Origin of the sequence: Streptococcus sp. CCH8-C6 (genome assembly GCF_001557225.1) — a bacterium.
Classification (GTDB): Bacteria; Bacillota; Bacilli; order Lactobacillales; family Streptococcaceae; genus Streptococcus; species Streptococcus sanguinis_C.
In genome coordinates, this window is record NZ_LSJN01000064.1 from 172,796 (window position 1) to 229,000 (window position 56,205).

57 protein-coding genes, 3 pseudogenes and 1 riboswitch (1 of these 61 running past the window's edge) are annotated in these 56,205 nt (G+C 42.7%); of the genes and pseudogenes, 47 read left to right on the forward strand and 13 right to left on the reverse strand.

Annotated features, from left to right (window positions below):
- From AX677_RS07295 to AX677_RS07310, 4 genes are all read left to right on the forward strand, one after another.
- A protein-coding gene (locus AX677_RS07295) for a manganese-dependent inorganic pyrophosphatase (protein WP_060976664.1) crosses the window boundary here: on the forward strand, positions 1-403 show its end. Its footprint begins 533 nt before the window's first position; the window shows 403 of its 936 coding nt (coding positions 534-936); the start codon falls outside the window, past its left edge; its stop codon occupies positions 401-403.
- Between the two features lie 91 nt (positions 404-494).
- Positions 495-1,007: a YiiX/YebB-like N1pC/P60 family cysteine hydrolase gene (locus AX677_RS07300; protein WP_060976665.1), complete on the forward strand. Its 513-nt coding sequence runs from the start codon at positions 495-497 to the stop codon at positions 1,005-1,007.
- Positions 1,000-1,653, forward strand: coding sequence for a DUF1803 domain-containing protein (locus AX677_RS07305; RefSeq protein ID WP_060976666.1), 654 nt, complete (start codon positions 1,000-1,002; stop codon positions 1,651-1,653). Before AX677_RS07300 ends, AX677_RS07305 begins: the two co-directional genes overlap by 8 nt.
- A 100-nt stretch (positions 1,654-1,753) precedes the next feature.
- Positions 1,754-1,948: a CsbD family protein gene (locus tag AX677_RS07310; RefSeq protein ID WP_060976667.1), complete on the forward strand. Its 195-nt coding sequence runs from the start codon at positions 1,754-1,756 to the stop codon at positions 1,946-1,948.
- A gap of 27 nt (positions 1,949-1,975) precedes the next feature.
- On the opposite strand, the gene AX677_RS07315 is transcribed toward AX677_RS07310, so the two are convergent.
- The 4 genes and pseudogenes from AX677_RS07315 to AX677_RS07330 form a co-directional block, all read right to left on the reverse strand.
- Positions 1,976-2,980 carry an iron ABC transporter permease gene (locus AX677_RS07315; protein ID WP_060976668.1) on the reverse strand — a complete coding sequence of 335 codons (1,005 nt, stop codon included), beginning with the start codon at positions 2,978-2,980 and terminating at the stop codon, positions 1,976-1,978.
- Positions 2,970-3,989, reverse strand: coding sequence for an iron ABC transporter permease (locus tag AX677_RS07320; protein ID WP_060976669.1), 1,020 nt, complete (start codon positions 3,987-3,989; stop codon positions 2,970-2,972). Before AX677_RS07320 ends, AX677_RS07315 begins: the two co-directional genes overlap by 11 nt.
- A gap of 99 nt (positions 3,990-4,088) precedes the next feature.
- Positions 4,089-5,023, reverse strand: a pseudogene (locus AX677_RS07325) (iron-hydroxamate ABC transporter substrate-binding protein).
- 81 nt (positions 5,024-5,104) lie between these two features.
- Positions 5,105-5,890 (reverse strand): annotated as a pseudogene (locus AX677_RS07330) (ABC transporter ATP-binding protein).
- A gap of 220 nt (positions 5,891-6,110) precedes the next feature.
- Between AX677_RS07330 and AX677_RS07335 the strand changes: the two are divergent.
- Complete coding sequence (locus tag AX677_RS07335) at positions 6,111-6,866, forward strand: CPBP family intramembrane glutamic endopeptidase (protein ID WP_060976670.1); 756 nt, start codon at positions 6,111-6,113, stop codon at positions 6,864-6,866.
- Between the two features lie 45 nt (positions 6,867-6,911).
- On the opposite strand, the gene AX677_RS07340 is transcribed toward AX677_RS07335, so the two are convergent.
- Positions 6,912-8,357, reverse strand: coding sequence for a UDP-N-acetylmuramoyl-L-alanyl-D-glutamate--L-lysine ligase (locus tag AX677_RS07340; protein WP_060976671.1), 1,446 nt, complete (start codon positions 8,355-8,357; stop codon positions 6,912-6,914).
- A gap of 86 nt (positions 8,358-8,443) precedes the next feature.
- Here AX677_RS07340 and AX677_RS07345 point away from each other — a divergent pair, with 86 nt between their 5' ends.
- From AX677_RS07345 to AX677_RS07415, 15 genes and pseudogenes are all read left to right on the forward strand, one after another.
- A complete protein-coding gene (locus tag AX677_RS07345; protein ID WP_060976672.1) occupies positions 8,444-10,072 on the forward strand; it encodes a polysaccharide biosynthesis protein in 1,629 nt (542 codons plus the stop codon).
- Between the two features lie 121 nt (positions 10,073-10,193).
- Complete coding sequence (locus tag AX677_RS07350; RefSeq protein WP_060976673.1) at positions 10,194-10,784, forward strand: hypothetical protein; 591 nt, start codon at positions 10,194-10,196, stop codon at positions 10,782-10,784.
- Between the two features lie 179 nt (positions 10,785-10,963).
- Positions 10,964-12,061, forward strand: a complete 1,098-nt coding sequence (locus AX677_RS07355) for a cystathionine gamma-synthase (RefSeq protein WP_060976674.1) — start codon at positions 10,964-10,966, stop codon at positions 12,059-12,061.
- Position 12,062: 1 nt separating this feature from the next.
- Entirely contained in the window at positions 12,063-13,235 is a 1,173-nt protein-coding gene (locus tag AX677_RS07360; RefSeq protein ID WP_060976675.1) for a MalY/PatB family protein, read from the forward strand.
- Between the two features lie 74 nt (positions 13,236-13,309).
- Positions 13,310-13,465, forward strand: a riboswitch (M-box (ykoK) riboswitch).
- Positions 13,466-13,615: 150 nt separating this feature from the next.
- Positions 13,616-14,227, forward strand: a complete 612-nt coding sequence (locus tag AX677_RS07365; RefSeq protein WP_060976676.1) for a glutathione S-transferase family protein — start codon at positions 13,616-13,618, stop codon at positions 14,225-14,227.
- Between the two features lie 157 nt (positions 14,228-14,384).
- Positions 14,385-17,045 (forward strand): magnesium-translocating P-type ATPase, encoded by a 2,661-nt coding sequence (gene mgtA / locus AX677_RS07370; protein ID WP_060976677.1) that lies wholly within the window; start codon positions 14,385-14,387, stop codon positions 17,043-17,045.
- A 97-nt stretch (positions 17,046-17,142) separates the two neighbouring features.
- Positions 17,143-17,772, forward strand: coding sequence for a uracil phosphoribosyltransferase (upp, locus tag AX677_RS07375; RefSeq protein ID WP_060976678.1), 630 nt, complete (start codon positions 17,143-17,145; stop codon positions 17,770-17,772).
- A gap of 98 nt (positions 17,773-17,870) precedes the next feature.
- Positions 17,871-18,470: pseudogene (locus AX677_RS07380) on the forward strand (ATP-dependent Clp protease proteolytic subunit); the annotation flags it as partial.
- Between the two features lie 160 nt (positions 18,471-18,630).
- Positions 18,631-18,900 (forward strand): YlbG family protein, encoded by a 270-nt coding sequence (locus AX677_RS07385; protein ID WP_002894676.1) that lies wholly within the window; start codon positions 18,631-18,633, stop codon positions 18,898-18,900.
- 88 nt (positions 18,901-18,988) lie between these two features.
- A complete protein-coding gene (locus AX677_RS07390; RefSeq protein WP_002894677.1) occupies positions 18,989-20,149 on the forward strand; it encodes an ABC transporter substrate-binding protein in 1,161 nt (386 codons plus the stop codon).
- Positions 20,150-20,389: 240 nt separating this feature from the next.
- Positions 20,390-21,259: a branched-chain amino acid ABC transporter permease gene (locus AX677_RS07395; RefSeq protein WP_060976679.1), complete on the forward strand. Its 870-nt coding sequence runs from the start codon at positions 20,390-20,392 to the stop codon at positions 21,257-21,259.
- Positions 21,260-21,262: 3 nt separating this feature from the next.
- Complete coding sequence (locus AX677_RS07400; protein ID WP_060976680.1) at positions 21,263-22,216, forward strand: branched-chain amino acid ABC transporter permease; 954 nt, start codon at positions 21,263-21,265, stop codon at positions 22,214-22,216.
- Positions 22,216-22,980 (forward strand): ABC transporter ATP-binding protein, encoded by a 765-nt coding sequence (locus AX677_RS07405; RefSeq protein WP_060976681.1) that lies wholly within the window; start codon positions 22,216-22,218, stop codon positions 22,978-22,980. The genes AX677_RS07400 and AX677_RS07405 overlap by 1 nt, the downstream gene beginning before the upstream one ends.
- The gene (locus AX677_RS07410; RefSeq protein WP_060976682.1) at positions 22,980-23,690 is read left to right on the forward strand and encodes an ABC transporter ATP-binding protein; all 711 of its coding nucleotides are present in this window, start codon (positions 22,980-22,982) and stop codon (positions 23,688-23,690) included. Before AX677_RS07405 ends, AX677_RS07410 begins: the two co-directional genes overlap by 1 nt.
- Before the next feature lie 375 nt (positions 23,691-24,065).
- A complete protein-coding gene (locus AX677_RS07415; RefSeq protein ID WP_060976683.1) occupies positions 24,066-24,722 on the forward strand; it encodes a CBS domain-containing protein in 657 nt (218 codons plus the stop codon).
- 32 nt (positions 24,723-24,754) lie between these two features.
- Here the strand turns inward: AX677_RS07415 and AX677_RS07420 are convergent, their stop codons facing one another.
- Positions 24,755-25,642 (reverse strand): YitT family protein, encoded by an 888-nt coding sequence (locus AX677_RS07420; RefSeq protein ID WP_060976684.1) that lies wholly within the window; start codon positions 25,640-25,642, stop codon positions 24,755-24,757.
- Positions 25,643-25,953: 311 nt separating this feature from the next.
- Here AX677_RS07420 and tmk point away from each other — a divergent pair, with 311 nt between their 5' ends.
- The 8 genes from tmk (at position 25,954) to nth (ending at position 32,443) form a co-directional block, all read left to right on the forward strand.
- Positions 25,954-26,592, forward strand: coding sequence for a dTMP kinase (gene tmk, locus AX677_RS07425; protein ID WP_060976685.1), 639 nt, complete (start codon positions 25,954-25,956; stop codon positions 26,590-26,592).
- Positions 26,589-27,479, forward strand: a complete 891-nt coding sequence (locus AX677_RS07430; protein WP_060976686.1) for a DNA polymerase III subunit delta' — start codon at positions 26,589-26,591, stop codon at positions 27,477-27,479. Before tmk ends, AX677_RS07430 begins: the two co-directional genes overlap by 4 nt.
- Before the next feature lie 24 nt (positions 27,480-27,503).
- Entirely contained in the window at positions 27,504-27,821 is a 318-nt protein-coding gene (gene yabA, locus AX677_RS07435) for a DNA replication initiation control protein YabA (RefSeq protein WP_002897077.1), read from the forward strand.
- Between the two features lie 2 nt (positions 27,822-27,823).
- On the forward strand, positions 27,824-28,693 hold the full coding sequence (rsmI, locus tag AX677_RS07440; protein WP_060976687.1) for a 16S rRNA (cytidine(1402)-2'-O)-methyltransferase: 870 nt from the start codon (positions 27,824-27,826) through the stop codon (positions 28,691-28,693).
- A gap of 256 nt (positions 28,694-28,949) precedes the next feature.
- The gene (gene serC / locus AX677_RS07445) at positions 28,950-30,041 is read left to right on the forward strand and encodes a 3-phosphoserine/phosphohydroxythreonine transaminase (RefSeq protein ID WP_060976688.1); all 1,092 of its coding nucleotides are present in this window, start codon (positions 28,950-28,952) and stop codon (positions 30,039-30,041) included.
- Positions 30,042-30,053: 12 nt separating this feature from the next.
- Positions 30,054-31,229 carry a 3-phosphoglycerate dehydrogenase family protein gene (locus AX677_RS07450; protein ID WP_060976689.1) on the forward strand — a complete coding sequence of 392 codons (1,176 nt, stop codon included), beginning with the start codon at positions 30,054-30,056 and terminating at the stop codon, positions 31,227-31,229.
- A gap of 136 nt (positions 31,230-31,365) precedes the next feature.
- Entirely contained in the window at positions 31,366-31,719 is a 354-nt protein-coding gene (locus AX677_RS07455; RefSeq protein WP_060976690.1) for an arsenate reductase family protein, read from the forward strand.
- 94 nt (positions 31,720-31,813) lie between these two features.
- Entirely contained in the window at positions 31,814-32,443 is a 630-nt protein-coding gene (nth, locus tag AX677_RS07460; protein ID WP_002905087.1) for an endonuclease III, read from the forward strand.
- A 25-nt stretch (positions 32,444-32,468) separates the two neighbouring features.
- Here nth and AX677_RS07465 read toward each other — a convergent pair whose 3' ends face one another.
- The 3 genes from AX677_RS07465 to AX677_RS07475 all read right to left on the reverse strand — a co-directional run bounded on the left by AX677_RS07465 (position 32,469) and on the right by AX677_RS07475 (position 34,457).
- Positions 32,469-33,062: a helix-turn-helix domain-containing protein gene (locus tag AX677_RS07465; RefSeq protein WP_060976691.1), complete on the reverse strand. Its 594-nt coding sequence runs from the start codon at positions 33,060-33,062 to the stop codon at positions 32,469-32,471.
- A gap of 169 nt (positions 33,063-33,231) precedes the next feature.
- A complete protein-coding gene (locus AX677_RS07470) occupies positions 33,232-33,618 on the reverse strand; it encodes a VOC family protein (protein WP_002899811.1) in 387 nt (128 codons plus the stop codon).
- A gap of 11 nt (positions 33,619-33,629) precedes the next feature.
- Positions 33,630-34,457, reverse strand: coding sequence for an exodeoxyribonuclease III (locus AX677_RS07475; protein WP_002899813.1), 828 nt, complete (start codon positions 34,455-34,457; stop codon positions 33,630-33,632).
- Positions 34,458-34,599: 142 nt separating this feature from the next.
- Here AX677_RS07475 and AX677_RS07480 point away from each other — a divergent pair, with 142 nt between their 5' ends.
- The 14 genes from AX677_RS07480 to lacG all read left to right on the forward strand — a co-directional run bounded on the left by AX677_RS07480 (position 34,600) and on the right by lacG (position 47,874).
- Complete coding sequence (locus tag AX677_RS07480; RefSeq protein WP_002897090.1) at positions 34,600-35,055, forward strand: DUF3290 family protein; 456 nt, start codon at positions 34,600-34,602, stop codon at positions 35,053-35,055.
- The gene (locus AX677_RS07485) at positions 35,052-35,684 is read left to right on the forward strand and encodes a DUF421 domain-containing protein (protein ID WP_060976692.1); all 633 of its coding nucleotides are present in this window, start codon (positions 35,052-35,054) and stop codon (positions 35,682-35,684) included. Before AX677_RS07480 ends, AX677_RS07485 begins: the two co-directional genes overlap by 4 nt.
- 128 nt (positions 35,685-35,812) lie before the next feature.
- Positions 35,813-37,813: a methionine--tRNA ligase gene (gene metG, locus AX677_RS07490; protein ID WP_060976693.1), complete on the forward strand. Its 2,001-nt coding sequence runs from the start codon at positions 35,813-35,815 to the stop codon at positions 37,811-37,813.
- Between the two features lie 233 nt (positions 37,814-38,046).
- Positions 38,047-38,835: a DUF6287 domain-containing protein gene (locus AX677_RS07495; protein WP_231730789.1), complete on the forward strand. Its 789-nt coding sequence runs from the start codon at positions 38,047-38,049 to the stop codon at positions 38,833-38,835.
- A gap of 192 nt (positions 38,836-39,027) precedes the next feature.
- Entirely contained in the window at positions 39,028-39,162 is a 135-nt protein-coding gene (locus tag AX677_RS09585; protein ID WP_004193031.1) for a hypothetical protein, read from the forward strand.
- A gap of 258 nt (positions 39,163-39,420) precedes the next feature.
- A complete protein-coding gene (locus AX677_RS07500) occupies positions 39,421-40,176 on the forward strand; it encodes a DeoR/GlpR family DNA-binding transcription regulator (RefSeq protein WP_060976694.1) in 756 nt (251 codons plus the stop codon).
- 207 nt (positions 40,177-40,383) lie between these two features.
- Complete coding sequence (lacA, locus tag AX677_RS07505) at positions 40,384-40,809, forward strand: galactose-6-phosphate isomerase subunit LacA (RefSeq protein ID WP_009659075.1); 426 nt, start codon at positions 40,384-40,386, stop codon at positions 40,807-40,809.
- Positions 40,810-40,825: 16 nt separating this feature from the next.
- Positions 40,826-41,341 (forward strand): galactose-6-phosphate isomerase subunit LacB, encoded by a 516-nt coding sequence (lacB, locus tag AX677_RS07510; RefSeq protein WP_002894723.1) that lies wholly within the window; start codon positions 40,826-40,828, stop codon positions 41,339-41,341.
- 12 nt (positions 41,342-41,353) lie between these two features.
- Positions 41,354-42,283, forward strand: a complete 930-nt coding sequence (locus AX677_RS07515; protein ID WP_060976695.1) for a tagatose-6-phosphate kinase — start codon at positions 41,354-41,356, stop codon at positions 42,281-42,283.
- Positions 42,284-42,286: 3 nt separating this feature from the next.
- A complete protein-coding gene (lacD, locus tag AX677_RS07520; RefSeq protein ID WP_060976696.1) occupies positions 42,287-43,267 on the forward strand; it encodes a tagatose-bisphosphate aldolase in 981 nt (326 codons plus the stop codon).
- A 196-nt stretch (positions 43,268-43,463) separates the two neighbouring features.
- Positions 43,464-44,297, forward strand: coding sequence for a PRD domain-containing protein (locus tag AX677_RS07525; protein WP_060976697.1), 834 nt, complete (start codon positions 43,464-43,466; stop codon positions 44,295-44,297).
- 48 nt (positions 44,298-44,345) lie between these two features.
- Positions 44,346-44,663 (forward strand): PTS lactose/cellobiose transporter subunit IIA, encoded by a 318-nt coding sequence (locus AX677_RS07530; protein ID WP_002894735.1) that lies wholly within the window; start codon positions 44,346-44,348, stop codon positions 44,661-44,663.
- Positions 44,663-46,369, forward strand: coding sequence for a lactose-specific PTS transporter subunit EIIC (locus AX677_RS07535; protein WP_002905954.1), 1,707 nt, complete (start codon positions 44,663-44,665; stop codon positions 46,367-46,369). Before AX677_RS07530 ends, AX677_RS07535 begins: the two co-directional genes overlap by 1 nt.
- Positions 46,370-46,467: 98 nt before the next feature.
- Positions 46,468-47,874 carry a 6-phospho-beta-galactosidase gene (lacG, locus tag AX677_RS07540; protein WP_060976698.1) on the forward strand — a complete coding sequence of 469 codons (1,407 nt, stop codon included), beginning with the start codon at positions 46,468-46,470 and terminating at the stop codon, positions 47,872-47,874.
- Positions 47,875-47,928: 54 nt separating this feature from the next.
- On the opposite strand, the gene AX677_RS07545 is transcribed toward lacG, so the two are convergent.
- The 4 genes from AX677_RS07545 to AX677_RS07560 all read right to left on the reverse strand — a co-directional run bounded on the left by AX677_RS07545 (position 47,929) and on the right by AX677_RS07560 (position 51,814).
- Positions 47,929-48,138 carry a helix-turn-helix transcriptional regulator gene (locus AX677_RS07545; protein ID WP_002894739.1) on the reverse strand — a complete coding sequence of 70 codons (210 nt, stop codon included), beginning with the start codon at positions 48,136-48,138 and terminating at the stop codon, positions 47,929-47,931.
- 12 nt (positions 48,139-48,150) lie between these two features.
- Positions 48,151-48,678 (reverse strand): DUF2975 domain-containing protein, encoded by a 528-nt coding sequence (locus tag AX677_RS07550; RefSeq protein WP_060976699.1) that lies wholly within the window; start codon positions 48,676-48,678, stop codon positions 48,151-48,153.
- Between the two features lie 458 nt (positions 48,679-49,136).
- Complete coding sequence (locus tag AX677_RS07555; protein ID WP_060976700.1) at positions 49,137-50,333, reverse strand: ferric reductase-like transmembrane domain-containing protein; 1,197 nt, start codon at positions 50,331-50,333, stop codon at positions 49,137-49,139.
- 158 nt (positions 50,334-50,491) lie between these two features.
- Positions 50,492-51,814: a DUF2974 domain-containing protein gene (locus AX677_RS07560; RefSeq protein WP_197416894.1), complete on the reverse strand. Its 1,323-nt coding sequence runs from the start codon at positions 51,812-51,814 to the stop codon at positions 50,492-50,494.
- A 41-nt stretch (positions 51,815-51,855) separates the two neighbouring features.
- Here AX677_RS07560 and AX677_RS07565 point away from each other — a divergent pair, with 41 nt between their 5' ends.
- The 5 genes from AX677_RS07565 to AX677_RS07585 form a co-directional block, all read left to right on the forward strand.
- Complete coding sequence (locus tag AX677_RS07565; RefSeq protein ID WP_023916543.1) at positions 51,856-52,542, forward strand: response regulator transcription factor; 687 nt, start codon at positions 51,856-51,858, stop codon at positions 52,540-52,542.
- Positions 52,526-53,506, forward strand: coding sequence for a sensor histidine kinase (locus tag AX677_RS07570; RefSeq protein WP_060976702.1), 981 nt, complete (start codon positions 52,526-52,528; stop codon positions 53,504-53,506). The genes AX677_RS07565 and AX677_RS07570 overlap by 17 nt, the downstream gene beginning before the upstream one ends.
- Before the next feature lie 92 nt (positions 53,507-53,598).
- Positions 53,599-54,450 carry a hypothetical protein gene (locus AX677_RS07575; protein WP_060976703.1) on the forward strand — a complete coding sequence of 284 codons (852 nt, stop codon included), beginning with the start codon at positions 53,599-53,601 and terminating at the stop codon, positions 54,448-54,450.
- Between the two features lie 436 nt (positions 54,451-54,886).
- Complete coding sequence (locus AX677_RS07580; RefSeq protein ID WP_060976704.1) at positions 54,887-55,642, forward strand: TraX family protein; 756 nt, start codon at positions 54,887-54,889, stop codon at positions 55,640-55,642.
- 169 nt (positions 55,643-55,811) lie between these two features.
- Positions 55,812-56,205, forward strand: a 394-nt coding sequence (locus AX677_RS07585) for an ABC transporter ATP-binding protein (protein WP_156445995.1), incomplete at its 3' end; no start/stop codon positions are given.

Sequence of the window (56,205 nt, forward strand, 5' to 3'; positions counted from 1 at the left end):
CTTAGAAGAGTATGGTTTGGCTATGCTCAAGGCAGGTACAAATTTGGCTAGCAAGTCTGCCGAAGAATTGATTGATATCGATGCTAAAACCTTTGAGCTGAACGGAAACAATGTCCGTGTAGCACAGGTCAACACTGTTGATATTGCTGAAGTTTTGGAGCGTCAGGCAGAAATCGAAGCGGCTATTGAGAAAGCAAACGCTGAAAATGGCTACTCTGACTTCGTCTTGATGATTACAGATATTATCAACTCAGACTCAGAGATTCTGGCTATCGGAAGCAATATGGACAAGGTCGAAGCAGCCTTTAACTTTGCTCTTGAGAATAACCATGCTTTCCTAGCAGGCGCTGTTTCTCGTAAGAAGCAAGTGGTGCCTCAACTGACAGCAAGTTTTAATGCTTAAAGAGCTCATTTGGTTAAATAAGTTACTAGATGAGGGCTATTCCCCTCATATTTAAAAGGAGTTTCAGCTCCTTTTTTGATAGGCGAGAGAAATGAAGATTCAAGATTTACAAGACGGAGATTTGATTTTTACAGTCGGATCTTCAGAAATTGCTGCAGCAATCCGAGCAGCGACTGGTTCATACAGCCACGTGGCCATCTTTTTTAATGGTGAAATTTATCATGCAACCCATGAGAAGGGTGTTGTCAATCAAGACTTGTCTGATTTTTTGCAGGATAAGGATATTTATGACGTGTATTGCTATCCAGCTATTGAAGTAGAAGCTGTCTTAAAAAGGGTCAAATTACATCTAGGAAAGCCATACAATTTCAGCTTTTATCCGCAGTCCGATGGTTTTTACTGCTCGGAGTATATTGCGGAAATTTTGCCGATTTTTGATACGATTCCCATGCAGTTTGGCGATGAGAAAAATCTGATTTCTGATTTTTGGCAGGGGTATTATCGAGAATTGGGCTTAGATGTGCCTTTAAATCAGCCCGGAACGAATCCTAGCCAGTTGGCTCAGTCAAGAAAACTCATCTACAAAGGAGAACTCCATGATTAAAATCATCAATCCCAGTCGTTTGACGCGCCAGCCATTTTTTCAGGAACTGATTGATTATTTGGATCAACATGAAGACGTTATTTTGAGGGAGATAAAGCGAGAATTTGCAGGTGTAGCTAATATGGATCGCTCAATAGAGGACTACATTAAGGCTGGCTACATCAAGCGGGAGAACAAGCGATATTATCTGACGCTGCCTTTTGTGGAAAGTTTGGAGGACTTGCAATTGGACCAGGAAGTATTTATCCGCAATGATAGTCCCCTCTATCAGGAACTGTTGGAGCTGCGCTTTGAGACCCAGCTTTCCAATCGAACCAATGAGGCTATCTTGCTGGAAGAGACAGATTTTCAGCGGGATGAGCTGACCTTGGCTAATTATTTTTATAAGATGCAGCGCCAATATCCCCTGTCTGATGCACAAAAGCCTCTCTATGCTGTCTTGGGCGATGTCAATCCAGAGTATGCACTCAAGTATATGACGACCTTTCTTCTCAAGTATGTCCGCAAGAATGAGCTCATGCAGAAGCGACGGGACATTTTTGTCGATAGCCTAGTGATTTTGGGCTATATCCGGCAAAACGAAACAGGCAAGTATGAGTTACAGGCCAGCTTTCATAAGGAGAGATTGACTTTCCAGCTGCACTGATTTTCTCATAGAATGAGCAGAATATTTGACCTTTGAAAAGAAAAAACTTATACTACTGTAAACGGTATTAAATACTGTAAAAAAGAACGGAGGCAAAATTATGTCACTAGAAAATAAATTCGATCAAGCTAAAGGCGCTGTTAAAGAAGGCGTGGGCAAAGTTACAGGCGATAACAAGACTGAAGCAGAAGGCTTTGTAGAAAAAACTGTTGCTAAAGCCAAAGAAGTTGCTGAAGATGCTAAAGGAGCTGTAGAAGGTGCCATTGAAGGTATCAAAAACAGCTTGGATAAATAAAAAACAATCAGTCGATTATTCGGCTGATTATTTTTTTTGCTGATACATAAGGTAGAGGAAGTAGGGGGCTCCAATAATGGAAATCAAAATACCTGTCGGGACGGAGCTTCCGATGAGGAAGGTTCTTGTAATCGTATCTGCCCCTGTCATGATAAAGGCACCTAGCAGCATAGCGGCTGGAAAGAGCAAGCGATGATCGCTAGGCAGGAATCGTTTGCTGATATGGCTAGCCAACATACCGATGAAGACTATATTTCCAGCTAGGGATAGACTAAAGGCGACGAGAGCACTGGCTAATAACAGGCTTATCTGCCGCTCTCTTTTTAGATGAAGCCCCAGGCCTAGAGCTGTTTCATCATTTAGGCTGAGGATATTGAGCTTGTGGGAGCGCAGATAGGTCAGCAGCCAGAATAAAAGCAAGAAGGGGCCAGCAATAGCTAGACTTTCCCAGTTATTACCCGTAATCTTACCAGCTAGCCAGCTAACCACATAGGTCAGTTTGTTCTGATTGACACGGCCGGTGATGGCAATCATACTGGATGACAGGATGGTTGACAAGGTTACGCCAGCAATAATGAGCTTGACGGGACTGATAGCTTGGCCTTTTTGATGTGAAATCAGGTAAATGAGGGCTACTGTCAGCATACCGCCAAAGGTCGCGATGAAGGGAAGATAGCGGATATAGAAAGGATCGGTCACTTCTAGCTTGCTGATAGCAAGAGTAATGATAACACCAGCTCCAGCGTTGATTCCCAAGGTTCCCGAATCAGCAAGTGGGTTTTGGGTAAAGGTCTGCAGCAGTACACCGCTCATCCCTAGTGAAGCTCCTGCTAGAAGGCAGACTAGAATTCGAGGCAGGCGGATCTGCTCCATGATAAAGGCGCTGCCATCATCTCCTTGCCCCAGCAGATATCGAAAAGCTTCTCCGACGTTAAATTCCTGATCGCCTGATGATAGAGACAGTAGGAAAATTAGGAAAGTCAGGAGGCTGAGGCTTACTAGAACCAAAAGAATCCGTTTTTTATCTCTCATAGAAGGCCCCCTTTCTCATCAGCCACAGGAAGACTGGCAGTGTAACGAGACTGATAATAGAGCTAAGAGGAAGACCGACCATATGACTTGCAGCAAAATCACAGATTAGTAGAAAGAGCGCTCCTGCTAGCATCGCCAGTGGCAAGATTTTCTGGTAGTTCTTGCCGCTGATGGTTTTGACAAAGTGTGGAGTAATCAGTCCGACAAGAGCCAGGCTTCCTACTAGGGCAACGGCTGCCGCTGATAACAGTAGAACAATACTCAGAAAGAACAGGGTTATCTGAGTCGTTCGCTGGCCTAAGCCCTTGGCTACTGTTTCATTGAGGCTAAGAATGGTTAGTTGGTGAGAAAATAGCTGAGCCAGTAAGAGGCCTAATAGGATAAAGGGAGCAATGATTTGCAGCATTTTCCAATTGGTTCCTAGAAGTCCTCCAGCCTGCCAACCGATGACAGCATTGGTCAGGTTGAGGTAAATGGTCAAGCCTTGTCCGATAGCAGTCAGGAGTGTTGTTACCATGGCACCGGATAAGACGAGTCGTAGTTGCTCAAAACCTTTTCTAGGATGGTAGGAGAGGCTAAAAACCAGAATACTGGCTAGACAGGCTCCTGCAAGTGAGATCAGGAGGATGCTACTGTAGTGTATGCTCTTAGAAAAGGCATAACCGCAGATGAGCGCTAGGCCAGCTCCTGAGTTGATACCCAAAAGTCCCGGATCAGCAATGGCATTGCGGGTAATCCCCTGCATGATGGCTCCTGAAACGGCCAAGCTAGCTCCGACTAGCAGAGCTGCAATTCCTCTAGGTAAGCGCAGATCTATGATGATGTTCTGGGCTGGACTTTCCTTGAAGGGATGGCTCAGCGTTTCTATCAGTTGCCGATGCGAGTAGCTGGGAATGCCAAAGCGCAGATAGAGATAGAGTCCGCTAATCAGCAGGAGAATGAGGGCGAAAAAAACAAGCCAAAAAGTATTTGGCCTATTTTTTTGAGTGAAGAGTGAATGAAGCGTCATCTGGTATCCTTTATATTATCGAAAATAAAATAGCTGTCATGAGATATATCGCTTACTAGCAATGTTTTTTACTAGTCTAAGTTTTCTGCAAGGAATGGCCTAGTTCATTTTTTCAAGGCCATCTTGAATGGTTTTGAGTTCGTATTCAAGTGTCAATGGATCGTTGAAATAAAAGGCGTTGGCATCCACTTTTAAGATATGGTTCTGTTGGACAGCGGGAATGGATTTCCAAACATCGCTTTCGTAAAGAGCACTGCCCGTTTTATCGTCTTCAGCAGCAACCAGGACATAATCGCCAATATACTCACTCACCGTTTCTTGGCTGACTTGCAAGTAGCCGCTTGGGAATACTTCATCCTTCACCTTTTGTGGGGCGTCAAATCCCAGAGATTTGTAGATAACTTCTCCGCCTCGTCCCCAGTTGTTACCGAAGAGGTAGATTTCCTTTTCATATAGTCCGACAACGGTGAAAGTGACATCTTGTCCCAGCTTTTCTTTTAATTGCTTGCCAATATCAGCTGTTTTGCTCTTCCAATCAGCAATCCATTGATCAGCTTCTTTTCCTTACCAAAGATTTGGCCAAAGCGATTCAGGATTTCTAAATAGTCATTTTTTCCATAATCAATGGCAATAGTTGGAGCGATTTTCTTTAGTTCATCGATATTTTTGTCACTGGCATCTACCACGATAAGGTCTGGCTTTTGCTTGGCGATAGACTCCAAATCTTCCGGCATCAGGATCTTGGCGTTTTTGACTTTTTCTTTGAGGACAGGGTTTTTAGCATCATAGGATGTTACAGTGACAGGGTCGAAACCTAGTTGCAGCAAATAGCCTGTGTAGGTAGAGGAGAGGCTGGCAATCCGTTTTGGATTTTTAGGAATATCGCCGTAGTAGTGAAATCCGTCAATTTTGGGCTTGCTGGATAGCTCGACCTTGTCTGAAGAGGCAGAGTTTTCGGATTTAGATGAGCTGCCGCAGGCAACTAAAAGGAAGATGGTGACAGTAAGGGTGGCAAATGATAAAAACTTTTTCATTTTTTCCTCCAATTCTATAAAAAAAGTTTAGAAGCTGTATCCATGAAGAAGATATGGGAAACTTATCTATGAATACATGACTTATTTAACGAGCTGATAGCTGAGGCAGAGTGGCTTATCCTGAATAGGATCCCGAATAATCTGGGCTTCAATCTGAAAAATGTCTCTCAGAATATCCGAAGTCATGACCTGCTCAACACTTCCTTGATACCGGATTTGCCCATTTTTCATAGCAATCAGCTAATGGGAAAAGCGGGCAGCTAGGTTGATGTCATGCAGAACCATGACAATGGTTTTTCCGCTGAGTCGGTTGAGGTCGTTCAGCAACTCCAAGATTTCCAGCTGGTGATTCATATCCAGATAGGTGGTTGGCTCGTCCAGAAAAATAGTCTCTGTATCTTGGGCTAGAGCCATAGCAATCCAGACGCGCTGGCGCTGACCGCCAGACAAATCATCTACCTGCCAGTCCGAAAATTCGCTGACCTGAGTTGCTTCCATAGCCCAGCAGATTTTTTCCCGGTCTTCTGTACTGAGCCGGCCCAAGACAGTTTGATGCGGAAAGCGGCCATAAGAGACCAGATCATAGACAGTGATGCCATCGGTCGCCTCCATGGTTTGGGACAGCAAGGCAATCTTTTGCGCCACCTCCTTGGTCGGCAGTAGGGCGATGGACTGTCCATCCAGGGTTATACTGCCGGCTTTTGTCGGCAAAATACGAGTAAAAGCCTTGAGAAGAGTGGATTTACCGCAGCCATTGCTACCGATAATAGTTGTAATCTTTCCCTCGGCGAGTTGGCAGTCCAGTCCGTCAATAATAACCTTTTGATCGTAGGCGACCTGGATACTTGCTGCAGAGATAGTGGATATAGACTTCCTTTCTGGCTGATTCTTCTATCAGAATTACGCCTTTTATTATACCATAAAAATTTTTCTAAAAAAAGAGTTTTCTGACAATTTAATAAAAATAAAATAAAAAAGTTTTATAAATTTGTAAATAATAAAAATTTAAGCTTTTCATGCTAAGATAGAAATATAAAAAAGAACCTGCAATGATGATATAAATTTACAGGTGGTGAAAGGAGAAATGATGAAATTATTGACAAACCTACGCCCCTCCAAGCCTTTGAAAGAGCTGAGGTGGTTTGATATTGCTGTGATTACCCTGCTCATGTTTGGGCAGTTTATTTACCGCTCAAGGGAGCTTTATTTAGCTAGCTTTGCACCAGCTTCCAGCACAGGAGCGACTGAAACGGTGACCAATACAGCCACTGAAGGAGCGGCTTTTTCTAGCAATTTCAATTTTCAGCTGCTGATGCTGGTCTTGACCATTCTTTATCTATTGCTCCGGCGCTTTGACTTTAAGCAGCTTCCCATACGTCTGAGTTGGTCGGTTCTCCTCTGGACTCCTCTTATTTTTGTAGCAGTAGGGTTCTTTGGTGACATTGTGACGACGCTGAGCGGCGAGTACAATTACTTTGATCCAACTCTCTGGTCTTATGTAGATGTTCTAGAAATCTTCCGGAAATTTGCTGAACTGACACCTATGGCCATCCTCTACGGACTTCTCAATGGCTTCTATGAGGAATTCTTCTTTCTGGGGCTTATGACCTCTGTTAGGGATAAGTATAAGTGGTGGGCTCTTGCTTACTCTACTATCATTCGGATTTCTTTCCACACCTATCAGGGTATGCTGTGGGCCTTGGTTATCGGAGTGGTGTATGGTCTCTTTTACTATTTCCTTTACAAGTATAAGGTCAAGAACCTCCTACCTTTCTTTCTCATGCACGCCTTGGCGGATATGTTTGGCTCCAGCTTGATGTACGTTCTGATCAAATGGCGGTAATCTTTACAAAACGACAATAAAAAGGCGATATCCGCGCCTTTTTTCTTATAAATACTTTTCAGCAAGAGCATAGTCTCCTGGATAAGTTACTTTTTCTCCTTCTACGATTTGGTAAGCATCTGCTCCTTTGCCAGCTAGAATGACGGCATCTCCCTCTCGGTCTGTCAGACTGAGAGCTTTTTTGATGGCTTCTTCTCGGTCGGCTATTTTTTCCACCGGATAGGAGATGTAGGATGCGATTTCCTCCGCAATGGCTAGAGGATCTTCATAGTTGGGATCGTCCGCAGTTAAGATGACAGTCAGCTCAGGATGCTGATTGAGTAGGAGGCCGAAGTCTTTGCGGCGGCTTTCACCCTTGTTGCCGGTAGCACCCAAGAGGAGGATAATCTTGCCCTCTTGGTGTTCCTCTACCACAGACAGCAGATTGCTTAGGCTGACGCCATTGTGAGCATAGTCAACGAAGACCTTGGCGCCGTTTTTCTGAGTCAGAACTTCCATACGGCCTGGGACTCGGGTTGCGGCAATTCCTTTTTTGATGTCTTCGAGGCTAGCACCCAGACGCAGACAGGCAAGACCAGCCGCTACTGCATTTTCCTGATTGAAACGGCCGATGAGTTGAATATCGTAGCGGCCAGCTAATTTACCAGCAGCTTCAAAGCTGAAAGCCTGAGAATCTATTATGGTATTGCTTGAGCCTGCTCCATAGAAATCATGTTCCATAGAAGCGACTTGCTCTTTCACGATTTGGAAATGATCCATGCCGCTATTTACGATAACTGCTCGGCTATTGTCCATCAAGAGCCGCTTATTGTAGAAGTAATCTTCAAAGGTTGGATGCTCAATGGGGCCGATATGGTCGGGACTGATATTGAGAAAGATACCGACATCAAAGGTCAGGCCGTAGACCCGCTTCTTGAGATAAGCCTGACTGGAAACTTCCATGATGAGATGAGTCCGGTCGTTGGCAAGGGCTTGGGCCATCATTTTGATAAGATCTAGACTCTCTGGTGTAGTCAGAGTTGACTTGAAGAAAGTCTCTCCATCCAAAGTAGTGTTCATAGTCGAGAGCAGGGCAGGACGATGATTTTGGGAAAGGATCTGATAGGCAAAATAAGCTGTAGTTGTCTTGCCCTTGGTGCCAGTAAAGGCCAGCAGTTTGAGCTTTTTCTCAGGATGACCGTAAAATTCCATAGCTAAGAGACTCATGGCCTGCTTGACGTCGTTGACCAAGAGGACCGGAATGCCCACTTGAAAGTCTATCTCGCTGATATAAAAGCGCAGGCCAGCTGTGACGGCTTTTTCTAGAAATTCTTTCTTAAAAGCCTCACCCTTGACAAAAAAGAGGGTAGAGGCATCCGCTTCCCTGCTGTCATAGCTGATACTATCGAAAGTCAAGCCGCTGTAGGAGAAGAAGTATTCCCCGTCTTTGACAATATCACGAAAATTATGGTCTTCTTTTAAAATACCTAATACGGTTTCAATTTTAATCATAAATCTATTGTAAACCTTATGGCTGGGTTTTACAAGAGGCAAGGAAAAGTTTATAATAAAAGAAGAATAAATAGAAGAGGTTTTCTATGAGCCAAGAAACAACAAGCCAGCAGCAGCAGATGCTGCGGGGAACTGCCTGGCTAACTGCCAGCAATTTTATCAGTCGTCTTCTGGGGGCCATCTATATCATTCCTTGGTATATCTGGATGGGCAAGCACGGCGCTGAGGCCAACGGCCTTTTTACTATGGGTTATAATATCTATGCCTGGTTTTTACTGATTTCGACAGCCGGCGTGCCAGTGGCAGTGGCCAAGCAGGTAGCTAAGTACAATACCATTGAAAAGGAAGAGCACAGCTTTACTCTCATTCGAGAGTTTCTCAAGTTTATGCTGCTTTTGGGAGCTGTCTTTGCAGTGATTATGTACCTGCTCTCACCAGTTTTTGCTTCTATGTCAGGGGGCGGAGCGGACTTGGTTCCTGTTATGCAGAGCCTCTCTTTGGCTGTTTTGATATTCCCATCGATGAGCGTTATCCGAGGTTTTTTTCAAGGTTTCAATAATCTCAAGCCTTATGCCATCAGTCAGATTGCGGAGCAGGTCATTCGGGTGATTTGGATGTTGCTGACAGCCTTTTTCATCATGAAAATCGGTTCTGGCAACTATGTAGAAGCGGTTACCCAGTCAACTTTTGCCGCTTTTATCGGTATGCTGGCTAGTATGGCTGTCTTGGTCTTCTATCTTTGGAAGACAGGAATGCTGACTTCTATCATCCATAAGCCTGCAAATGCCACAGAGATTAATGGCCGTGTCCTCCTCTGGGATACCATTCGTGAAGCCATTCCTTTCATTATCACAGGATCTGCCATTCAGCTCTTTCAGATTATTGACCAAGCTACCTTTATCCATGTCATGGGCTGGATTAGCAAGTACAGCAAGTCCGAGCTGCTGGTTCAGTTTGCCTATTTCTCAGCTAATCCTAATAAAATCACCATGATTTTAATTGCAGTGGCAACTTCTATCGGCGGTGTTGGGATTCCGCTTCTGACCGAGAACTATGTCAAAGGTGATTTTCGCTCGGCTGCCCGCTTGGTGCAGGACAATCTCAGCATGCTGATTTTCTTTATCTTGCCAGCAACTATTGGTGCTGTTTTGGTGGCGGAGCCACTATACACCGTTTTCTATGGCAAGCCAGATGGCTTAGCACTAGGTCTTTTCATCTTTGCTATGCTGCAGACCATTATCCTCAGTCTATATACAGTGTTGGCTCCGATGATTCAAGCCCTCTTCCAAAATCGAAAAGCTATTATCTACTTCCTCTATGGAGTAGGAGTCAAGCTGGTGCTGCAAGTACCCTTGATTTATATTTTTAAAGCTTATGGTCCTCTTCTTGCGACAACAGTTGGCTTGATTATTCCAATCCTGCTCATGTATCAGGAAATTCGCAAGGTAACAGGTCTGAATCCTAAGAACCTCTTTAAACGGAGTCTCCTGTCAGTGATTCTGACAGTTCTGATGACCATCTTTGTCTTGGTGGCAGAGCTTCTTATCGGTCTCTTCTTCCAGCCGAGCGGCCGAGTTTCCAGCTTTGTCTATATCGCTCTGATTGGCGGCATTGGCCTCGCTGTCTATGGCGGACTGGCGCTCAAAGTTCGCCTTATGGATCGCTTTATCGGTTCAAAAGCAGCTAGTTTACGACGACGCTTTGGAATTAAATAAATTTAACAAGAGTTGTCTGGCAACTCTTGTTTTACTATAAAACAATATCATACAAAAGGCTGTTTTATTTAGTTTTGTCTTTCAATAAAATAGAAATAGAAATTATTTCTAGGAGGAAATAATGCTTTTATACATACTGGTTTTTGTCCAAAGTATGCTTTCTTATATTCTGATTCCTCTATTGATAGAGTCTGGCCTCGTTCTTTATTATGTAAAGGGAGGAAAGAGGAATGTTTTTGCATACGGTAGTTTTATTCTCTGGGGCTTTACTTTTATTAGACTCTATTTCTTAGATTATATACTTTGTTTCGTTTGTATTTTTGTTCTTCCAGTTTGGTTTTTACTACTGAGGAAGGAAAATAGAGGTTGGATGTTTTTGATTAACTTAATATTAACTTTAACTGGGATTTTAGCAAGTTTTGTTTTAACTATAGCTCTTTTACTAGTCTCAGAACACCATCGTATAACTTACTTTGAACATGGACAAGACAGTTATACCATTGTAACCAATCAGGTTATTTCTTCTGGTCTATTGCGTAGTAGTTCAGATACCCATATCAAAGTTTATATAAACAACCCATTTGTTGCTAAGGAAGAATACCATGAGCATGTTGATGAGTATCAGTCTGACGTGAATAACATTCCCTCTTTAGAGACTTATGACGAATATCATGCCTATAAGAAAAATTATAAGATAGAGTCAAAATCCTAAATAGACGCTTTCATATCTATTAAAAAGCCGCAGGGCTTTTTAATTTTTAGCTTTGTTTTTTTAAAACATCAACATTATAGTTTCAAACTATAGCTAGCTCTTGAAAAGAAAAAAGATAAATATTTTCAAAAGATGTTACAATAGAGGGTGAAATATTAGCGAAGGATTGGAAGGTTAATATGAGTAAGGACGTAAAATTAAATACACTACTGGCTCAGGCTGGGGTTAAAAAAGATGAAACAACCGGTGCTTTAACAACACCCCTGCATTTTTCAACGACCTACCAGCACCCTGAGTTTGGGCAGTCAACAGGTTATGACTATACTCGAACCAAGAATCCAACGCGGGTTAGCTTGGAAGAGACTCTGGCTGCTATCGAAAGTGCAAATTATGCTCTAGCGACTAGCTCTGGTATGTCGGCTATTGTGCTGGCCTTTAGTGCCTTTCCGGTCGGCAGTAAGGTTTTGGCTGTTCGGGATCTCTATGGCGGCTCTTTCCGTTGGTTTGCCCAAGCTGAAGCAGAAGGGCGCTTTGCCTTTAGCTATGCCAATACAGAAGAAGAACTTCTGAATAGTCTAACAGAGGATATAGATATTGTCTATATCGAGACACCGACCAATCCTCTTATGGTAGAGTTTGACATTGCCCGCATTTCCCAAGCAGCTCATGAGCGAGGAGCAGCTGTCATTGTGGATAATACCTTCTATAGTCCCATTTATCAAAGACCGCTGGAGGATGGAGCTGATATTGTTCTGCACTCTGCGACCAAGTATCTGGGCGGGCATAATGATGTCTTGGCTGGAGCTATCATGACCAATGACACTGCTATCAATGACAAGCTATTCTATAACCTCAATACAACTGGGCCGGTTCTGTCTCCTTTTGACAGCTATCTGCTTTTGCGCGGTCTCAAGACATTGGCTCTCCGTATGGAGCGCTCTACTCAGAATGCACAAGAAGTAGTCGCTTTTCTGAAAAAATCTCCTGCGGTAAAAGAGGTTCTCTATCCAGGTAAGGGTGGTATGATTTCCTTTAAAGTTGTGGACGAAAGGAAGATTCCTCATCTCCTAAATAACCTGAAAATCTTTACCTTTGCGGAAAGTTTAGGAGGAGTGGAGAGTTTGATTACCTATCCGACGACCCAGACTCACGCAGATATTCCAATGGAAGTGCGTCATTCTTATGGCTTAACTGATGATTTGCTGCGCCTGTCGATTGGAATTGAGGATAGTCGAGATTTGGTAGACGATTTGCGAGCAGCCTTGGAGAATGAATAATATGGGAAGATATAATTTTGAAAAAGCCCCCTGTCGTGTAGGGCATCATACTTATAAATGGAAAGAAGTGGAGAAGGACAAGGACAAGGAAGTCCTGCCAGCTTGGATTGCAGACATGGATTTTGAAGTCCTGCCTGAAATCCAGCAAACCGTTCATGACTACGCTAATCAGTTAGTTTATGGCTATACCTATGCCAGTGAAGAGCTAGTCAATGCCGTGCTAGATTGGGAGCGGGATGAGCACGACTATACCTTTGATAGGGAAGCCTTGGTATTTATAGAAGGAGTTGTCCCTGCTATTTCGACGGCTATCCAAGCCTATACCAAGGAAGGTGATGCTGTTCTAATAAACACTCCTGTTTACCCACCTTTTGCCCGCAGTGTCAAGCTCAATAATCGTCAGCTTATTACCAATTCTCTGATAGAGCAGGACGGTCTCTTTCAGATTGACTTTGAGCAGCTAGAGCGGGACATTGCAGATAATGAAGTCAAGATTTATGTTCTGTGCAATCCGCATAATCCTGGAGGTCGAGTTTGGGAACGGGAAGTGTTAGAGAAAATTGGCCGCCTCTGCCAAAAGTATGGCGTCCTCCTGGTTTCAGACGAAATTCACCAAGACTTGACGCTGTTTGGCCATGAGCATCAGTCTTTCAATACTGTCTCGCCTGACTTTAAGGACTTTAGTCTGATTTTAACCAGTGCGACTAAGACCTTTAATATTGCTGGTACTAAAAATTCCTATGCTGTGATTGAGAATCCTAGCTTGCGACATCAGTTTAAGAAACGCCAGCTGGCTAACAACCAGCATGAAATTCCTGGCCTTGGATTTTTAGCGACAGAAGCAGCCTATCGTTACGGTTGGTCTTGGTTGATGGAGCTTAAGGAAGTTCTTGAGAAGAATGTGAATTTTGTAGTCGATTATTTTGCCAAAGAGGCACCGCGCCTGCGGGTCATGAAGCCTCAAGGAACTTATCTGATTTGGCTGGACTTTTCAGATTATGGTCTGACAGATGACCAACTCTTTCAGCTGCTGCGAGAAGAGGCAAAGGTCATCCTGAATAGAGGAAGTGATTTTGGCCAAGAAGGCAAAGGTCATGCCCGCTTAAATGTTGCTGCTCCAGAGACCATGGTTGAAGAAATCTGCTCCCGTATTGCAGAGGTACTGCCAAAATAAATCAAAAATTTTTTGAAATTTGTTTCAAGTGAGAAAAATGATTGACAATCCTTTGAAAGAGGAGTATAGTAATAGTGGAAAATCGGTAGGTGAGGCTACCATAAGGATACGGATGACTACCGCAAAGCAGTGGAGACACTACTCGTTGGTCAACAGTCCTGATCGCCAAGGTCAAGACTAAGCTCATTTCATCGCCTTATGGAGTTAAAGCTTGAACGGTGAATGCTTGTTTTATCTGTGCTTAAAACAATGAAGCGAATAACCTGACATGCAAACAACCCTGCTGAGAAATTGGCAGGGTATTCTTTTTTGCTGAAAATATTTCAAGAGAGTAAATAGTTGATTGCCTGCCTCTCAAGAAAAAAGAAGGAGGAATAGTGATGAAATTTTGGTATTCTAGTACCAGTCCTTTTGCGCGTAAAGTATATGTTACAATTTTACACCATCATTTAGAGGAGCAAGTGGATATTCAGAAAGTTCAGGTGGCTTTTGATAGAAATTCACCGCACAATCAAGATAATCCTTTAGGTAGAATTCCTGCTTTTCAAGCTTCCAGTGGAGAATGGTTATATGGTAGTGATTTAATTTCTCAATATTTAGACGAACTAGGTCAGGAAGTCTCACTTTTCCCCAATGGAATGGAGAAATGGCATGTTTTAAATATACTGTCCGTTGCTGAAGGAATTTTGGAAAATACAATGCCGATTGTTGCGGAAAAATTTTTCCATGAAAAAGAACATTGGTGGAAAGACAGACATCAGCAAATTGAAGAGAGAAATATACGGAGTTTGTCTTTGTTAGAGAAACTGGCTACTGAGCAAGGGCTCTCTTTAAATATTGCAACAATCCAAGTAGTTGCTCTTGTAGATTGGTGGAATTTACGTGAAGATGTTATTGGATTTTCTTTAAAAGAAAATTTTCCAGAATTGCAAGATTGGACACAGAAGATGAATGCCAATTTTGATGTCTTGCGGGCTTCATGGGACTTTTAATTGTTTTTATAAATTAAGAAAGGAGACACGCGATGCAAATTGACGATTATCCGGAACCGCACATACACAGCCAATCGCTGATTTGTGTCGTTCTGTCCTTATAAAGTGATTGGTCCCTGTGTATGAAATTTATCAATCATACATCAAGGAGAAACCAATGAAAACAGTAAAAGAAAGATTAGTTGCAGCTTTGCAGCTTCCTGTACAAGAAACCTTGGCATTCTACAAGACCGCCTTTCGTGGCCTGACTGAAGAGCAGGTCGAAGAAAATCGTGACCTCTATGGGGAAAATATCATCACAAAGGGTCAGGAAGACTCTATTCTAAAAAAAATTTACGAATCTATTATCAACCCCTTTACGGTTATATTACTAGTAATTGCTCTGGTGTCTTTAGTGACCAATGTCTGGCTGGCTAAGCCCGGAGAGGAAGATCCGACAACTTCCATCATCATTGTCGTTCTGGTCTTGATTTCTGGAGGTATTCGTTTTGTTCAGGAATTGCGGAGCGACCGCGCTGCTAGTAATTTGTCTCGGCTGATTGTCAACACGGCTACGGTTATCCGTGAAGGAGCAGAGCAGGAACTGCCGATTGATGAGCTTGTTGTAGGAGACATCATCAAACTTAGTGCTGGAGACATGATTCCTGCAGATGTACTGCTGCTTGATTCGCGTGATTTCTTTGTTCAGCAGTCTGGTCTGACAGGGGAAAGCGATGCAGTAGAAAAGGTCTGTTTGATCAAGTCAGATGAACAAAATCTCGATAGCCTTTTAGAAACAGAGTCGCTGGCCTTTATGGGAACCAACGTTATTTCCGGAAGAGCCACAGCTCTGGTGCTGGTGGTTGGCGACGAGACCATGATGGGAGCTATTGAGCAGACGCTGAATACTTACGACGAGCCGACCTCTTTTGAGCGCGAGATGAATAGTATCTCCTGGCTTTTGATTCGTCTGATGCTCGTCATGGTTCCGGTCGTGTTCTTCATAAACGGTCTGACTGACGGTGACTGGCTGGAAGCAGGTGTCTTTGCTCTCAGTGTTGGAGTCGGCCTGACTCCAGAAATGCTGCCTATGATTATCACAGCGAGCCTGGCTAAAGGTTCTATTATCATGGCTCAGGAAAAGGTCGTGATTAAGAAGCTGAACGCTATTCAGGACCTAGGAGCTATTGATATCCTTTGTACGGATAAGACTGGTACACTGACCCAAGACGAGATTGTCTTGGAATACCCTCTGGATATTCATGGTGATTTGGACTTGGCAGTGCTCCGTCGTGCTTTTCTCAATTCCTACTATCAAACGGGTCTCAAAAACCTCATGGATCGGGCTATTATTAATCGGACGGAGAAAGAAGCAGAAAAGCATGAGATTGTCCGTAATCTAGATCAAACCTTTAAGAAAATTGATGAACTGCCCTTTGATTTCGAGCGTCGTCGTATGAGCGTTATCGTTAAGGATGATGAGGATGTTATCAGCATGGTGACCAAGGGGGCCTTGGAGGAAATGCTGGCTATCTCTAGCCATGTAGAATACAAGAAACGCATTACAGAATTGACTGAGGAGATTCGTCAGGAAATCCTTTCGGAAGTGGCTCAACTCAATGAGCAAGGGCTGCGTGTGCTTGGTGTTAGCTACAAGTCAGATTTAGAAGAAGATTACGACTATGAAGTCAAGGATGAGTCCGACATGATTTTGACGGGCTATCTGGCCTTTCTAGATCCACCTAAGTCATCTGCAGCTCCAGCTATTGAAACCTTGGCTGAGTACGGCGTTGCTACTAAGATTTTGACGGGTGATAATGATAAGGTAACCCAGGCAGTCTGTGAAAAGGTTGGGTTAAATGTAGACAATATCTTGCTGGGTGTAGAGGTAGATGCCTTATCTGATGAAGAATTGAGTCAGGCAGTGGAGGATACAACAGTCTTTGCCAAGCTCTCACCTGACCAAAAAGCTCGGATCATTCTCCAACTCAAGGCTAATGGCCACAAGGTTGGCTACATGGGTGATGGTATCAATGATGCACCTTCTATGAAGGTAGCAGATGTGGGTATTTCTGTTGATACAGCTGTCGATATTGCCAAGGAAACGGCAGATGTCATTCTGCTGGACAAGGACCTAATGGTTCTGGAGAAAGGGCTGGTAGAAGGGCGCAAGGTCTATGCCAACATGACCAAGTACATTAAGATGACAGTCAGTTCCAATTTTGGGAATATATTTTCTCTTCTCTTCGCCAGTATCTTTTTGCCATTTCTTCCTATGGCACCAGTTCATCTGATTGTCCTCAATCTAGTTTATGACCTGTCTTGTATCGCTCTGCCCTTTGATAATGTGGATAGTGAATTTCTCAAGAGACCTCATATCTGGTCAGCCACTTCCATTAACCGTTTTATGGCTTGGATTGGACCGATTTCATCCGTTTTTGATGTTTTGACCTATTTGGTGCTCTACTTCATTATCGTGCCTATGATAACAGGAGGTAGCTATCAAGCAGGTAGTGGACAGGCAGAGACTTTTATCACTCTTTTTCAAACAGGCTGGTTCATTGAGTCCATGTGGACCCAGACCATGGTTATCTACATGCTGCGCTCACCTAAGCTGCCATTTGTGCAAAGCCGTCCTGCTTTGTCTGTCATTGTTACCACTATGGCGGCAGCTCTCTTTGTTACTTCCTTGCCATACAGTCTCTTTGCGTCAGTTTTGAAGACAGCTCCGCTAAATGGCACTTATTTCCTTTTTCTTTTCTTGATTATTGCGCTTTATATGGTTAGTGTAACCCTTGTTAAACACCTTTATATCAAGCGCTATAGAGAATGGCTGTAAGGTGAAGAAAATCTTTGAAAAGGCTTGCTTATGGCAAGCCTTTTCACTATTTTTTTGATATAATAAGAAGAATAAATTGAAAGAAGGAAATCCAATCATGGGAAAACTTGAAGTTATCGCTCATCCACTAATTCAGCACAAACTGTCTATCTTGCGTCGTACAGATACCTCTACCAAGGCTTTTCGTGAATTAGTTGATGAAATCGCAATGCTCATGGGATATGAGGTTTTGCGCGATTTACCACTTGAAGATGTAGAAATTGAAACACCGATTACGAAAACAGTCCAAAAGCAGATTGCAGGGAAAAAATTAGCTATTGTTCCAATCTTGCGGGCTGGTATTGGCATGGTGGATGGACTTCTGAGCTTGGTTCCAGCAGCTAAGGTCGGCCATATCGGAATGTACCGTGATGAGGAAACCTTGAAGCCGGTTGAATATCTGGTCAAGCTGCCAGAAGATATTGACCAACGTCAAATTTTCGTTGTAGATCCAATGTTGGCTACGGGTGGTTCTGCTATCTTGGCTGTGGATTCTCTGAAGAAGCGTGGTGCTAGCCACATTACATTTGTCTGCTTGGTTTCAGCGCCTGAAGGAGTAGAAGCCTTGCAGGAAGCTCATCCAGATGTTGATATTTTCACAGCTGCCCTGGATGACCATCTCAATGACCATGGATATATCGTACCAGGACTGGGAGATGCAGGAGATCGTCTTTTCGGTACTAAGTAAAAGTTTCTATTTGACCTTTTTTGACCAAAAGGATATAATAGTTCCGTAATTTGAAATTCTATTCCCTAGTTTGATAGAAAAATTTAAAAAGAGAAAGAGAGAAAACTATGATTCCTGTAGTTATTGAACAAACCAGCCGAGGAGAACGCTCCTATGATATTTACTCCCGGCTATTAAAAGACCGCATTATCATGCTGACTGGCCCAGTAGAGGATAATATGGCTAATTCTGTCATTGCCCAGCTCCTTTTCTTGGATGCACAGGACAATACTAAAGATATTTATCTCTATGTAAATACGCCGGGCGGATCTGTCTCAGCAGGTCTGGCCATTGTGGATACTATGAACTTCATCAAGTCTGATGTTCAGACCATTGTTATGGGTGTAGCTGCCAGCATGGGAACAATCATTGCTTCCAGTGGTGCCAAGGGCAAACGATTCATGCTGCCAAATGCAGAATATCTGATTCACCAGCCAATGGGAGGAGCCGGAAGTGGTACCCAGCAAACAGATATGGCCATTGTAGCTGAGCACTTGCTTAGAACTCGGAATACCTTGGAAAAAATCTTGGCTGAAAACTCTGGCAAGTCCGTTGAGCAAATCCACAAGGATGCAGAACGCGATTACTGGATGAGCGCTCAAGAAACCTTGGAATACGGCTTTATTGACGAAATCATGGAAAATAGCAATCTGAGCTAACAGAGGAGGAGCCAAAAGCGGCTCCTTTTTTGCTGTTTTGAATCTGACAAGCTAGCAAGTTTAGGTGTTTTAAGCTAATCATAAAGCTTTTGAGGGCTAGTTTTTTTGATATATCTTTGCTATAATCATCTAAGAACTACATGGACCGGAAAGGAGTTTTATGATAGAAAGAGAAGAAAGAGTGGGCTTGATTGTCTATCTTTACTATAATCGAGATGCCAAAAAGCTGGCTAACTTCGGTGATATCATTTATCATTCTAAGAAGCATCGTTATCTGCATCTCTATGTCAATCAAGAGGACGCCCAGAACTTACAGGAGAATCTGCCCAAGGAACGCTATGTTAAGCAAGTTCGGATATCTCACATAAAAGAACTAGATCAAAACTTTGTTGGAAGCCTGTATAGAGAGCAAGAAAACGTTATCATTTGATAAAATTTCTATAAGGGGTTGACAATTGTCAGATAATTCGATATATTCTTACTATATCATCAATCAAATCACTTAAGGAGATTTCGGAATGAAGAAAAAATTTGCACTATCCTTAGTAGCTTTTGCTAGTGCGGCTCTTCTCGCAGCTTGTGGAGAAGTATCCAATAACAACTCAACAGCAACTGGTACAGAAATTGGCGATACGATTAAATTTGGTTTTAACTTTGAAGAATCAGGTGAAGTAGCAGCCTACGGTACAGCTGAACAACATGGTGCTCAGTTGGCAGTTGATGAAATCAACGCTGCTGGTGGCGTAGATGGCAAGAAGATTGAAGTTACTGATAAGGATAACAAATCAGAAACTGCTGAAGCATCTACCATCACTACTAGCTTGGTTACCCAAAGCAAGGTAAATGCAATCATTGGCCCTGCGACTTCTGGAGCGACAGCTTCAGCTACTGCAAATGCTGCTAAAGCAGGTGTACCAATCATTACACCAAGTGCGACACAGGATGACCTGACCAACAAGCAAGATTATCTTTACCGTGCAACCTTCATTGATAGCTACCAAGGTAAAATCATTTCTAAGTATGTTACTGATAACTTGAAAGCTAAGAAAGTCGTTCTTTACTACGACCAATCTAGTGACTACGCTAAAGGAATGGCGGATGCTTTCAAGAAGGAATTCAAGGGTGAGATTGTAGCAACTGAAACCTTCCAATCCAAGGATACAGACTTCCAGGCTGCTTTGACAAAGATTAAGGGCAAAGAATTTGACGCTCTGGTTGTTCCAGGTTACTATACAGAAGCTGGTAAAATTGTCAATCAAGCGCGTGGTTTGGGTATTGACCAAACAATCGTTGGTCCTGATGGCTTTGGTGATGCTAAGTTCGTTGAGCAAGCAACTCCTGCTGCAGCGACAAATGTTTACTATGTATCTGGCTTTACAACTTCTGGTGAAATGTCAGAAAAAGCTAAGAAGTTTATTGAAGCATACAAAGCTAAGTACAAAGAAGAGCCTTCTATGTTTGCAGCTCTGGCATATGACTCTGTTTATATGGCAGCAGAAGCAGCTAAAGGTGCTAAAACTTCTGTAGATATCAAAGACAACTTGGCTAAGCTTAAAGATTTCGATGGAGTAACTGGTTCAATCACTATTGATAAAGATCACAATCCAGTGAAAACAGCTTTGATGATTGGCTTGAAAGACGGTCAAGTAGATACTGTAGAAACAGTTAAAGCGGAATAATAGTTACGAGGCTGGGGCTATCCCAGTCTTTGACTTGTTTTCTATTTTTAGTTGCTTGAGCAAATTAGTAGATGATTTCTTTCTGAATCTACGGATTTGAAAGAGTATTGTTTTATAATCTATTTTCTTCGTTTCTCAATCAACTATTATTCGTATTTTGGGAGTGGGATGATAAAATCACGACCTAGTCTGCTGATTTTTGTCCCATTCCTTATTTTATTATAGAAAGAGTGGTGTCTAATGCTCCAACAATTAGTCAACGGTCTAATCCTGGGTAGTGTTTATGCGCTTCTGGCTTTGGGTTATACCATGGTTTATGGGATTATTAAGCTGATTAACTTTGCTCATGGCGATATCTATATGATTGGTGCCTTTATGGGTTATTACTTGATTAATATCCTGAAGTTTAATTTCTTCCTTTCTCTCATTTTAGCGATGATTGGGACAGCGATTCTCGGTGTGCTTATTGAGTTTTTAGCCTATCGTCCTCTGAGAAATTCGACTCGGATTGCGGCTTTGATTACAGCCATTGGGGTTTCTTTTCTCCTCGAGTATGGCATGATTTTCTTTGTCGGTGCCAATACCAGTTCCTTCCCGCAGGTTATTAAAACAGTACGCTTTAACTTAGGGCCGATTTCTATCTCAAATATTCAGCTGCTGATTTTGGGAATTTCGATTTTCCTCATGGTGGCTCTGCAGTTCATCGTGCAGAAGACAAAGATGGGTAAGGCTATGCGAGCTGTATCTGTAGATAGTGATGCTGCCCAGCTCATGGGAATCAATGTCAATCGGACAATCAGCTTCACCTTTGCTTTGGGGTCAGCTCTTGCAGGAGCTGCTGGCGTCCTGATTGCCCTTTACTATAATTCATTGGAGCCTTTGATGGGGATGACTCCAGGTATTAAGTCCTTTGTAGCAGCCGTTCTCGGTGGTATTGGAATCATTCCTGGTGCTGCGCTTGGTGGCTTTGTTATTGGTCTTTTGGAAACTTTTGCGACAGCGCTTGGACTATCTGATTTCCGTGATGCCATTGTCTATGCGATTTTGATTGTCATTCTTCTGATCCGTCCAGCTGGTATCCTCGGTAAAAATGTGAAAGAGAAGGTGTAAGGTATGAAAAAGAATTTAAAGGTAAATATTTTCTGGCTTGGCCTTGTCTTAATCGGCTACTTGCTGATGACAGTATTGGTTAGTGCCGGTGTTCTCAATGCTTTTTATATTCAAATCTTAGAACAGATCGGGATTAATATTATTCTGGCGGTCGGGCTCAATCTCATTGTCGGATTCTCAGGTCAATTTTCTCTTGGCCATGCTGGTTTTATGGCAATCGGTGCCTACGCTGTAGCCATTATTGGCTCTAAATCGCCAACTTATGGAGCTTTCTTTATTGCTATGCTGGCGGGAGCTGTCATTGCTGGTATTGTGGCTTTGGCAGTTGGTTTGCCAACCCTGCGTCTTAAAGGGGACTATCTTGCGATTGCGACTCTTGGTGTCTCAGAGATTATCCGGATTCTAATTATTAATGGCGGTACTTTGACGAATGGCGCAGCTGGTATCCTATCCATTCCACCCTTTACTTCTTGGCAGATGGTCTATGTCTTTGTTGTTATCACAACTATTTTGACCTTGAATTTCCTGCGCAGTCCTATTGGCCGCAGCACTCTGTCTGTTCGTGAGGATGAAATTGCTGCTGAGTCTGTCGGGGTTAACACTACTAGAATCAAAGTGACAGCCTTTGTTTTAGGAGCTATCACGGCTTCTATTGCTGGTTCTCTTCAAGCTGGCTTTGTTGGATCAGTTGTTCCTAAGGACTATTCCTTTACCAACACTATCAATATCTTGATTATTGTCGTTTTTGGTGGTCTAGGATCGATGACTGGAACCATTGTGGCTGCAGTAGTATTGGGAGTTCTCAATATGTTGCTACAGGATGTATCCAGCATTCGGATGATTGTCTATTCTTTGGCCTTGATCTTGGTCATGATTTTCCGTCCTGGCGGACTTTTAGGAACTTGGGAGCTCAGCTTGTCTAAGCTCTTCAAAAAGAATAAGGAGGTCAAAGAATAATGGCACTTCTTGATGTGAAAAATCTAACTAAAAACTTTGGTGGCTTGACTGCTGTTAGCGATGTGACCTTGGAACTCAACGAGGGCGAGCTGGTTGGTCTGATTGGCCCTAATGGTGCAGGAAAAACGACTCTTTTCAACCTCCTAACCGGTGTTTATGAGCCTAGTGAAGGGACAGTGACACTAGATGGTCATTTGCTCAATGGTAAGGTACCTTACAAGATTGCTTCTTTAGGGCTAGGGCGGACCTTCCAGAACATCCGGCTCTTTAAGGACCTTAGTGTTTTGGATAATGTTCTGATCGCCTTTGGTAATCATCATAAGGCTCATGTGTTGGCTTCTTTCCTCCGCCTGCCAGCCTACTACAAAAACGAAGAAGAATTCAAAGCTAAGGCTTTGGAGTTGCTGAAAATTTTTGACTTGGACAAGGAAGCAGAAACCTTGGCTAAGAACTTAGCTTATGGTCAGCAGCGCCGCTTGGAAATTGTTCGGGCCTTGGCAACGGAGCCTAAGATTCTTTTCTTGGATGAACCGGCTGCGGGAATGAACCCTCAGGAGACAGCTGAGCTGACTGCATTGATTCGACGGATTAAAAACGAATTTAACATTACTATCATGCTGATTGAGCATGACATGAGTTTGGTAATGGAAGTTACTGAGCGCATCTATGTGCTGGAGTACGGCCGCTTGATTGCGCACGGAACACCTGATGAAATCAAGAATGACAAACGCGTTATTGAAGCTTATCTAGGAGGTGAATCCTAATGTCCATGCTTAAAGTTGAGAATCTCTCTGTCCATTATGGCATGATTCAGGCTGTTCGTGATGTCAGCTTTGAAGTAAACGAAGGAGAAGTCGTTTCTCTGATTGGTGCCAATGGCGCTGGGAAAACGACCATTCTCCGCACGATTTCAGGCTTGGTTCGTCCAAGTGCTGGTAAAATTGAATTTGTAGGTAATGAAATTCAAAAAGTTCCTGCTCAAAAAATCGTAGCAGCTGGACTTTCGCAAGTACCAGAAGGCCGTCATGTCTTTCCGGGTCTGACCGTTTTGGAAAATTTGGAAATGGGCGCCTTTCTCAAAACAAAGCGAGAAGAAAATCAAGCCAATCTCAAAAAGGTCTTCTCTCGTTTCCCACGCTTGGAAGAGCGTAAAAACCAAGATGCTGCAACCCTTTCAGGTGGTGAGCAGCAGATGCTGGCTATGGGACGGGCTCTGATGTCTACACCTAAGCTTTTGCTCTTGGATGAGCCTTCTATGGGCTTGGCGCCAATCTTTATCCAGGAAATCTTCGATATTATCCAAGATATCCAGCGGCAAGGCACAACAGTTCTTTTGATTGAGCAAAATGCAAACAAGGCTCTCTCTATCGCCGACCGTGGTTATGTTCTTGAAACAGGTAAAATTGTTCTGTCCGGAACAGGCCAAGAACTCCTCGCTTCTGACGAAGTCCGCAAAGCATATCTAGGTGGTTAAAAAGGTCCAATGGACCTTTTTAAGTTGCAGATAAAGAAAACAAGGTTTTCGTCAAGATGCCCGGGGGATTGTTTCAGGTTGCAAATAGGAACTCGCGGTAGTGAGTTTTCTTTAAAATGTCTGGGAGACATTTTTAGGTTGTTGATAGAAAGTTGCGATAGTAACTTAACATTTAGAAAAGGTCCAATGGACCTTTTTCTTATCTTAGATGCTTAAAATAGTTTAGTTAGCCATTTCCTATCTTCAATTTTTCCAATCGCGGGATTTTTCTAAATTTTGAAAACTTAGGCAAAGGCCTTGGAAGCGTTTGAAATCAGCTTCAAAATAAAGTATAATAAGTATAAGAATTATGGATAGGAAGTAGAGGGACCTTTTATGGCAGTTAAAGATTTTATGACGCGTAAGGTGGTTTATATCAGCCCAAATACTACGATTGCTCATGCAGCAGATATGATGCGTGAGCAGAAACTCCACCGGCTGCCGGTGATTGAGAATGACCAACTAGTGGGACTGGTGACAGAAGGAACGATTGCAGAAGCTAGTCCATCTAAGGCAACGAGTCTGTCCATTTACGAGATGAATTATCTTCTCAACAAAACCAAGGTTGGTGATGTTATGATTCGTGATGTGGTCACGATTTCTCAGTTTGCCAGTCTGGAAGATGCGACCTATCTGATGCTGAAAAATAAGATTGGTATCCTTCCTGTCGTGGACAATGAGCAACTTTACGGGGTTATTACTGACCGTGATATTTTCAAAGCCTTCTTAGAAGTATCTGGCTATGGTGAAGAGGGAGTCCGTCTGCGCTTTGTCACTGAGAATAAGGTTGGGGTTCTTGAGCAGATTATCCGTCTTCTGGTGGAAGAAAATCTCAACATCTCCAATACCGTCAATATCCCACGCAAGGATGGAAAAATTATCATTGAAGTACAGTTAGCTGGTAATATAGATACGGCGCTTCTCAAGAAAAAATTTGAGGAGCATGCTATTGAACTGGCTGATATTACACACACTTCAGCAAAAGCCTTATAAGCGATAAAAAAGCCTCATCATGGATGAGGTTTTTAACGTACAATAGGTTGTTTGTTAGCATCTAAAGTAAAGCCTTCGCCCAAAATCTCATGGGCTTCGGTAATAGTTGTAAAGGCAAATGGATCGACTTGGTTAATGAGTTTCTTCATTTGCTGCATTTCATTACGGGAAACAACACAGTAGACAATCTGGAGATCCTGCTTGCTATAGAAGCCTTGCCCCTTGAGGAAGGTCACTCCACGATCCAGCTTGTTATTGATAGCTTCAGCCAGTTCTGCCGGTTTGCTGGTAACGATAAGGAATCCTTTGCCGGCAAAGCCTCCTTCTGCAATCAAGTCAATGACGCGCGAGGTGATAAAGACAAACATCAGGGTATAAGACACCATGCGTAGGTCTTTGAAAACAAGGAGAACCAAGGTGATGACCACAAAATCAACAGTCAGCATGAGTTTGCCCATGGAAATGCTAGTGTATTTATTAAAGATGCGGGCTACAATATCAGTACCGCCAGTTGTTCCGCCAGCATTGAAGATGATGCCCAGTCCAATCCCTAAAACAATCCCTGTTCCAAGACAGGCCAGTAAAACATCCCCGTCCAGAGCTGAGAGGAAATAGTTTTGCAGGTGTTTGGAGGCAGGTAGGATTTCAAAAATCTTGAGCCAAGCAGATACGGAGAAGGTCCCTAGAATGCTGAGGTAGAGGGTTCGCGAGCCCAGTAGCTTCCAAGCAATAATAAAGAGAGGAATGTTAATAATCAGGTTGGTCGTCGAGACAGGGATTTTAAATAGATAGTAGGCAATCAAGGTCAGACCTGTCGCGCCACCTTCATATAAGTGAAAGGGAATGACCAAATAATGAATCCCAAAAGAAAAAATTCCAGCCCCAAAAATGATGGCCAGTACGTTTTTTAATTTAAACATAACATCCTCCTAAATCTATTTCCAGAAATTTATTCTGAATATATTTTATCAAAAATTTAGCCTTTGTGAAACACTTTGAAAAAATTTTTAAAGTCTTTTCTTATGATGGGCTTTTAGCTTTTTTTTTGGTAAAATAAACAATAGATAAAAAAGAGTAGGATGAAAATAATGAGCTGACGAATTCGGCTCTTATCAGGTTGCTCAGCCGTTTGGACATGCTGTAAAAGTAGCTTATATCAAGCTTTAGGGCAAGTCTTATCTGCATTTTCTTATAAAGAACAAAAAATAGAAGTTAGAGATTAAAAGTAAAGATGAAAAATGGTATTTTGATTTCGTTGGAAGGTCCGGAAGGGGCTGGAAAGTCGAGTGTGTTGGAAGCCTTGCTTCCTTTTTTGAAAAATTATGGCACTGGTCTTATTACGACGCGGGAGCCGGGCGGCGTCCAGATTGCGGAGGCCATTCGCGAAGTGATTTTGGAACCTAGTCATACGGCTATGGATGCTAAGACTGAGCTCTTGCTGTACATTGCCAGCCGCCGCCAGCACTTGGCTGAGCGGGTTTTGCCAGCATTGGCGCAAGGGAAAATCGTCTTGATGGACCGTTTTATTGATAGTTCAGTGGCCTATCAGGGCTACGGACGGGGTCTGGATGTGGCAGATATTGAATGGCTCAATCAGTTTGCGACAGATGGACTTAAGCCTGATTTGACCCTCTATTTTGATATTGATGTGGAAGAAGGGCTGGCACGGATTGCTAAGAGTGAGAGCCGAGAGGTGAATCGGCTTGATCTGGAAGGTTTAGACCTGCACGAGCGGGTTCGGCAGGGCTATTTGGCGATTCTTGACAAAGAGCCTGAGCGCTTCATCAAGGTGGATGCCAGTCAACCACTAGATAAGGTAGTGGCTGATAGTTTGGCCATCATTCAGGAACGATTTGGGAATCTGTCATGAAGATAAAAGATTTACAGCAAAGCCAGCCCAGCTTGTTTGAGCAGTTTCAGCATATTCTGGAACAGGGGCGGCTTAGTCATGCCTACTTGTTTACCGGAGCTTTTGGCAGTTTTGAAATGGCCCAAATCCTGTCCCAGAGTCTCTTTTGTGAGAATAAGCAGGGCATCTGGCCTTGTCAGTCCTGTCGTACTTGCCATTTGATTGCAGCAGAAGATTTTTCTGATGTAACGGTGGTGCGACCGGTTAATAACATTATTAAAACAGACCGAGTTCGGGAGCTGGTCCGAAACTTCTCTCAAAGTGGCTTAGAAGGCAGTCGGCAGGTTTTCATTATCTGCGATGCGGATCGGATGCACGTCAATGCAGCCAATTCCTTGCTCAAAGTCATTGAGGAACCGCAGAGTGAGATTTATATCTTTCTTCTGACTGCTGATGAACAGCTGATTCTGCCGACGATTCGAAGTCGGACTCAGGTTTATCATTTCTTGAAAAATACAGCTGCTCTGCAGCACAGTTTGGAACAGGATGGCTTGATTAAAAGTCGAGCGGAGCTACTAGCTGCTTATAGTCAGACTCAGTCAGAAGCGGAAAGCTTGGCTCATAATAACGCCTTTTTTGAATTAGTCAGCGAATGCGAGCGCTTTGTCAAGGATTTTCAGACTCGCTCTAGTCAGGCATTTCTGCAGGTTTCGCGTCTAGCAAAGCTGGCTGATGATAAGGAGAAGCAGGAACAGGTCTTCAAGCTCTTGGAAGTGTTATTTTATAAAGAGATAGCAACAGAAAACGGTCGACAGGCCTTGGAGCTGCTTTTGCTAGCTCGGAAGATGTGGCGGGCCAATGTATCTTTTCAAAACGCTTTAGAATATATGACTTTGAAGGGAAAGTAAAAAGAGGCAGCACAGGAGTATAAAATGGATAAAAAAGACTTATTTGACGCCTTGGATGATTTTTCACAGACGCTTTTAGTGACCCTTGCTGAGGTGGAGGCTGTCAAGAAAAATCTCAAGAGTGTGGTAGAGGAAAATATTGCTCTGCATCTGGAAAATGACAAGTTGAGGGAGCGCTTGGGAGAGGTGGAGAAGGAAGCTCCGGCCAAGACCAAGAAAAACCGAGATAATCTGCGTAAGCTTTACTATGACGGCTTTCATGTCTGTACGGATTTCTACGGTCAGCGCCGGGAGAATGATGCAGAATGCATGTTCTGCGATGAATTGTTATTTAGGGAGTAGTGATGCAGGTTCAAAAAAGTTTTAAGGGCGAAACTGCCTACGGCAAACTCTATCTGGTCGCGACTCCTATCGGCAATCTGGATGATATGAGCATCCGCATGGTCAATACCTTGAAAGAGGTTGACAGGATTGCGGCTGAAGATACGAGAAATACGGGCCTTCTGCTCAAGCATTTTGGGATTGAGACTAAACAGATCAGCTTTCATGAGCACAATGCCAAGGAGAAAATTCCAGTTCTCTTGGACATGCTTCAAAGCGGAAATGATATAGCCCAGGTTTCAGATGCTGGTCTGCCCAGCATTTCTGATCCTGGACATGATTTGGTTCAGGCAGCGCTAGAAACTGGAATTGCTGTAGTGCCGATTCCTGGTCCTAGCGCTGGAATAACAGCCTTGATTGCTAGCGGATTGGCCCCCCAACCGCATATTTTCTATGGTTTCCTGCCTAGAAAGGCTGGCCAGCAGAAGGAATTTTTCATTAGCAAAAAGTCCTATCCTGAGACTCAGATTTTCTACGAATCCCCTCATCGGGTTCGGGCGACGCTGGAAAATATGCTGGCGGTTTATGGTGACCGCCAAGTCGTCTTGGTGCGCGAGCTGACTAAGATTCATGAGGAGTATCAGCGAGGGCTGATTTCAGAGCTGTTGGCCTATACGGCTGAACATCCGCCTAAAGGAGAGTGTCTCTTGATTGTAGCTGGGGCGACAGAAGATGCTCCTCAAGACATATCTCAAGAGCAGATCCTAGCTGAAATTGATCTTTTAGTTGAAGCCGGCAGCAAAAAAAATCAGGCCATCAAGGAAGTGGCGAAGAAATACGGCAGGAACAAGAGCGAGCTCTATGCGGTTTATCATGAAAATAAGGATTGGTAGACTCTCAGAAATTTCTCAATACAACCAGTTGTCTCTTTTAGAATTGGAAAAAGCGCAACTCAGCTTTTTAGTAAGACTATTTAATCCTGACTTAAACTCAGGATTTTTTTGTTAGCTAGATTAGACAGCAGATTTCGTTTGTCCATAAATTAATAATGTTCGGGAATTGGCTAAAAAAGTGCTAGATTTCTGAAATAAAATAGATATTTTCTAAACTTTGTGATATGATATACAAAATAAATTTTGGAGGTAGGATATGACGATTTACAATTTTTCTGCTGGACCGGCAGTATTGCCCAAGGAAGTCTTGAAAAAAGCTCAGGCTGAGTTTTTAGACTATGCCCAAAGTGGCATGAGTGTGATGGAGCTGTCCCACCGATCCAAAGAATTTGACGATATTATCAAAGAAGCTGAGAGCTTGCTGCGTGAGCTCATGGATATTCCGGACAATTACCGCGTCCTCTTTCTGCAGGGGGGAGCTTCTACCCAGTTTAGTATGATTCCCCTTAATCTAGCCCAAGGCGGCAAGGCCTACTACTTAGTGGCTGGATCTTGGGGAAAGAAAGCTTACACTGAAGCAGTCAAGCTGTCTAAGTTCATTCCATTTGAGCCTATTCTTTTGGCTTCGTCAGAGGATTTAAATTACACGGAAATTCCTTCTTTTGATGAAAAGGATATTGATCCGCAGGCGGCTTATGTGCATCTGACAACCAATAATACCATCGAAGGAACGGCTATTTATGACCTTCCTGCGACTAATGGCGTGCCGATTGTGGCGGACATGTCTTCTAATATTCTTGCTGCTCAGTACCGAGTAGAGGATTTTGGTTTGATTTATGCTGGGGCTCAGAAGAATATTGGACCTGCCGGCGTGACAGTTGTCATCATCCGAGAAGACCTGCTAGATGACGAACCAGTTCTATCTAGCATGTTGGATTACCGCATTCAGGCGGACAATGGCTCTCTTTACAATACACCACCGACTTTTGCCATCTATATGGCCAAACTGGTCTTTGAGTGGGTTAAGGAGCTAGGTGGCGTAGCAGAAATGGAAAAGCGTAATCGTGAAAAATCTGGCCTTTTGTACGACTTCATTGAGCAGTCAGACTTTTACCGCAGTCCAGTCCGTTATAAGGAGCAGCGCTCAGTCGCCAATATTCCCTTTGTGTCTCCTAGCCAAGAGCTGGACGCCAAATTTAACAAAGAGGCTGCAGCAGCGGGATTCAAGAATATCAAGGGGCACCGCAGCGTAGGCGGCATGAGAGCTAGTCTCTACAATGCTTTTCCGCTCCAAGGTGTCAAGGACTTGATTGCCTTTATGCAGAAATTTGAAGAAGAAAATTCTTAAGAGAGGGAAATTATGGTCTTTAGTGTCAAAACCTTTAACAATATCAATCAAATCGGACTTAAGGAGCTGGGCAATGCTTTTCAGATTGACGGAGATAAGTCGGACAATCCAGATGCTTATATCCTGCGCAGTCAAAACCTGCATGGACAGGAATTTCCAAGCAAGCTCAAAGCCATTGCACGAGCAGGTGCAGGAACCAATAATATTCCTGTCGACCAGGCAACGGCTCAGGGGATTGTAGTCTTCAATACGCCAGGAGCTAATGCCAATGCGGTAAAAGAAGCAGTATTGGCTTCTATTCTCCTATCTGCACGTGACTATATCGCAGCTAACAGCTGGGCTAATGGCCTTTCTGGTGATGATGTTCCCAAGCAAGTGGAAGCTGGTAAGAAGCAGTTTGCTGGGACAGAGATTGCAGAGAAGACTTTGGGAGTCATTGGGTTAGGAGCTATCGGCGGCCGTATTGCTAACGATGCCTATCGTCTGGGGATGAATGTCCTTGGCTATGATCCTTATGTATCCATTGAAACGGCTTGGAATATCTCTAGCCATGTCAAGCGGGTAGCAGACATTAAGGAAATCTTTGAAAAGAGTGATTATATCACTATCCATGTGCCCCTGACTGATGATACACGCGCTACTTTTGATCAGGCTGCTTTTGGTCTCATGCAAAAGGGAACAACCCTCATCAACTTTGCCCGTGGTGAGCTGGTGGATAATACTGCCCTCTTTGATGCCTTAGAAGCTGGTGTAGTCAAGCGTTATATCACAGACTTTGGTGTAGAAGAGCTACTCCGTCATCCGCAGATTACAGTCTTTCCGCATCTGGGTGGATCGACCGAAGAAGCTGAGCTCAACTGTGCCATCATGGCCGGCAAGACTATTCGTCGCTTCATGGAAACAGGCGAGATTATCAACTCTGTGAATTTCCCTAATGTCCGTCAGGCTCTCTCAGCGCCTTATCGGATTACCCTGATTAACAAAAATGTACCGAATATTGTGGCTCGGATTTCAACAGCGGTCAGTGATTTAAATATCAATATCGACAATATCATCAATCGTTCCAAGGGTGATTATGCTTATACTTTGCTGGATTTGGATGAGTCAGACGAAAGCAAGATTCAGGAGCTGGTTGATAAATTTGAGAATAGCGACAATATTGTGCGCGTGCGTTTGATTAAAAAATAATCGAGAAATAGACAGTGTTTCTTTATGGAATGCGTCTGTAGCAGCCGATGAGCCTTTCACTTGTCGGCTTTTTCTAATGAGTCTCGGCTTGACAAGAAGGAGCTAGCTGGGCTATCATAGGGACGGAGGAAAAACAATGTTACAATTTATCGAATACCCAAAATGCTCTACCTGCCGCAAGGCCAAGGCTGAGCTCAATCAATTAGGAGTGGATTTTGAGGCAGTGGATATTGTCCAAAATACACCTAGCCGGGACCAACTCCTAGACTGGATCCAGAACTCGGATTTTGAGCTCAAGTCTTTTTTCAATACCAGTGGTCTCAAATACCGTGAACTGGGTCTCAAAGAAAAAGTTCCGCATTTGACAGCCCAGGAAGCTGCTGATTTATTATCGACAGACGGCATGCTGATTAAACGACCGCTTCTGGTTCGAGATAACCAAATCTTGCAGATTGGCTACCGGAAGGCGTATGGAGAGTTAGGTTTGTAAAGTATTAAGAACAGCTGCTTTCTCAATCAAGTTTTTTGGATGCTTCTTCCTTTCATGATATAATAAATCTATCTCAATCATAGAAAGAAGAATCATGGTTTTATCAAAAAAACGGGCTCGTCATGTGATTGAAGAGATTATTGCTCTTTTCCCTGACGCCAAGCCCAGTCTGGATTTTCGCAATCACTTTGAGCTTTTGGTAGCGGTCATGCTGTCGGCTCAGACGACAGATGCTGCGGTCAATAAGGCAACGCCGGCTCTGTTTGAAGCCTATCCAAGTCCGCGGGATATGGCTACTGCTGGTGAAGCAGACATTGCTAAATACATCTCCCGTCTGGGTCTCTATCGAAACAAGGCCAAGTTTTTGAAGAAATGCGCCCAGCAGCTTTTGGACGACTTTGACGGTCAAGTACCACAAACGCGGGCAGAATTGGAAAGTCTGGCCGGAGTTGGTCGCAAGACAGCCAATGTAGTCATGAGTGTGGGCTTTGGTATTCCAGCCTTTGCTGTTGATACCCATGTGGAGCGCATCTGCAAGCACCATGATATCGTTAAAAAGTCGGCAACGCCACTAGAGGTAGAAAAGCGAGTTATGGATGTCCTTCCGCCGGAACGTTGGCTGCCAGCCCATCAGGCCATGATTTACTTTGGACGTGCCATCTGCCATCCTAAAAATCCCGAGTGCGATCACTATCCGCAACTCTATAACTTTAAAGACATTTAAAAAGCGAGGTCTGATGACTTCGCTTTTACTTGATAGGGAAGAAAGTAAGTAAGAACCAAGAAAACAACAGAGCAATAGCGCCAATTCCAAGGCTAAATAGAACAGGAAGGATAATGTTTTGGTAAGGAGCCTTGCCCCTTTCCTCAGCTTCTTCAATCTCGCTCAGGCTGCGTCCTTGATCATAGGCGACAATCTGGCGAAAGGTACGAAGATTATGCTGTTTCTTGAATTTCTCAATGCGTAGGGCGTAGAACATTGTGATAGCAAAAATCAAGCAACTAATAGCGATACCAAACCAATCCAAATAAAGAATTAGTGGAATCATTATTATAGGACTGCCAATCAGTAAAATGGTAAAAACCGCTCCATCTTTTTGATAGCGCATAAATTCTTGGTCGTGAATAATTTGTTTCATGGTTTCCAAATCTCCTTTGACTAGTTTGTCCAATGACACTTCAAAGACCTTGCTCAGTAAGAGCAGATTTTGAATATCAGGATAGGTTGCGCCGCGTTCCCAGTTGGAAATGGATTGACGGCTGACAAAGATTATTTCAGCTAAATCGTCTTGAGATAAATTTTTCTCTTTACGATAGTGCTGGATTTGTTTTCCGACTTGCATAAGATTTCCTCGCTTTCTGATTTTATTCTACTCAATTATACAAAAAATGACTATCAAAATTCTTTGACATGTTGATTTCATGGGATTTAGCAAAGGTTTTTGCCACTGGATTTACAGGTCTGTCAATTCATGTTTACCTACTGAAAAAGAGGCTAGCAGCCTCCTTTTCTTATTCACTAAATCTTAAAAAATAACCATCTGGATCCAAAATCGCAAATTCATGGGGATAAATAAAACTATCTCCCACTCGAAATTCTCTTTTTGTCAGCGGACGATGGATAGGATAGTCAGCTTCCAGCAGTTTTTTGTGGAGCTGAGGGACATCTTCAATGCCGAAGGAAATATTGACACCACGTCCGAAAGGATAGGTCAGTTGGGCTAATTCTTCTGTGCTTCCTTCTTCTAGCATAAGTTGGCAGTCTTCAAGCGAGAGGAAGAGAAATTTCTCCTCTGGACGCTCATATTCGACAGAGAATCCCAGCAAGTCGCAGTAGAAGTGGCGCGACTTTTCGATGTTGGATACCACAAATTCGGGAATGACGGCTTGATAGTCCATTCGTTTTCTCCTTAGAGTTCAATCTCCATGACAATCGGTGTGTGGTCTTGGCGCGCACCGGAGTCAATCATATCAGACTTGGTTACCTTGTCAGCTACACGGTTACTGGTCAGCCAGTAGTCGATTCTCCAGCCTGTATTGTTGATTTTAGAAGTCTTGCTGCGCTGTGCCCACCAAGTGTATTGGTTAGGGATATCGCCGTGCAAGTGGCGGAAGGTATCGGTGAAGCCTTTAGCCAGCAGGTTGGTGAAGCCAGCGCGCTCTTCGTCAGTAAAGCCTGGTGAACGGCGGTTGCTGGCTGGATTGGCCAGGTCGATTTCCTTGTGGGCCACATTGTAGTCGCCAGTAGCGAGGACTGGTTTTTGTTGATCTAGTGTTGCCAAGTATTCAGCGTATTTGGCATCCCAGACTTGACGGTCATCCAAGCGTTTGAGTCCATCGCCAGCATTAGGCGTATAAACCTGAGTGACAAAGAAGCCGTCAAATTCAAGCGTAATGATGCGACCTTCAACATCCATGGTTGATGGAGCACCGATTTCTGGGAAGGTTACGGTTGGCGTCAGTTCTTTTTTGTAGAGGAACATAGTTCCTGCATAGCCTTTGCGGGCTGGCTCTTGGGAGGAGCGCCAAGTGTTTTCATAGTCTGGGAAAAGATTTGTCAAGATTTCCAAGTGTTTTTTTGTCGGACCTGTCGCAGACAGTTTTGTTTCCTGAATGGCGATAATATCTGCATTTTCTGCTTGCAAGGTTTGGAGGACGGCCTGAGAGAGCTTAGCTCGGGCAGAATCACTGGTTAATGCAGCGTTGAGAGAGTCAATGTTCCAAGAGATGAGTTTCATAAAATTTCCTTTTCTAGTAGAAGTTTGCTGAGTTTATTATAACAAAATTTAGGACTGATTTATAGCAAAGTGATTGTAAGAAAGCTTGAAAAATAATGAAAATTTTTCTATAATTATCCTAGAAAAATAGAGGGAAGAAACCATGAAATTCTATTCTTATGATTATGTTTTGAGTCAGATTAGCCAGCAAAACTGGGTGACAGTTGCACTTTCTGTCTTGCTGCTGCTTGTGACAGGATTTTTTGCTTTTAAGGCCTATCGCAATAAGCGCGATTCAAAATTCCGGGAATTAGCCATTATTTCTGTTTTGGCCTTGGTGGCCATGGTCTTGATTGGCATTAGCAATTTTCAGACTGACCAAGACTCTAACAACCAGTTTCAAACCTCTCTGCATTTTATTGAGGTCATTTCAGAAGATTTGGGTGTGGATAAGTCAGAGGTCTATGTCAATACTTCAGCCGCGACGGATGGAGCGATTTTGAAGGTCGGCAAGAACTTTTATCGGGCTATGAGCGGTAGTGAGCCGGATAAATATCTGCTTGAAAAAATTGACTTGCATAAGACGACAGATATCGAAATAGTGGAGGTTGAAAAATGACATTGAATTTTCTTGAAATCCTAATTAAACTAGCGCTGGGGCTTTTCTCACTAGTTTTTGTCATCAACGTGACGGGAAAAGGAAATCTGGCGCCTAATTCAGCGATCGACCAGATTCAAAACTATGTTCTTGGTGGTATTATCGGTGGGGTGATTTACAATAGCTCCATTAACATTCTTCAGTATGCAGTCATTCTCATCATGTGGACCATCTTGGTCTTGACCCTAAAGTGGCTCAATAACAATGTTCGTGCGGTTAAGCATTTGATTGATGGCAAGCCGACAACGTTGATTCAGCACGGGAAATTGAGTCCCGAAGCCTGCCGTTCTGTTGGTCTTTCAGCAGCAGATGTAGCTTTGAAGCTACGCAGCCAAGGTATTTTCCAGCTCAAGCAGGTCAAACGGGCGGTTATAGAGCAAAACGGCCAGCTGATTATTGTACAAGCTGGTGAAGAGAATCCTAAATATCCCCTTATCTCAGATGGTGTTGTCCAAATTGATATTCTGGAGTCTATTGATAAAACAGAAGAGTGGCTGGTGGAGAGACTGGCTAAAGACGGATACACCGATATTTCGAATATCTTCATCGCAGAGTATGAAAGTGGCAACTTGAATGTTGTGACCTATTAAACCTAGAATATTTTCTAGGTTTTTTAATTGATTTTATTGTAAATGAATGTCTTTTCGCAAACTTAACAAAATATGATATAATGAAGTGCTATCAAAAAAGGTTTCATTAGCCTTGAAAGGATTAAAAAATGACTGAGAAACAATCGTTTTATATTACGACACCTATTTATTACCCATCTGGTAAGCTACACATCGGGTCTGCCTATACCACCATTGCTTGTGATGTTCTGGCTCGCTACAAGCGTCTCATGGGCTACGATGTTTTCTATCTGACTGGTCTTGATGAGCATGGACAGAAGATTCAGGCCAAGGCAGAGGAGGCTGGTATCAGTCCTCAAGCTTATGTAGATGGTATGGCAGTTGGGGTCAAGGAACTCTGGAAACTTCTGGATATTTCTTATGATAAGTTTATCCGGACGACAGATGACTACCATGAAAAGGTTGTAGCTGATGTCTTTGAACGACTCTTAGCCCAAGATGATATCTACTTGGGTGAATATTCAGGCTGGTATTCTGTATCAGATGAGGAATTCTTTACCGAAAGCCAGCTGGCAGAAGTCTTCCGTGATGAAAATGGAAAGGTAACCGGCGGAATCGCACCGTCTGGACATGAAGTGGAGTGGGTATCAGAAGAGTCTTACTTCCTTCGTCTCAGCAAGTACCAAGACCGCTTGGTAGAATTTTTCAAATCTCAACCTGACTTTATCACTCCTGATGGTCGTCTTAATGAAATGCTGAAAAACTTCATTGAGCCAGGTCTGGAAGATTTGGCCGTATCTCGGACGACCTTTACTTGGGGCGTACTTGTGCCATCTAACCCTAAACACGTTATTTATGTCTGGATTGATGCACTACTCAACTATGCGACAGCACTTGGCTACGGTCAGGATGATCATGCTAACTACGATAAATTCTGGAATGGAACAGTCTTCCACATGGTGGGCAAGGATATTCTGCGTTTCCACTCTATCTACTGGCCAATCTTGCTCATGATGCTGGATATTAAGCTGCCCGACCGCTTGATTGCTCACGGCTGGTTTGTCATGAAGGATGGCAAGATGTCCAAGTCCAAGGGCAATGTGGTCTATCCTGAAATGCTGGTAGAACGCTATGGCTTGGATGCCCTGCGTTATTACCTCATGCGCAGTCTTCCAGTTGGTTCAGACGGAACCTTTACTCCTGAGGACTATGTGGGTCGTATCAACTATGAGTTAGCTAATGACCTTGGGAACCTCCTCAACCGTACTGTTTCCATGATTAACAAGTACTTCGACGGTCAAGTACCAACTTATGAAGAAAATGTGACAGACTTTGACGGACCTCTGGCTCAGGTAGCAGCTCAATCTATCGATGACTACTACAAACACATGGATGCGGTAGACTACCCACGCGCCCTAGAAGCAGTCTGGACGCTTATCTCTCGTACCAATAAATACATTGATGAAACTGCTCCTTGGATCTTGGCTAAGGATGAGGCCCTCCGCAATCAACTTGCAAGTGTTATGAGCCACTTGGCTGCCAGTCTTCGTGTTGTGGCCCACATGATTGAGCCTTTCATGATGGAAACGAGCAAGGCTGTCCTCAGTCAACTTGGCTTGCCTCAAGCTGCTTCTCTGGAAAATCTAGCAATTGACCAACTCCCAGCAGGTCTGATAGTTGTAGAGAAAGGGACACCAATCTTCCCACGTCTGGATATGGAAGAAGAAATTACTTATATCAAGGGACAAATGGAAGGCAACAAACCTGCGGTTGAAAAAGAATGGAATCCAGAAGAAGTCGAGCTCAAACTTAACCGCAAGGAAATCAAGTTTGACGACTTCGATAAGGTGGAAATCCGTGTCGCAGAAGTCAAAGAGGTGTTTAAAGTTGAAGGCTCGGATAAACTTCTTCAGTTCCGCCTGGATGCTGGTGATGGTGAAGACCGTCAAATCCTCTCAGGAATTGCGAAATACTATCCAAACGAGCAAGAACTGGTCGGTAAGAAAGTTCAAATCGTTGCCAACCTCAAACCACGTAAGATGATGAAAAAATATATCAGCCAAGGGATGATTCTCTCAGCTGAACACGGTGACCAACTGACTCTCCTTACTGTGGATGAAAAGGTCCCAAATGGCAGTTTGATTGGATAAAAGAGATTTTAAAACGGTTTTGTTAGTTGATTGATAATACGAAATAAGTTTATCTTATATATAGAGAGAAGAAATCGCATAAGCGGTTTTTTCTTTAGAAATTTTTGAGAAAAGGCAAAATAATAGCTTGGATAGATTACTATATGTGAGAGATTTTCATTCATCTGTTTTACTAAGAGAATGAAATAGAGTATACTAATAATAAAAGTTTGAAACCGGAGGAATGTCAAGTAATGAATAAGTGGGGCAGGACTAAACTTTTATATATAATTGGTACAATAATGATAATAATTATAGGTGTAACGATTTTTTTCCTCTTTGGTTCTAAGGTGGAAAAGAGAACTGATGAAAAACAAGTGATGTCATTTACATCCAATTCATCTGCACATTCTACTAATTCAGAAAGTGGAATAAGTATTGTAGGAGATTATATTGCTAATACCGGTGAAAAGGCTCAACTTACTGGAAGTGAGAAAAAATGGGAAATTAGCTATAGAACTCCAGATGGAGTAGTATCCGCTCGGTTTACCACTGAATGGAAGACGGAAGGAGGAACTTTAGTTGCATCAGACAAGATGCAAAAATCAGATGGGAATACAGATTTTACCATAACAGTTCGTGTTTTCAAGTATAAAGAAAAGCAGAATCCTCTGGTTACTATTACGATGTCTGATGGTAACCCAAATCATGAAATGGTCTTTGCCAACCAAAAGGATTTCTTCGGGACGAAAGAGGGAGATGAAGATGAATCTCTGAATAATACAGATGGTTCTATTCTGCAGCATGATTTAGATGTGGAAGCTATTATGAAGGGTGATTTTGAATCTTTAGCTGGAGTTTGGAAAAATGGGCGTGGTGAAGAAGTAACCATAACTTCTGGTGGAAAAACAAGCAGAAATGAGACTATTTCTCCAAATTCTGTTTCAAATGCTAAGTTTCCAACACTCAATATACGTGCAGGTAATACTGGAGCAATGATTGCTTTATTTAAAATCGGTTTTAGAAATCCATATGGTGATTAATCTGATGAAGCTAAGCCAAGATTATTATTCGGTCAAAACATAGGAAATGCACCTGCTGACGAATATTATTATAAGCAGTAGTTAGAGAATTTTTTTCCTAAAGAAAAAAACTATAAAAAAACTGTGAAATCGCTTGACAAACTATATATATATGTGTATAATTTCTATTGAAAAAGTTTTAGGAGTTATATTATGAAAACAGTGAAAATTGCATCACTTACGTTGTTGCTGCTTTTAGTTGTCATTCTTTTTCCACTTAACCCTTTATTAGCAGCTTTTCTGGTTGTTATTAGTCTGGGAACTGCGATTTTGGATCAGAAGAAGTAGGATAATAAAAGCAGATGGGATTTCATAATAAAGTTTTGGGGGTAAGATTTACCTTTAAATTGGGTGGCAATTTTTGCTATCCTTTTTTATTAAAAATATATGTAGTATAAAAGCATCTTGCAGATCATTGCGAGGTGCTTTTTTATGTCCGATACCATATCACAAACCTTCTATTTTGTTTAAAACAAACAAAAAATATAGAAAAAAACAGAAAAATGAGTTATAATAAACAAAACCAATGTATAGAGAGGATAAAGTATGGGTAAAAATCAGAGACAAGACGAAATAGTTAAGCTGGTTGATCGAGCGGGAACGGTGACGGTTGCGGAGATTGTGGAGACTATGAAGGTTTCCGACATGACGGTTCGGCGGGACTTGATTGAGCTGGAAAGTAAAGGGCTGCTGACTCGTGTTCACGGTGGGGCTAAAAGTAATCAGCACCTCAAGTACAGGGAAATCCCTCATGAAGAGAAGCTTTATCAGAATATCGAGGCCAAGCGGACTGTTGCCAAGAAGGCTGTGGAGCTGATTGAAGATGGCGATACTATTTTTCTTGGTCCGGGGACTTCTGTGGAAGTGCTGGCTGAGGAAATCACCAATCAGCATCTGCGTGTGATTACCAACTGTCTACCGATTTTTCACGATCTTCTGAAGAAGAAGTCGGATACCTTCAAAGTCTTTCTTCTAGGCGGAGAAATGCGGGAAGCGACTCAAGCCTTTGTCGGCGAGATGACTAATGCTATCATGGATAAGATGTATTTTACCAAGATGTTTTTCAGCGGCAATGGTATCAAAAACGGTCAGATTATGACTTCTTCTTTTGAAGAAGCCTACACCCAGAAGCTAGCTTTGGAGCGCTCGACAGAGACCTACCTGCTGATTGATTCTTCAAAGATTGGCAAGGAAGATTTCACTTCTATCTGTCCTTTGGCAGATATTACAGCTGTTATCACGGACCAGATGTCTGAAAATGCTCAGGAAGAACTGGAAGTTTATACCAAGATTATTTCCTAGTTTATTTTAAATGGATGAAAAAATTATCAAAAAGCTCTTTTTAGGGCTTTTTTTGTTTATTTTAATCATCTTTAAAAATATTTTGATTAAAATAAACAAAAATATGTTGACAAATAACTTTTAAAGGAGTATAGTATGCTTATAGGAAACAAAAAGTGTTTTTTATAAACAATATTCTGTGCAAAAATCAAACAAAGGAGAATGCTCATGGCAATTATTATTGGAGCAGATGCTGCTGGAAGCAAGCTGAAAGATGTGGTCAAGGATTTTCTCGTCGGAGAAAACTTTGAAGTGGTGGATGTGACGAAAGAAGGTCAAGATTTTGTTGATGTGACCCTTGCAGTTGCGGCTGAGGTGAATAAACAAGAGGAGAATCTTGGTATTGTCATTGACGCTTATGGAGCTGGTCCATTCATGGTAGCGACCAAAATCAAAGGCATGGTTGCGGCAGAAGTCTCAGATGAACGCTCTGCCTACATGACTCGTGGTCATAACAACTCTCGCATGATTACAATGGGAGCTGAAATCGTTGGTGAAGGGCTAGCTAAGAACATTGCCAAAGGCTTTGTCAATGGAAAATATGACGGCGGTCGCCACCAAATCCGAGTTGATATGCTCAACAAGATGTGCTAAGAAAAGGAGAAATCAAATGAAAATTGCAATTGGATGTGACCATATCGTTACCAATGAAAAAATGGCAGTCTCAGATTTTCTAAAATCAAAAGGCTATGAAGTTCTTGATTTTGGTACCTATGACCATACACGTACTCACTACCCAATCTTTGGTAAAAAAGTAGGGGAGGCAGTCGTTAGTGGACAAGCTGATCTTGGTGTTTGTATCTGTGGTACAGGTGTCGGTATCAACAACGCTGTAAATAAAGTTCCTGGTGTTCGTTCAGCTTTGGTACGTGACATGACTTCAGCTCTCTATGCTAAGGAAGAACTCAACGCGAATGTTATTGGTTTTGGTGGAAAAATTACTGGTGAGCTCCTCATGTGTGATATCATTGAAGCTTTCATCCATGCGGAATATAAACCAACCGAAGAAAACAAGAAGCTGATTGCTAAGATTGAGCACGTTGAGACTCACAATGCTCATCAAACAGATGCCAACTTCTTTACAGAATTTCTTGAAAAATGGGATCGTGGAGAGTATCACGACTAGTGAGGTAGCCAGATGATTCTTACAGTGACAATGAATCCTTCTATCGATATTTCCTATCCTTTAGAAGAATTGAAAATAGATACTGTTAATCGTGTTGCAGAAGTCAGTAAAACAGCAGGCGGAAAGGGTCTCAACGTAACCAGGGTCTTGGCAGAAATTGGAGATAATGCCGCTGCGACGGGACTGATTGGTGGGACCAATGGTGAATTTCTCTTGCAGAATCTTCATCAAGCTGTACGACCATTATTTTATAATATTTCGGGAAATACGAGGAATTGCATTGCTATCTTACACGAAGGCAAGCAAACAGAAATCCTTGAAGCCGGTCCGACTATTACAGCAGATGAGGCAAGGGATTTCCAAGAGCATTTCCGGTCTTTGATGGCTGAGGCGGATGTTGTCAGTATCTCGGGCAGTCTGCCAGCGGGCCTGCCGACAGAATACTATATCCAGCTGATTGAAATGGCTAACCAAGCTGGCAATAAGGTGGTGTTGGATTGCTCTGGAGCAGCTCTGGAAGCTGTACTCAAATCAGATGTCAAACCAACTGCCATCAAACCTAATAATGAGGAATTTTCTCAGTTGTTGGGTCGCGAAGTTTCCAAAGATTTGGATGAGTTAAAAGCTGTCCTTTCAGAACCGCTCTTTGATGGAATCGAGTGGATCATCGTATCACTCGGTGCAGATGGAGCTTTTGCTAAGCACTGGGATACTTTCTATAAAGTAGATATTCCTAAAATCCAAGTGGTCAATCCAGTTGGCTCTGGAGACTCAACTGTTGCAGGGATCTCTTCAGCCTTGAGTCATCAAGAAGATGATGTCTCTCTGCTCAAAAAAGCAAATGTTCTGGGCATGCTCAATGCCCAAGAAAAAATGACTGGTCATGTCAACGTTGAAAACTACGATGGACTATACAATCAAATCACAGTAAAAGAGGTATAAAGAATGGTATTAACAGAACAAAAACGTAAGTACATGGAAAAACTTTCTGATGAGCATGGCATCATTTCTGCCTTGGCTTTTGACCAACGTGGTGCTTTGAAACGTCTCATGGCTCAACACCAGGAAGCAGAACCAACAGTAGCTCAAATGGAAGAACTGAAAGTTTTGGTCGCAGAAGAGCTAACTCCTTATGCCTCATCTATGTTGCTGGATCCTGAGTATGGACTGCCTGCTACTAAGGCTTTGGACAAGAATGCTGGCTTGCTATTGGCCTATGAAAAGACAGGCTATGATACTTCAAGCACCAAGCGCCTGCCAGACTGTCTGGATGTTTGGTCTGCAAAACGCATCAAAGAACAAGGTGCGGATGCGGTGAAATTCCTTCTTTACTATGATGTAGACAGCTCTGAAGAACTCAACCAGCAAAAGCAGGCTTATATCGAGCGTGTGGGTTCTGAGTGTGTGGCTGAAGATATTCCTTTCTTCCTTGAAATCTTGGCTTACGATGAAAAGATTGCGGATGCTTCCAGCGCTGAGTATGCTAAAGTCAAGCCTCACAAGGTTATCGGAGCTATGAAGGTCTTCTCTGATCCACGTTTCAATATTGATGTCTTGAAAGTGGAAGTTCCTGTCAATGTTAAATACGTTGAAGGCTTTGGTGATGGTGAAGTGGTGCATACTAAAGAACAAGCAGCTGCCTTCTTCAAGGAACAAGATGAGGCAACGAACCTGCCATACATCTACTTGAGTGCTGGTGTATCAGCAAAACTCTTCCAAGAAACTCTTGTGTTTGCTCATGAGTCAGGTGCTAACTTCAACGGCGTTCTTTGTGGACGTGCGACTTGGGCTGGTAGCGTTAAAGACTACATTGAGCAAGGCGAAGAAGCAGCTCGCAAGTGGCTTCGTACAACAGGATTTGAAAATATTGATGAACTCAACAAGGTTCTTCAAAAAACAGCTACTTCTTGGAAAGAAAGAGCTTAAAATTTGTTGAAATATAAATAAAGTAAGGGTTTACATTCTGCGACTGATATGCTATAATGAAATCAGAAATTGAATAGGGTGAGCGTTACTAAGTTGGATTAGGCGTGACCGCAAATAAATTGAGGGAAGATATAGCCTCGGTTTGTTTGTGGTCTTTTTGTTTTGCCAGAACCCTAGAAAATGAAGAGGAGGAGATATGTATCGAATCATACATCCTATGAACAACAATGTTGCTCTAGCCAAACATGAAAATGGTGAAGAGGTTGTTCTGATTGGCAGTGGTATAGCTTTTAATAAAAAGAAGGGCGATATCGTTCTGGAAAGTAAGATTGAGAAAATCTTTCGCCTAAGAACGGAAGAGTCTAAAGAAAACTTTGTGGCCTTGCTCAAAGATGTTCCGCTGGACTTTATCACAGTAACCTATGATGTGATTGACACCCTTTCTAAGAAGTATGATTACCCTGTCCAGGAGTATATCTATGTCACGCTGACGGATCACATCTACTGTTCTTATCAGGCTCTGCAGCAGGGGCGGTACAAGGAGAGTGACCTGCCAGATGCTTCGGACAAATACCCTGTCCCTTATCAGATTGCTCAGGAAGCGGTAGCGATATACCGCGAGCGGTTGTTGGATCATTTCCCTAGCGACGAGGTCAATCGCATTGCCTATCACTTTATCAATGCTGAAGGGGAGACTAATCCCGAGGGGCAAAGTCACTTGGGCAAGCGAAAAGATATTCTGGCTGCAGTTGAAGCAGAGCTGAAGAAAAATGGCATTAAAAGAAGTGCAGAAAACAGCAACTTTTATGACCGTTTTATGATTCACCTGAACTACTTTTTAGACTATCTGGACAGAAGCCGTGATGACAATGTTTCCCTGCTGGAAATGGAAAGTCAGATCCAGATGACCTATCCTCAAGCCTATCAGGTCGGAAGTGATATTTACCACATCATTGCCCAGAAGACGGGAATTGATCTCTACCGCAGCGAACGGGTCTACCTGGTGCTGCATATTCAACGCCTTTTATAATAGAAAATAATAATAAAATTTTACACAAGAATACAAGGAGGAACTCTCATGAATAGAGAAGAAGTAACATTGCTCGGTTTTGAAATTGTGGCCTACGCTGGTGACGCTCGCTCCAAGCTCCTGGAAGCATTGAAAGCCGCAGAGGCTGGGGATTTTGCTAAGGCAGATGCCTTGGTAGAAGAAGCCAATGGTTGCATCGCTGAAGCTCACCATGCTCAGACCAGTCTCTTGACAAAAGAAGCGGCTGGTGAGGACTTGGCTTACAGTGTGACCATGATGCACGGCCAAGACCACTTAATGACTACTATCTTGCTAAAAGACATGATGCACCATTTGATTGAACTATACAAAAGAGGAGTAAAATAATGAACAAACTCATCGGACTTATTGAGAAAGGGAAGCCTTTCTTTGAGAAGATTTCTCGGAATATCTATCTCCGTGCTATTCGGGATGGTTTTATCGCTGGTATGCCAGTCATCCTCTTCTCATCTATTTTTATCTTGATTGCCTATGTGCCAAATGCTTGGGGTTTCCATTGGTCTAAGGACATTGAAACTTTCCTAATGACTCCTTATAGCTATTCGATGGGGATTCTGGCTTTCTTTGTGGGTGGAACCACTGCTAAGGCTTTGACAGACTCTGTCAACCGCGACCTGCCTGCGACAAACCAGATTAACTTCTTGTCTACTATGCTGGCTTCTATGGTCGGCTTCCTTCTCATGGCGGCTGAACCTGCCAAGGAAGGTGGCTTCCTAACTGCCTTCATGGGAACCAAAGGTCTTTTGACAGCTTTCATCGCAGCCTTTGTTACGGTTAATGTCTACAAGGTTTGTGTAAAAAATAATGTCACCATCCGCATGCCAGAAGAAGTTCCACCAAATATCTCCCAAGTATTTAAAGACTTGATTCCATTCACTGTTTCAGTCGTTCTGCTCTACGGTTTGGAACTGCTAGTTAAAGCAAGTCTGGGAGTAACCGTTGCAGAATCTATCGGAACGCTTCTTGCTCCACTCTTCTCAGCAGCAGATGGCTATCTGGGAATCACTCTTATCTTTGGTGCTTATGCCTTCTTCTGGTTCGTGGGAATTCACGGTCCGTCTATCGTTGAGCCTGCCATTGCTGCCATTACTTATGCCAATATCGATGCCAACTTGGCTCTAGTTCAAGCTGGTCAGCATGCGGATAAGGTCATCACTTCTGGTACTCAAATGTTCATCGTTACCATGGGTGGTACTGGTGCGACCTTGATTGTTCCATTCCTCTTCATGTGGATCTGTAAGTCCGAGCGTAACCGTGCAATTGGACGGGCATCTGTTGTTCCAACTTTCTTCGGTGTCAATGAGCCAATTCTCTTTGGTGCTCCAATCGTACTGAATCCGATTTTCTTTATTCCATTTATCTTTGCTCCTATCGCAAACGTATGGATTTTCAAATTCTTTGTTGATACTTTGAACATGAACTCCTTCTCAGCCAACCTTCCTTGGGTGACACCTGGACCTCTGGGAATTGTGCTGGGTACCAACTTCCAGCTTCTGTCCTTTGTTCTTGCAGCCCTTCTTGTCGTAGTGGATGTGGTTATTTACTATCCATTTGTCAAGGTTTATGACGAACAAATCCTAGAAGAAGAACGTTCTGGCAAAGCTAACGATGCTCTTAAAGAAAAAGTAGCAGCTAACTTTAACACTGCTAAAGCGGATGCTATCCTTGAAAAAGCAGGAGTGGATGAAGAAGCTCCAGCGCAAAACAATATTAGCGAAGAAACCAATGTTCTGGTGCTCTGTGCAGGCGGTGGGACTAGCGGATTGCTGGCTAACGCTTTGAATAAAGCAGCAGCTGAATACAATGTTCCTGTTAAAGCAGCAGCGGGTGGCTACGGTGCTCACCGTGAAATGCTGCCTGAGTTTGACCTAGTTATCCTGGCTCCTCAAGTTGCCTCCAACTTTGAAGATATGAAGGCCGAAACTGATAAATTGGGTATCAAGCTGGCTAAGACTGAAGGTGCCCAATACATCAAACTAACCCGTGATGGTAAAGGAGCACTGGCCTTCGTTCAGGAGCAATTCAACAACTAATTTGTTAGTTCATTTGAGGTGAAGCAAAGTTCAATTCCCCTGTTATTCACCTATTTACTTACTTGTTTCACCTCAAAGGCTATTGAAAGGAAAATAAGATGACAAAAAGCTTACCTAAAGATTTTATTTTCGGTGGTGCAACAGCAGCCTATCAAGCTGAGGGAGCAACCCACACAGATGGAAAAGGACCTGTTGCCTGGGATAAGTACCTAGAGGATAACTACTGGTACACGGCAGAACCTGCCAGTGACTTTTACCATAAATACCCAGTGGATCTGAAATTGGCTGAGGAGTATGGCGTCAATGGGATTCGGATCTCCATTGCTTGGTCACGGATTTTCCCGACAGGCTATGGCGAGGTCAATCCAAAAGGTGTGGAATTTTACCAAAATCTTTTCGCAGAATGCCACAAACGCCATGTAGAACCTTTTGTGACCCTTCACCACTTTGATACACCAGAGGCCCTTCATTCAAATGGAGATTTCCTCAATCGAGAAAATATTGAGCACTTTGTGGACTATGCGGCTTTCTGTTTTGAAGAATTTCCAGAAGTTCGCTATTGGACAACTTTCAATGAAATTGGTCCCATTGGTGATGGTCAGTACTTAGTCGGAAAATTCCCGCCGGGTATCCAGTATGACTTGGCCAAGGTTTTCCAATCCCATCACAATATGATGGTCTCTCATGCCCGTGCTGTTAAGCTCTATAAGGACAAGGGATACAAGGGTGAAATTGGTGTCGTTCATGCACTTCCGACAAAATATCCTTACGATCCAGAAAATCCAGCAGATGTCAGAGCAGCAGAGTTGGAAGATATTATCCATAACAAGTTTATCCTAGATGCGACTTATCTGGGGCACTATTCAGATGTAACTCTGGCAGGAGTGAATCATATCCTTAAGGTCAATGGTGGTCAGCTGGATCTGCGAGATGAAGACTTTGCAGCTCTAGAAGCGGCTAAAGACCTCAATGACTTCCTTGGCATCAACTACTATATGAGTGATTGGATGCGCGACTTTGACGGTGAAACAGAAATTATCCATAACGGAAAAGGCGAAAAGGGAAGCTCCAAGTACCAGATTAAGGGTGTAGGGCGCAGAGAATCTCCAACCCATATACCAAAAACTGATTGGGATTGGATTATCTATCCGCAAGGTCTCTATGACCAGATCATGCGGATTAAGAAAGATTATCCCAACTACAAGAAGATCTATATCACTGAAAATGGTCTGGGTTATAAAGATGAATTTGTGGACAATACGGTTTACGACGATGCTAGGATTGATTACGTCAAGCAGCATCTGGAAGTCTTATCCGATGCGATTGCGGACGGGGCTAATGTCAAGGGCTACTTTATCTGGTCTCTGATGGATGTGTTTTCTTGGTCTAACGGTTATGAAAAGCGTTACGGCTTATTCTACGTAGACTTCGAAACGCAGGAACGCTATCCGAAGAAATCCGCTCACTGGTATAAGAAACTAGCTGAAACACAAATGATTGAATAGAAAAGCAAAACTCCCATCCTCAGCTGAATGGAATCGGCTAGGACGGGAGTTTTTTTATTCTTCATCATCTGTAAATTCTAGGATATCTCCGGGCTGGCAATCAAGGGCCTGACAGATAGCATTGAGGGTGCTAAAGCGGATAGCCTTAGCCTTGCCCGTTTTGAGAATGGAAAGGTTGGCGTTGGTAATACCGATGATATCAGCCAGTTCACCCAGTTTCATCTTTTTCTTGGCCAGCTGGACATCAAGATTAACGATAATCATGATAGCAGCCTCCTAGATGGTAAATTCATTCTCTTCAGCTATATCAATCCCCTTTTCCAGAATTTTCATCATCAGCCAAATAATCAGAGCACCCAAGAGAGGTGTAAAGCTCATACTGGCGTTAAAAGAGAAGGGGAGGGCGATGGGATTGCCTGATGCAGCAACCTTAACGGAAAGAAAGGTCAGAGCCAGAAAGACTTTCCATGCCCTATTGGCTAGTTGGGTATTCGATGAATCAAAAATCTTTCCACCAATCAAATTTTTGATGAAATTACGAGCAAGATAGATGAGATAAATAGTCAAAGAAGCTGTGAGAAGATTTATAACAAAGGCTAAAATACTCCACAAATTTGAAAAATCAGCTGAGGGCAGAAATTGAACATTGAGCTTCATTCCCAACCTGTCGGAAAGACCGGTGTAAGAAATCACACTTAGGATAGTAAGAAAGACCAGAATAGCAGCATAACCCACTATGATCAGATTCAGAAGAGTAACGATATCTTTGAGCAAAGAATTATTTTTTAATTCAATCTTTTTCATGATGTTTACCTCTATCGAAAATCAGCCGGCAGTAGATTTTCTTTTCCTTTTATTTTTATTATAATCCAATTTTTATTGTATTTCAAGAAAAATATATCGAAAAACGATAAAATATTGAAGTAAGAGTCATACTCTATATAGACTTTGGTATAGATGAAAATTTTGATACAATATGTTTAGAAGTAAATCTACATCTTTAATATCAGGCAAAGTAGTAGGATAGAACAGTTCTATCTATAGTCGCTATGGCGAGCCACTTAATGAAAAGTATTTTAAATACTTGTTTATCGGATTTTCTATTTTCTTTCTCATTCTGATTGGAATTAATCTTTTCCGTATATTCTTGTAGTTTGAAAAGTCTATTTTTGGATATTGAGTGATAGAAATTTTATCTTTTTCAAAATCTACTGAATCAAAATAGACTAAAAAAGAGGATTGAACTCCTCTTTTTGCCTTCTTTATTTAAATTTAAAGCCTTCATAGACCAGATCTGCTTTAGGATTGGTCTTTTTAAATTCGTTGGCTAGTTTATCCATCATCTTGACAGGTCCGCACATGAAGACCGTAGTTTTGTCGTCCAAAGGATAATTCTTGAAGTCTAAATAGCCGGAGACCTTGCTATCGACCAAATGAAGATCAAACAACGGATTCTTGGCTGCATAGTCCTTGAGTAGGTCTAGGTAAACAGCATTTTCTGCTCCGGTATAAGCATAGTAGAAGCTGACTGGACGATTCAGATTAGGATTTTCTCGGATATAGGAGATGAAGGGCGTAATGCCAATCCCACCAGCAATCCAGATTTGTTTTTCCTGCCCTTGGTCAAGAATCATGTGGCCATAAGCTCGGTCAATAGTGACCTTGGTTCCCTCTTGGATCTTGTCATAAAGTTTTTTAGTATGGTCACCAGAGTTCTTGATAGTAAAGTAGACGATATTGTCATGACCGCCAGAGATAGAGAAAGGATGTGGCGCTTTTTCAAATCCTTCTTGGAAAATCTTGACAAAGGCAAACTGCCCATACTGGTAGTCTAGCTTTTGACTAAGCTGGATCTTCAACTCCAGGGTATCGTGGTTCAGTCGCTTGACCTGCAGGATTTTTCCCAGATGGCGAAAGGCTAAACTTTGATAGAGCAAGATGATGTAAAAGCCAGAAGCTAAACCGATGATAGCGTAGAATCCGACTACGAAGCCTAGCAAGGTCGGTGTCAGGAGTCGACCGCCCATCAGCATATAAGCATGAAAGAGACCAAAGATATAGGCCAGATAGACAAAGCGGTGAATCCAGCGCCAAGCCTCATACTTGATGTGCTTGCCGAGATAGGCAACTAGGACAATGCTGACAAAGAGATAGATGTCGACATTCCCAAGCTGGGCTGCTAAATGAGATCCCCAGAGACTGCCGCCCATGGCAACATTGTGTAGAGCAAGCAGAACGACGGAAAAGATAGCTGTAAACTTATGATAGGCGTACATCTTTTCGATGCCATGGAACCATTTTTCCAAAAGGGCGTTCCGAGTCGCAAGTAAAAAGGTCAGCGAAAGGGTAGTTAAGGCCAGACCGGGTACGATAAAGTTGGTCATTCCAGCTGAAGCCCAAGCATAGATGGTCAGGATTATGCTGACAGCAATAAGGGCGATTCCTTTGATAGATTTCATGATGGTTTCCTTTCTAATTTTTATCACTACTTAGTTGTAAATAGGTTTGTTACATTCTAACAAAGAAAAAACAAGCTGTCAAGATAAGAGCTTGTTTTGTTTTTGGTATGAATAGGTCAATTCTTCCGTTAGCCAAGCTATAGAAGAGATTTGTGATTTTACTCTTGAACCTCTGCGGCAGTGTCTTCCTTTTTGTCAGTCTCAGACTGGCCGAAAGGCAACTGCTTACTCCAGCGTGATAGGTTTTCTCGGATATCTTTGCCAATTTCAGAAAGATTAGGTATGCTAATGTCATCCTTCCAGCTTTGAACACGCATATTCAGCAGGAGCTTGGACAAGCGTAGCAGCATGTCACGTTCTTGGTCTGATAGAGATTGAGCATTTTTCAGGATATCAAGGACTTTGTTAAAGTTTTCAACATTGGACAGTTCGTCGACAGACTGGATACCAGCATCTAAAATCAGTCCGAAAAAGAGGTCGAAAAAGTCTTTAAGTTCTTCATCTGAAACGGTGCTCACCCAATTTTTAAACGTTTTGTCAATCTGCAGGCTCTCTGCATCTAGTGTATCCAGCAATAGGAAAGAGTCTCCCTTGATTTTCCACGAAAAGGTATCGTGCTGGGCAAAGCCGCCAATGGCACTGCTTTTGACAATCCTAGCTTCCTTAGGTGTTTCCAGCATCATGCCAACGATGGAGTTCTGAGGCAGGTAGCGTTTCATCCTTTCAACCATAGCCTGATAGCCATCGCTTTCGGTGACAGAGTGATTGAGACCGGGAGAGTCATAGCTGTAGATGGCTTCAATACGGTCTTGGAGCGATGCTTCCATCTGACTGGCTGCATAAGAAGCCAGGTTTCCTCCTTTGGAATGGCCGGTTAGGATAAAGTTACCGGGCATGTTTTCTAAGGCTCTCTGCAGGTAGCGGGCAGCCATTTTCTGAGCGGGGATCTGATCCATATAGGTCATGTGGAAGTCTTCCTTCCAGCCGACGATAGAGTCGTCCGTTCCGCGAAAGACTAGGACATAGGTATCGGGCTTGATTTTGAAAATCAAGGCAGCGAATTGCTTCTGGATATCTTGGTCAACATCATTGACATAGCCCATCAGTTTTAGATTTTTAAAGCGGGTAGAGGCTGCGGCCAAATCCAATAGTTTCAGACGATTTTTGCTAACCATCATGGAGAGGTCACGCGGTACTCGGTCGGCCAAATCCAGCAGCCGGCAATCGCAGTAGGGGGACATGTCCTCGTGTACTAGTTGGTCAAAAGGCAAGTAGGTCATCTCTGTCAGGATTAGCAGATCCAGTTCATTAAAAGGTTTATCATAAATGCTGTCATGCTGAACTTCTTCAAGGTAAGTAAAAATATTGCTCATGTTATATCTCCAATTTCTACTAGTTAGTATAGCATATTTTTCTGATAGAATTTCTCTTTTCCAGAAAAATCCTACCTTAGACTGAGGATGATAAACAAGCAAGCGCATTTTTTGGTATAATGTTACTAGCAAGCAATCGGGAGGGAAAGATGCACAAGATTTTACTAGTAGAAGATGATCCAGTCATCCGTCAGATGATTAAGAAAATGCTGGAACAATGGGGCTTTCAGGTAGTGGCAGTCGAGGACTTTATGGATGTGCTGACTGTCTTTGTCCGAGAGGAGCCGCATCTGGTGCTGATGGATATCGGTCTGCCCTTGTTCAACGGCTATCATTGGTGTCAGGAAATCCGCAAGATTTCAACGGTGCCTATCATGTTTCTGTCTTCCCGCGATCAGTCCATGGATATTGTCATGGCTATCAATATGGGAGCAGACGACTATGTGACCAAACCTTTTGACAATAATGTCTTTCTGGCTAAGGTTCAGGGCTTGCTGCGTCGTTCCTATGAGTTTGGAAACGACCAGAGTCTCCTGGAGCATCAGGGTGTCATTCTCAATCTCAAGTCAACAGATCTGGTCTTTGATGGCAAAGTGGTGACCTTGACCAAGAACGAATTTCAGATTTTGCGGGTTCTCTTCGAGCATGCTGATGGCATCGTGGCGCGTGATGATCTGATGAAGGAACTTTGGAACAGCGACTTTTTCATCGACGATAATACCCTATCGGTCAATGTCGCTCGCCTGCGTAAAAAGCTTGAAGAGCACGGACTGAAAAACTTCATCGAAACCAAAAAAGGAATAGGATACGGTCTCATCAATGGACACACAGGATAAATTTTTCTTTCTTAAGTCTTACCTTTATTCGCGTCGATTTTTTCTAGCTCTTTTGATTCTGCTGCTAGGCTTTATTCTGCTCTTTGCCTTTGTCTTTGATGCATACCGCAGTCTGCTGGAATATGTCGCGCTCTTGCTGGCTTTTCTGTCTTTCTTGTTTATCGGAGCAGATGCTTGGATGTCCTATAAGGCTTATCGCAGCCAAAAGCTACAGGCCTCTGCTCAGGCGCAGACTCCTCTAGAAAAGCTCTTGCAGGAAAGAGTGGAGGAGCTGGAGTACGAACAGAAGAATCAGCTCTTGGTTGAGCAGGAAAAATACAATGATTTGCTGGACTACTACACTCTTTGGGTTCATCAAGTCAAGACACCCATTGCTGCCAGTTCACTCTTGATTGGAGATTTGAAGGATAAGGAAGCCAAGTCTCAGTTGGAGCAGGAGCTCTTTAAGATCGAGTCCTACGTTCATCTGGTGCTCCAGTACCTCCGTCTGGAAAGCTTTCATGATGATCTAGTGCTGAAGCAGGAAAATCTGGCTGATTTGGTCAGGGAAGTGGTCAAGAAATATGCCCTTTTCTTTATTCAGCAAGGACTCAGCCTCAATCTTCATGACCTAGATCACACGATTGTCACTGATAAAAAGTGGTTTCTAGTGATTTTGGAGCAGGTCCTGTCCAATAGTCTTAAATACACCAAAGAAGGCAGCATAGAGATTTATTTTCACGAGGGCAGCCTCTACATCAAGGACACGGGTTTGGGGATTCAAAATGCTGATTTGCTGCGGGTTTTTGAGCGCGGTTTCTCAGGTTACAACGGTCGTTTGACCCAGCAGTCCTCAGGCTTAGGCCTTTACCTGTCCAAGAAAATTGCTGACCAACTGGGACACAAGATTGCAATAGACTCTCAAGTTGGTCAGGGAACGACGGTAAAAATCGGATTGGCAAAAAAACGCTTGGTTATTGATTGAGTATGAAGTAGAAGACTAAGAGTTTTAGGATTAGAATAGAGATCATAGAATAGCGTGGTTGGCTTTATGGTTTCGAGAGTTAGGAGAAGAGCATGTATCGTCACATCGAAGAAAAAGTTTCACAAATGACAGGTGCTAAGATCATTCGATTTAAGAATAAAATCGGTTTCTATTATATTTTATTTGCTCTGCTTATGCTGGCTCTCTACCTTTATTTTGCGGTAATTGAGATTCCATTTCTTTATTGGCTTGCTATTCTAACCATTCCAATCTCTTTTATCATCTTTCTGCCAGTTTTGTCTAGTATTGATGAGGGATATAAAAAGATACTAAGCGAACACCTTGATATAGACAGATACCAGGATATTATCGAAGGCTTTTCATTTTATAAGTCAGGACGGCTTGGCTCGAGAAATAGAGCTGAAAAGTCTTTCTACTATCTAAATATGGCTCATTTGCAATTTCTCAGGGGAAATTTTCTTGCTTCATTAGAGGCACTATCTGAGATCCAGCCTACTGACTTTAGGGTGAAAAAGCAAGAAAATATAGTGTTTTACTACTACCTTGAGGCCCTTGATAAAATATTTTTAGGACAAACTGATAATCTTTCGTCAATTCTTGAGCACATGTCATCTCAAGAATTTAAATCGGAGAAGGAAAAGAAAAAAGCTCAGCAGAGAATAGAGACAGTTCAGTCGCTTGATAAGATTGTGACAAAACATGAAGCGTGCAATCATTTTGAGTATCTGGAATCGGACAATAAGTTAGACAAGGTATTAATGACTTACTATGCTGGTTTAAATTGCCTCAATCAAGGAAAGAATGACCAAGTACTAGATTTATTTTCAAGTATTACTGATGAAAATCCAGATTTGTTTACTGTGAAAGAAGCTAAAAAATACATAGAAGAGAAGAGTTCTAACCTTTCTAAAGAAGTTGAGTAAAACTCATTCTTTACAAGAAATATATAACAAATCCATCAGTTTATTTAAACAGATGAAATCCTAGTACTCTCATGACTAAAGAAAGGAATAGAGAAAAGTAACAAAGAAAACATACGTAGCTTTTTGGGATACAAAGTGGATTTGTTTTGCTCATGAGCCTATATTATCTTTTACAGTTATATATCCAATTTTACTCTTTATCTTTTTTGGATGGAAGCAGACCAACAAGCGGTCAGAGGATTTTTAGAACAGTTGCAGACAGAAGAAAGTTCTCATAAAAGCCACTAGGTTTTGTGCTATTTTAGGTAGATGCTTTGCAAGATTTTTAAAAGTGACAAAATTGTAAGAATAAAACTAGCAAATGAAAGGTTAGGTTATGGAACCAGCCTTTCTTTTTTATTATCATAGAGGCAAGAAATAAGAAGGAGACAGAAAAATGAAATCAAAAGGTATAAATGCTTTTCAGTTGAAGCTCTTCATGGCATTTCTTATGGTTTTTGACCATATCAGCCAGATACCGGGACTGGTGCCGGACGGCTGGGATGGTGTCTTGCATGCCCTAACCCGCTGTGTCGGAGCAGCATTTGCCTTCATGGCAGTGGAAGGTTTTCTCCATACTCGCAACCGCCTAGCTTACAATATGCGGCTCTTCTTTTGGGCAGCCCTGATGCAGACAGGAAACTGTATCCTGACGCTTCTCTTTCAGGAGAAGGGCATCTACCTCACTCACAATATCTTCCTGACCTTGGCCTGCGGGGTTCTCATGCTGAGTCTTTTCTTTGGCTTTTCTGACAATGGCGGAGCTGCTAAGAATAGGAAGCGTGGCTTGCGGCTGACTGCTGGAGTATTGGTCTTGCTGGCTGGGCTTCTCTTTAGCGAAGGCGGCATGGCTCTGCTTCCTTTCATGCTCTTGACCTACCTTTTTAGAAATCAAGTCTTTTTCAGAAACTTGTCCTATGTAGTTTGGGCGGGAGTTCTCTTTGCCATGAGTATTCAAATTTATCCAACCTTACAGGACACTCTGTCTATGCTGCTCTATAATTCAGACTGGCTCTTTATCAGTGTTCTTCCTCTCTTGCACTTCTATAATGGTGAGCGAGGATCCAGCAGCAAGTGGAGCAAATATTTCTTCTATATTTTCTATCCAGCCCACCTTTGGCTAATTGCCTTGATTGCCTTTTGGGTAAAATAAAGTCCATCTCATCTTACAAAACTGTAAGATTGCACTTTAAAATGTAAGCTTAGGTTATGGCTGGGCGTTTGGTATTGAGATAAAATAGACTTATCAATTAGGAGGCAGTTTATAAAAACTGCTAAAAGCAGGGCTTTGATAGGTACCTGCTAGACAGAAAGGAAGCAAGATGACATTATTAGACGTACAACACGTGAAAAAGATTTATAAAACCCGCTTTCAGGGCAGCCAAGTAGAGGCCTTGAAGGACATTCACTTTACGGTAGAAAAAGGCGAATATGTCGCTATCATGGGGGAGTCAGGCTCTGGGAAGTCCACCCTGCTCAACATCCTAGCCATGCTGGACAAGCCGACTGAGGGCCGCGTCTTTCTCAACGGAACTGACACAGCAACCATCAAAAACAGCCAGGCTTCCAGCTTCCGCCGGGAGAAATTAGGCTTTGTCTTTCAGGACTTCAATCTGTTGGACACCCTATCAGTCAAGGATAATATTCTCCTGCCTCTGGTCCTCTCTCGCCGTCCCATTACCGAGATGATGCAAAAGCTGGTTACGACCTGCAATG

Bases quoted from the DNA above. Each gene is read 5' to 3' on its own strand.
- AX677_RS07530 (WP_002894735.1), top strand. From the start codon at position 44,346: ATGAATAGAGAAGAAGTAACATTGCTCGGTTTTGAAATTGTGGCCTAC.
- AX677_RS07405 (WP_060976681.1), top strand. From the start codon at position 22,216: ATGGCACTTCTTGATGTGAAAAATCTAACTAAAAACTTTGGTGGCTTG.
- AX677_RS07340 (WP_060976671.1), bottom strand. From the start codon at position 8,357: ATGATTAAAATTGAAACCGTATTAGGTATTTTAAAAGAAGACCATAAT.
- tmk (WP_060976685.1), top strand. From the start codon at position 25,954: ATGAAAAATGGTATTTTGATTTCGTTGGAAGGTCCGGAAGGGGCTGGA.
- AX677_RS07320 (WP_060976669.1), bottom strand. From the start codon at position 3,989: ATGACGCTTCATTCACTCTTCACTCAAAAAAATAGGCCAAATACTTTT.
- AX677_RS07525 (WP_060976697.1), top strand. From the start codon at position 43,464: ATGTATCGAATCATACATCCTATGAACAACAATGTTGCTCTAGCCAAA.
- AX677_RS07555 (WP_060976700.1), bottom strand. From the start codon at position 50,333: ATGAAATCTATCAAAGGAATCGCCCTTATTGCTGTCAGCATAATCCTG.
- AX677_RS07365 (WP_060976676.1), top strand. From the start codon at position 13,616: ATGAAATTTTGGTATTCTAGTACCAGTCCTTTTGCGCGTAAAGTATAT.
- nth (WP_002905087.1), top strand. From the start codon at position 31,814: ATGGTTTTATCAAAAAAACGGGCTCGTCATGTGATTGAAGAGATTATT.
- AX677_RS07545 (WP_002894739.1), bottom strand. From the start codon at position 48,138: ATGATTATCGTTAATCTTGATGTCCAGCTGGCCAAGAAAAAGATGAAA.
- AX677_RS07385 (WP_002894676.1), top strand. From the start codon at position 18,631: ATGATAGAAAGAGAAGAAAGAGTGGGCTTGATTGTCTATCTTTACTAT.
- AX677_RS07400 (WP_060976680.1), top strand. From the start codon at position 21,263: ATGAAAAAGAATTTAAAGGTAAATATTTTCTGGCTTGGCCTTGTCTTA.
- AX677_RS07360 (WP_060976675.1), top strand. From the start codon at position 12,063: ATGGGAAGATATAATTTTGAAAAAGCCCCCTGTCGTGTAGGGCATCAT.
- AX677_RS07335 (WP_060976670.1), top strand. From the start codon at position 6,111: ATGAAATTATTGACAAACCTACGCCCCTCCAAGCCTTTGAAAGAGCTG.
- AX677_RS07420 (WP_060976684.1), bottom strand. From the start codon at position 25,642: ATGTTTAAATTAAAAAACGTACTGGCCATCATTTTTGGGGCTGGAATT.
- lacA (WP_009659075.1), top strand. From the start codon at position 40,384: ATGGCAATTATTATTGGAGCAGATGCTGCTGGAAGCAAGCTGAAAGAT.
- AX677_RS07355 (WP_060976674.1), top strand. From the start codon at position 10,964: ATGAGTAAGGACGTAAAATTAAATACACTACTGGCTCAGGCTGGGGTT.
- AX677_RS07310 (WP_060976667.1), top strand. From the start codon at position 1,754: ATGTCACTAGAAAATAAATTCGATCAAGCTAAAGGCGCTGTTAAAGAA.
- lacD (WP_060976696.1), top strand. From the start codon at position 42,287: ATGGTATTAACAGAACAAAAACGTAAGTACATGGAAAAACTTTCTGAT.
- AX677_RS07415 (WP_060976683.1), top strand. From the start codon at position 24,066: ATGGCAGTTAAAGATTTTATGACGCGTAAGGTGGTTTATATCAGCCCA.
- AX677_RS07580 (WP_060976704.1), top strand. From the start codon at position 54,887: ATGAAATCAAAAGGTATAAATGCTTTTCAGTTGAAGCTCTTCATGGCA.
- AX677_RS07470 (WP_002899811.1), bottom strand. From the start codon at position 33,618: ATGGACTATCAAGCCGTCATTCCCGAATTTGTGGTATCCAACATCGAA.
- upp (WP_060976678.1), top strand. From the start codon at position 17,143: ATGGGAAAACTTGAAGTTATCGCTCATCCACTAATTCAGCACAAACTG.
- serC (WP_060976688.1), top strand. From the start codon at position 28,950: ATGACGATTTACAATTTTTCTGCTGGACCGGCAGTATTGCCCAAGGAA.
- AX677_RS09585 (WP_004193031.1), top strand. From the start codon at position 39,028: ATGAAAACAGTGAAAATTGCATCACTTACGTTGTTGCTGCTTTTAGTT.
- AX677_RS07430 (WP_060976686.1), top strand. From the start codon at position 26,589: ATGAAGATAAAAGATTTACAGCAAAGCCAGCCCAGCTTGTTTGAGCAG.
- AX677_RS07500 (WP_060976694.1), top strand. From the start codon at position 39,421: ATGGGTAAAAATCAGAGACAAGACGAAATAGTTAAGCTGGTTGATCGA.
- AX677_RS07565 (WP_023916543.1), top strand. From the start codon at position 51,856: ATGCACAAGATTTTACTAGTAGAAGATGATCCAGTCATCCGTCAGATG.
- AX677_RS07495 (WP_231730789.1), top strand. From the start codon at position 38,047: ATGAATAAGTGGGGCAGGACTAAACTTTTATATATAATTGGTACAATA.
- AX677_RS07475 (WP_002899813.1), bottom strand. From the start codon at position 34,457: ATGAAACTCATCTCTTGGAACATTGACTCTCTCAACGCTGCATTAACC.
- AX677_RS07535 (WP_002905954.1), top strand. From the start codon at position 44,663: ATGAACAAACTCATCGGACTTATTGAGAAAGGGAAGCCTTTCTTTGAG.
- AX677_RS07465 (WP_060976691.1), bottom strand. From the start codon at position 33,062: ATGCAAGTCGGAAAACAAATCCAGCACTATCGTAAAGAGAAAAATTTA.
- AX677_RS07450 (WP_060976689.1), top strand. From the start codon at position 30,054: ATGGTCTTTAGTGTCAAAACCTTTAACAATATCAATCAAATCGGACTT.
- AX677_RS07410 (WP_060976682.1), top strand. From the start codon at position 22,980: ATGTCCATGCTTAAAGTTGAGAATCTCTCTGTCCATTATGGCATGATT.
- metG (WP_060976693.1), top strand. From the start codon at position 35,813: ATGACTGAGAAACAATCGTTTTATATTACGACACCTATTTATTACCCA.
- AX677_RS07575 (WP_060976703.1), top strand. From the start codon at position 53,599: ATGTATCGTCACATCGAAGAAAAAGTTTCACAAATGACAGGTGCTAAG.
- AX677_RS07315 (WP_060976668.1), bottom strand. From the start codon at position 2,980: ATGAGAGATAAAAAACGGATTCTTTTGGTTCTAGTAAGCCTCAGCCTC.
- AX677_RS07560 (WP_197416894.1), bottom strand. From the start codon at position 51,814: ATGCGCTTGCTTGTTTATCATCCTCAGTCTAAGGTAGGATTTTTCTGG.
- AX677_RS07550 (WP_060976699.1), bottom strand. From the start codon at position 48,678: ATGAAAAAGATTGAATTAAAAAATAATTCTTTGCTCAAAGATATCGTT.
- AX677_RS07350 (WP_060976673.1), top strand. From the start codon at position 10,194: ATGCTTTTATACATACTGGTTTTTGTCCAAAGTATGCTTTCTTATATT.
- rsmI (WP_060976687.1), top strand. From the start codon at position 27,824: ATGCAGGTTCAAAAAAGTTTTAAGGGCGAAACTGCCTACGGCAAACTC.
- AX677_RS07570 (WP_060976702.1), top strand. From the start codon at position 52,526: ATGGACACACAGGATAAATTTTTCTTTCTTAAGTCTTACCTTTATTCG.
- yabA (WP_002897077.1), top strand. From the start codon at position 27,504: ATGGATAAAAAAGACTTATTTGACGCCTTGGATGATTTTTCACAGACG.
- AX677_RS07455 (WP_060976690.1), top strand. From the start codon at position 31,366: ATGTTACAATTTATCGAATACCCAAAATGCTCTACCTGCCGCAAGGCC.
- AX677_RS07305 (WP_060976666.1), top strand. From the start codon at position 1,000: ATGATTAAAATCATCAATCCCAGTCGTTTGACGCGCCAGCCATTTTTT.
- AX677_RS07345 (WP_060976672.1), top strand. From the start codon at position 8,444: ATGAGCCAAGAAACAACAAGCCAGCAGCAGCAGATGCTGCGGGGAACT.
- AX677_RS07300 (WP_060976665.1), top strand. From the start codon at position 495: ATGAAGATTCAAGATTTACAAGACGGAGATTTGATTTTTACAGTCGGA.
- lacG (WP_060976698.1), top strand. From the start codon at position 46,468: ATGACAAAAAGCTTACCTAAAGATTTTATTTTCGGTGGTGCAACAGCA.
- mgtA (WP_060976677.1), top strand. From the start codon at position 14,385: ATGAAAACAGTAAAAGAAAGATTAGTTGCAGCTTTGCAGCTTCCTGTA.
- lacB (WP_002894723.1), top strand. From the start codon at position 40,826: ATGAAAATTGCAATTGGATGTGACCATATCGTTACCAATGAAAAAATG.
- AX677_RS07480 (WP_002897090.1), top strand. From the start codon at position 34,600: ATGAAATTCTATTCTTATGATTATGTTTTGAGTCAGATTAGCCAGCAA.
- AX677_RS07390 (WP_002894677.1), top strand. From the start codon at position 18,989: ATGAAGAAAAAATTTGCACTATCCTTAGTAGCTTTTGCTAGTGCGGCT.
- AX677_RS07515 (WP_060976695.1), top strand. From the start codon at position 41,354: ATGATTCTTACAGTGACAATGAATCCTTCTATCGATATTTCCTATCCT.
- AX677_RS07485 (WP_060976692.1), top strand. From the start codon at position 35,052: ATGACATTGAATTTTCTTGAAATCCTAATTAAACTAGCGCTGGGGCTT.
- AX677_RS07395 (WP_060976679.1), top strand. From the start codon at position 20,390: ATGCTCCAACAATTAGTCAACGGTCTAATCCTGGGTAGTGTTTATGCG.